Annotated in this window: 54 protein-coding genes and 2 pseudogenes (2 of these 56 cut by a window edge); 27 read left to right on the top strand and 29 right to left on the bottom strand. The window is 73.7% G+C overall.

The window, feature by feature from the left end; translation table 11 throughout:
* On the top strand, positions 1-312 hold the 3' portion of the coding sequence (locus tag N912_RS0109305; RefSeq protein ID WP_064745180.1) for a substrate-binding domain-containing protein. Its footprint begins 876 nt before the window's first position; the window shows 312 of its 1,188 coding nt (coding positions 877-1,188); its start codon lies beyond the left edge, outside the window; the stop codon is at positions 310-312.
* Here N912_RS0109305 and N912_RS0109300 read toward each other — a convergent pair.
* Positions 287-676 (bottom strand): hypothetical protein, encoded by a 390-nt coding sequence (locus N912_RS0109300; protein WP_028922219.1) that lies wholly within the window; start codon positions 674-676, stop codon positions 287-289. The two genes, N912_RS0109305 and N912_RS0109300, sit on opposite strands and share 26 nt — an antisense overlap.
* Complete coding sequence (locus tag N912_RS0109295) at positions 673-1,089, bottom strand: GreA/GreB family elongation factor (protein WP_028922218.1); 417 nt, start codon at positions 1,087-1,089, stop codon at positions 673-675. The genes N912_RS0109300 and N912_RS0109295 overlap by 4 nt, the downstream gene beginning before the upstream one ends.
* A gap of 275 nt (positions 1,090-1,364) precedes the next feature.
* Here N912_RS0109295 and N912_RS50610 point away from each other — a divergent pair, with 275 nt between their 5' ends.
* On the top strand, positions 1,365-2,660 hold the full coding sequence (locus N912_RS50610) for an NAD(P)/FAD-dependent oxidoreductase (RefSeq protein ID WP_051579971.1): 1,296 nt from the start codon (positions 1,365-1,367) through the stop codon (positions 2,658-2,660).
* The gene (locus N912_RS65660; RefSeq protein WP_051579882.1) at positions 2,641-2,991 is read left to right on the top strand and encodes a TraR/DksA family transcriptional regulator; all 351 of its coding nucleotides are present in this window, start codon (positions 2,641-2,643) and stop codon (positions 2,989-2,991) included. Before N912_RS50610 ends, N912_RS65660 begins: the two co-directional genes overlap by 20 nt.
* A gap of 2 nt (positions 2,992-2,993) precedes the next feature.
* On the opposite strand, the gene N912_RS0109280 is transcribed toward N912_RS65660, so the two are convergent.
* The gene (locus N912_RS0109280) at positions 2,994-4,214 is read right to left on the bottom strand and encodes a PucR family transcriptional regulator (protein WP_156993301.1); all 1,221 of its coding nucleotides are present in this window, start codon (positions 4,212-4,214) and stop codon (positions 2,994-2,996) included.
* Between the two features lie 388 nt (positions 4,215-4,602).
* On the opposite strand from N912_RS0109280, the gene N912_RS0109275 reads away from it, so the two are divergent.
* The gene (locus N912_RS0109275; protein ID WP_028922215.1) at positions 4,603-10,131 is read left to right on the top strand and encodes an ATP-binding protein; all 5,529 of its coding nucleotides are present in this window, start codon (positions 4,603-4,605) and stop codon (positions 10,129-10,131) included.
* Here N912_RS0109275 and N912_RS0109270 read toward each other — a convergent pair.
* Positions 10,104-10,913 (bottom strand): SAM-dependent methyltransferase, encoded by an 810-nt coding sequence (locus N912_RS0109270; RefSeq protein WP_028922214.1) that lies wholly within the window; start codon positions 10,911-10,913, stop codon positions 10,104-10,106. The genes N912_RS0109275 and N912_RS0109270 overlap by 28 nt on opposite strands.
* 224 nt (positions 10,914-11,137) lie before the next feature.
* Here N912_RS0109270 and N912_RS60100 point away from each other — a divergent pair, with 224 nt between their 5' ends.
* Positions 11,138-12,181, top strand: coding sequence for an anti-sigma-D factor RsdA (locus N912_RS60100; RefSeq protein ID WP_051579881.1), 1,044 nt, complete (start codon positions 11,138-11,140; stop codon positions 12,179-12,181).
* 95 nt (positions 12,182-12,276) lie between these two features.
* Positions 12,277-13,359, top strand: coding sequence for a phospho-N-acetylmuramoyl-pentapeptide-transferase (gene mraY / locus N912_RS0109260; protein WP_028922213.1), 1,083 nt, complete (start codon positions 12,277-12,279; stop codon positions 13,357-13,359).
* A gap of 139 nt (positions 13,360-13,498) precedes the next feature.
* Here the strand turns inward: mraY and N912_RS0109255 are convergent, their stop codons facing one another.
* From N912_RS0109255 to N912_RS0109240, 4 genes are read right to left on the bottom strand one after another with little or no spacing between them, the layout of a single operon-like run.
* Entirely contained in the window at positions 13,499-14,593 is a 1,095-nt protein-coding gene (locus N912_RS0109255; RefSeq protein ID WP_028922212.1) for a mandelate racemase/muconate lactonizing enzyme family protein, read from the bottom strand.
* Between the two features lie 5 nt (positions 14,594-14,598).
* Positions 14,599-16,845, bottom strand: a complete 2,247-nt coding sequence (locus N912_RS0109250) for a xanthine dehydrogenase family protein molybdopterin-binding subunit (protein WP_028922211.1) — start codon at positions 16,843-16,845, stop codon at positions 14,599-14,601.
* A gap of 2 nt (positions 16,846-16,847) precedes the next feature.
* Positions 16,848-17,687, bottom strand: a complete 840-nt coding sequence (locus N912_RS0109245; protein ID WP_028922210.1) for an FAD binding domain-containing protein — start codon at positions 17,685-17,687, stop codon at positions 16,848-16,850.
* The gene (locus tag N912_RS0109240) at positions 17,684-18,187 is read right to left on the bottom strand and encodes a (2Fe-2S)-binding protein (protein WP_051579880.1); all 504 of its coding nucleotides are present in this window, start codon (positions 18,185-18,187) and stop codon (positions 17,684-17,686) included. Before N912_RS0109240 ends, N912_RS0109245 begins: the two co-directional genes overlap by 4 nt.
* 93 nt (positions 18,188-18,280) lie before the next feature.
* Here N912_RS0109240 and N912_RS0109235 point away from each other — a divergent pair, with 93 nt between their 5' ends.
* Positions 18,281-19,261: an MBL fold metallo-hydrolase gene (locus N912_RS0109235; RefSeq protein WP_028922208.1), complete on the top strand. Its 981-nt coding sequence runs from the start codon at positions 18,281-18,283 to the stop codon at positions 19,259-19,261.
* Here the strand turns inward: N912_RS0109235 and N912_RS0109230 are convergent.
* Together N912_RS0109230 and N912_RS0109225 are read right to left on the bottom strand one after the other, a co-directional pair.
* Positions 19,238-20,704 carry an FAD-dependent monooxygenase gene (locus N912_RS0109230; RefSeq protein WP_028922207.1) on the bottom strand — a complete coding sequence of 489 codons (1,467 nt, stop codon included), beginning with the start codon at positions 20,702-20,704 and terminating at the stop codon, positions 19,238-19,240. The genes N912_RS0109235 and N912_RS0109230 overlap by 24 nt on opposite strands.
* Positions 20,701-21,324, bottom strand: a complete 624-nt coding sequence (locus tag N912_RS0109225; RefSeq protein WP_028922206.1) for a TetR/AcrR family transcriptional regulator — start codon at positions 21,322-21,324, stop codon at positions 20,701-20,703. Before N912_RS0109225 ends, N912_RS0109230 begins: the two co-directional genes overlap by 4 nt.
* Before the next feature lie 164 nt (positions 21,325-21,488).
* Between N912_RS0109225 and N912_RS50595 the strand changes: the two genes are divergently transcribed.
* The 3 genes from N912_RS50595 (at position 21,489) to N912_RS0109210 (ending at position 23,641) form a co-directional block, all read left to right on the top strand.
* On the top strand, positions 21,489-21,878 hold the full coding sequence (locus N912_RS50595; RefSeq protein WP_051579879.1) for an SPW repeat domain-containing protein: 390 nt from the start codon (positions 21,489-21,491) through the stop codon (positions 21,876-21,878).
* A gap of 110 nt (positions 21,879-21,988) precedes the next feature.
* On the top strand, positions 21,989-22,600 hold the full coding sequence (locus tag N912_RS50590; protein WP_037063057.1) for a TetR/AcrR family transcriptional regulator: 612 nt from the start codon (positions 21,989-21,991) through the stop codon (positions 22,598-22,600).
* 105 nt (positions 22,601-22,705) lie between these two features.
* Positions 22,706-23,641 (top strand): NADP-dependent oxidoreductase, encoded by a 936-nt coding sequence (locus tag N912_RS0109210; protein ID WP_342670836.1) that lies wholly within the window; start codon positions 22,706-22,708, stop codon positions 23,639-23,641.
* Here N912_RS0109210 and N912_RS0109205 read toward each other — a convergent pair.
* Complete coding sequence (locus N912_RS0109205) at positions 23,638-24,264, bottom strand: PadR family transcriptional regulator (protein ID WP_028922204.1); 627 nt, start codon at positions 24,262-24,264, stop codon at positions 23,638-23,640. The genes N912_RS0109210 and N912_RS0109205 overlap by 4 nt on opposite strands.
* Before the next feature lie 156 nt (positions 24,265-24,420).
* Between N912_RS0109205 and N912_RS50585 the strand changes: the two genes are divergently transcribed.
* Positions 24,421-25,854, top strand: a complete 1,434-nt coding sequence (locus N912_RS50585; RefSeq protein WP_064745179.1) for an FAD-dependent monooxygenase — start codon at positions 24,421-24,423, stop codon at positions 25,852-25,854.
* 14 nt (positions 25,855-25,868) lie between these two features.
* Here N912_RS50585 and N912_RS50580 read toward each other — a convergent pair whose 3' ends face one another.
* Positions 25,869-26,195: an STAS domain-containing protein gene (locus tag N912_RS50580; RefSeq protein WP_051579878.1), complete on the bottom strand. Its 327-nt coding sequence runs from the start codon at positions 26,193-26,195 to the stop codon at positions 25,869-25,871.
* A 118-nt stretch (positions 26,196-26,313) separates the two neighbouring features.
* Between N912_RS50580 and N912_RS0109190 the strand changes: the two genes are divergently transcribed.
* Positions 26,314-27,486, top strand: a complete 1,173-nt coding sequence (locus tag N912_RS0109190) for an AI-2E family transporter (protein WP_051579877.1) — start codon at positions 26,314-26,316, stop codon at positions 27,484-27,486.
* Between the two features lie 5 nt (positions 27,487-27,491).
* Here the strand turns inward: N912_RS0109190 and N912_RS0109185 are convergent, their stop codons facing one another.
* From N912_RS0109185 to gvpJ, 12 genes and pseudogenes are all read right to left on the bottom strand, one after another.
* Entirely contained in the window at positions 27,492-27,878 is a 387-nt protein-coding gene (locus N912_RS0109185) for a hypothetical protein (RefSeq protein WP_028922202.1), read from the bottom strand.
* A 116-nt stretch (positions 27,879-27,994) separates the two neighbouring features.
* Entirely contained in the window at positions 27,995-29,041 is a 1,047-nt protein-coding gene (locus tag N912_RS50575) for an RNA polymerase sigma factor (RefSeq protein ID WP_084210694.1), read from the bottom strand.
* A 169-nt stretch (positions 29,042-29,210) separates the two neighbouring features.
* Entirely contained in the window at positions 29,211-29,585 is a 375-nt protein-coding gene (locus N912_RS0109175) for a hypothetical protein (RefSeq protein ID WP_156993299.1), read from the bottom strand.
* Positions 29,582-29,917, bottom strand: a complete 336-nt coding sequence (locus N912_RS0109170; protein ID WP_028922200.1) for a hypothetical protein — start codon at positions 29,915-29,917, stop codon at positions 29,582-29,584. Before N912_RS0109170 ends, N912_RS0109175 begins: the two co-directional genes overlap by 4 nt.
* Before the next feature lie 90 nt (positions 29,918-30,007).
* Complete coding sequence (locus N912_RS0109165) at positions 30,008-31,234, bottom strand: helix-turn-helix domain-containing protein (protein WP_051579875.1); 1,227 nt, start codon at positions 31,232-31,234, stop codon at positions 30,008-30,010.
* 53 nt (positions 31,235-31,287) lie between these two features.
* The gene (locus tag N912_RS50570) at positions 31,288-32,343 is read right to left on the bottom strand and encodes a Ppx/GppA family phosphatase (protein WP_051579874.1); all 1,056 of its coding nucleotides are present in this window, start codon (positions 32,341-32,343) and stop codon (positions 31,288-31,290) included.
* 39 nt (positions 32,344-32,382) lie between these two features.
* Positions 32,383-32,544, bottom strand: a pseudogene (gvpK, locus tag N912_RS64480) (gas vesicle protein GvpK); the annotation flags it as partial.
* Positions 32,505-32,954, bottom strand: a complete 450-nt coding sequence (locus N912_RS50560; protein ID WP_051579873.1) for a GvpL/GvpF family gas vesicle protein — start codon at positions 32,952-32,954, stop codon at positions 32,505-32,507. The pseudogene gvpK and the gene N912_RS50560, both read right to left, overlap by 40 nt.
* Positions 32,951-33,226: a gas vesicle protein gene (locus N912_RS50555; protein ID WP_051579970.1), complete on the bottom strand. Its 276-nt coding sequence runs from the start codon at positions 33,224-33,226 to the stop codon at positions 32,951-32,953. The genes N912_RS50560 and N912_RS50555 overlap by 4 nt, the downstream gene beginning before the upstream one ends.
* Before the next feature lie 31 nt (positions 33,227-33,257).
* The gene (locus N912_RS0109140) at positions 33,258-33,500 is read right to left on the bottom strand and encodes a gas vesicle protein GvpG (RefSeq protein WP_028922198.1); all 243 of its coding nucleotides are present in this window, start codon (positions 33,498-33,500) and stop codon (positions 33,258-33,260) included.
* Positions 33,497-34,234 carry a GvpL/GvpF family gas vesicle protein gene (locus N912_RS0109135; protein ID WP_028922197.1) on the bottom strand — a complete coding sequence of 246 codons (738 nt, stop codon included), beginning with the start codon at positions 34,232-34,234 and terminating at the stop codon, positions 33,497-33,499. Before N912_RS0109135 ends, N912_RS0109140 begins: the two co-directional genes overlap by 4 nt.
* Positions 34,231-34,653, bottom strand: a complete 423-nt coding sequence (gvpJ, locus tag N912_RS0109130; protein ID WP_169747852.1) for a gas vesicle protein GvpJ — start codon at positions 34,651-34,653, stop codon at positions 34,231-34,233. The genes N912_RS0109135 and gvpJ overlap by 4 nt, the downstream gene beginning before the upstream one ends.
* A 193-nt stretch (positions 34,654-34,846) precedes the next feature.
* Here gvpJ and N912_RS50550 point away from each other — a divergent pair, with 193 nt between their 5' ends.
* Positions 34,847-35,818, top strand: a complete 972-nt coding sequence (locus N912_RS50550; RefSeq protein WP_051579872.1) for a patatin-like phospholipase family protein — start codon at positions 34,847-34,849, stop codon at positions 35,816-35,818.
* On the opposite strand, the gene N912_RS0109120 is transcribed toward N912_RS50550, so the two are convergent.
* Positions 35,811-37,268, bottom strand: a complete 1,458-nt coding sequence (locus N912_RS0109120) for an aminotransferase class I/II-fold pyridoxal phosphate-dependent enzyme (RefSeq protein WP_028922195.1) — start codon at positions 37,266-37,268, stop codon at positions 35,811-35,813. The two genes, N912_RS50550 and N912_RS0109120, sit on opposite strands and share 8 nt — an antisense overlap.
* A gap of 120 nt (positions 37,269-37,388) precedes the next feature.
* On the opposite strand from N912_RS0109120, the pseudogene N912_RS65655 reads away from it, so the two are divergent.
* Positions 37,389-37,601, top strand: a pseudogene (locus N912_RS65655) (SDR family NAD(P)-dependent oxidoreductase); the annotation flags it as partial.
* A 28-nt stretch (positions 37,602-37,629) separates the two neighbouring features.
* On the opposite strand, the gene N912_RS0109110 reads toward N912_RS65655, so the two are convergent.
* Together N912_RS0109110 and N912_RS50545 are read right to left on the bottom strand one after the other, a co-directional pair.
* Entirely contained in the window at positions 37,630-39,093 is a 1,464-nt protein-coding gene (locus N912_RS0109110; protein ID WP_028922193.1) for an MFS transporter, read from the bottom strand.
* A 27-nt stretch (positions 39,094-39,120) separates the two neighbouring features.
* Positions 39,121-39,573, bottom strand: coding sequence for a hypothetical protein (locus N912_RS50545; RefSeq protein ID WP_156993297.1), 453 nt, complete (start codon positions 39,571-39,573; stop codon positions 39,121-39,123).
* A gap of 81 nt (positions 39,574-39,654) precedes the next feature.
* On the opposite strand from N912_RS50545, the gene N912_RS0109100 reads away from it, so the two are divergent.
* The 11 genes from N912_RS0109100 to N912_RS63365 all read left to right on the top strand — a co-directional run bounded on the left by N912_RS0109100 (position 39,655) and on the right by N912_RS63365 (position 52,201).
* Positions 39,655-40,011: a hypothetical protein gene (locus tag N912_RS0109100; RefSeq protein ID WP_028922192.1), complete on the top strand. Its 357-nt coding sequence runs from the start codon at positions 39,655-39,657 to the stop codon at positions 40,009-40,011.
* Positions 40,012-40,056: 45 nt separating this feature from the next.
* A complete protein-coding gene (locus N912_RS50540; protein ID WP_037063049.1) occupies positions 40,057-40,959 on the top strand; it encodes a Rieske (2Fe-2S) protein in 903 nt (300 codons plus the stop codon).
* A 3-nt stretch (positions 40,960-40,962) separates the two neighbouring features.
* Complete coding sequence (locus N912_RS0109090; protein WP_245645210.1) at positions 40,963-41,955, top strand: acyl-CoA dehydrogenase middle domain-containing protein; 993 nt, start codon at positions 40,963-40,965, stop codon at positions 41,953-41,955.
* Entirely contained in the window at positions 41,952-43,271 is a 1,320-nt protein-coding gene (locus N912_RS50535; protein WP_245645209.1) for a bifunctional PIG-L family deacetylase/class I SAM-dependent methyltransferase, read from the top strand. The genes N912_RS0109090 and N912_RS50535 overlap by 4 nt, the downstream gene beginning before the upstream one ends.
* Positions 43,268-43,996, top strand: coding sequence for a glycosyltransferase family 2 protein (locus tag N912_RS0109080; RefSeq protein ID WP_028922190.1), 729 nt, complete (start codon positions 43,268-43,270; stop codon positions 43,994-43,996). The genes N912_RS50535 and N912_RS0109080 overlap by 4 nt, the downstream gene beginning before the upstream one ends.
* Before the next feature lie 42 nt (positions 43,997-44,038).
* Positions 44,039-45,352 (top strand): SWIM zinc finger family protein, encoded by a 1,314-nt coding sequence (locus N912_RS0109075; RefSeq protein ID WP_037063047.1) that lies wholly within the window; start codon positions 44,039-44,041, stop codon positions 45,350-45,352.
* The gene (locus N912_RS65650; protein WP_028922188.1) at positions 45,349-46,803 is read left to right on the top strand and encodes a DUF5691 domain-containing protein; all 1,455 of its coding nucleotides are present in this window, start codon (positions 45,349-45,351) and stop codon (positions 46,801-46,803) included. Before N912_RS0109075 ends, N912_RS65650 begins: the two co-directional genes overlap by 4 nt.
* Entirely contained in the window at positions 46,800-47,885 is a 1,086-nt protein-coding gene (locus N912_RS0109065) for an ATP-binding protein (RefSeq protein ID WP_028922187.1), read from the top strand. The genes N912_RS65650 and N912_RS0109065 overlap by 4 nt, the downstream gene beginning before the upstream one ends.
* Positions 47,882-50,119 (top strand): DUF5682 family protein, encoded by a 2,238-nt coding sequence (locus N912_RS0109060; RefSeq protein WP_028922186.1) that lies wholly within the window; start codon positions 47,882-47,884, stop codon positions 50,117-50,119. Before N912_RS0109065 ends, N912_RS0109060 begins: the two co-directional genes overlap by 4 nt.
* Positions 50,116-51,264: a VWA domain-containing protein gene (locus N912_RS0109055; RefSeq protein WP_028922185.1), complete on the top strand. Its 1,149-nt coding sequence runs from the start codon at positions 50,116-50,118 to the stop codon at positions 51,262-51,264. Before N912_RS0109060 ends, N912_RS0109055 begins: the two co-directional genes overlap by 4 nt.
* 199 nt (positions 51,265-51,463) lie before the next feature.
* Positions 51,464-52,201, top strand: a complete 738-nt coding sequence (locus N912_RS63365; protein WP_051579869.1) for a matrixin family metalloprotease — start codon at positions 51,464-51,466, stop codon at positions 52,199-52,201.
* A gap of 1 nt (position 52,202) precedes the next feature.
* Here the strand turns inward: N912_RS63365 and N912_RS0109045 are convergent, their stop codons facing one another.
* Together N912_RS0109045 and N912_RS50525 are read right to left on the bottom strand one after the other, a co-directional pair.
* Complete coding sequence (locus N912_RS0109045) at positions 52,203-52,919, bottom strand: dienelactone hydrolase family protein (protein ID WP_028922184.1); 717 nt, start codon at positions 52,917-52,919, stop codon at positions 52,203-52,205.
* Positions 52,920-52,944: 25 nt separating this feature from the next.
* Positions 52,945-54,129: a CynX/NimT family MFS transporter gene (locus N912_RS50525; RefSeq protein ID WP_064745224.1), complete on the bottom strand. Its 1,185-nt coding sequence runs from the start codon at positions 54,127-54,129 to the stop codon at positions 52,945-52,947.
* Between the two features lie 90 nt (positions 54,130-54,219).
* Between N912_RS50525 and N912_RS50520 the strand changes: the two genes are divergently transcribed.
* Positions 54,220-55,125: a LysR family transcriptional regulator gene (locus tag N912_RS50520; protein ID WP_051579867.1), complete on the top strand. Its 906-nt coding sequence runs from the start codon at positions 54,220-54,222 to the stop codon at positions 55,123-55,125.
* 89 nt (positions 55,126-55,214) lie between these two features.
* Positions 55,215-56,019, top strand: the 5' portion of a protein-coding gene (locus N912_RS60095) for a creatininase family protein (RefSeq protein ID WP_051579866.1). It continues 89 nt past the right edge of the window; only the first 805 of its 894 coding nucleotides appear in the window; its start codon is at positions 55,215-55,217; the stop codon falls past the right edge of the window.

Below are 56,019 nucleotides of genomic sequence, written 5' to 3'. Positions count from 1 at the left end.
GCACAGCTCGACTACCTGGCCAACCCCGCCCCGACCAACAAACTGATCGTCGACGCCGTCGCCGCCTTCCACACCGGCTGGACCTACTCACCCGAGGCGGCCGACTACGCGGCGGCAACCATGACACGCCTCGGCGTGATCGCCAACGACACCAGCGGCCCACTCGGCGGCATGGACCCCGCCCGCGTCCAGGCCACCATCGACACCTTCGCACCCATCCTCGCCCGCGACGGCGCCCGAGTCCGCCCGAACCTCAAGGCCGAGGACATCGCCACCAACCGGTTCCTCAACCCGACCATCCGAACCCGCTAGCGTCCGCCGGCACGAGCATCCCGGCAAGCCCGAGCGCCCCGATCTCGTCGGAGGACAGCGCTCGCCCCGGATCCCGCAGGCGTGCCTGGGCGACGATCAGTGCCGCGATCTGGCGTTCGTCTCGGCTGGCGAGGCGCGCGGGGACACTCTCGTCGGCATCCTCGGGTCCCAGGTAGAGCCGTCCGGTGTGGTCGGAGGAGAGCGTGGCGGTCCAGCGGTGAGCGGTTCCCGCGCGGACCAGCGCCCCCGCTCGCGCGCGGTAGGTCTCGCACGCCAGGCCGGCGGTCCGCACCAGCCAGGCGACGAGATCCAGGTCGATGCCCTGGCAGGAGGGGCGAGCATCCGACGGGGCGGGGTGGCTCATCGGGTCACAAAGCGTACGGCGCTGATCACCGTGACCGTCATCGTCTCTCCGTTCGGCAGGGCGTACTCGCAGTGCTCGCCCTCCCTGACGCCGGTGAGTGCGGCACCGAGCGGGGAACTGGGAGAACAGACCTCGATGTCGAGGTGTACCCCTTCCTCGCGATCGGCGAGCAGAAATGTTTCGGTGTCCGGGTCATCGGCATAGCGGATGGTGACCAGCATTCCCGGCTCGGCGACGCCGTCGTCCGGCGGTTCGGCGCCCACCGACGAGTCCCGCAGTATCGCCCGCGGTTTGCGGATTCGCTGCCCGTCCTCGTTCGAGGACCCCGTCTGTTGCCGGACGAGGTCGGCAAGTTCCGCCTTCAACCGCTCGTGCGCGCCGTGGCTCAGCCAGGTGGGTTGGGTGTGCGTCATCGGTGTGGTCCTCGTTCGATCGGTCCGCAAAACGGCAGCTCGGGCCGCGTTCACGGCCACACTACGAGCCGCCGGAGGGTGGACGGGCGGTTCCGGGCGAACGCTGCCGGAGCCCGGCAGGGTTCGGGTTACCGAGACTGCGCTGATCCGCCCCTGTCATTCGGCTGGGCGGAGGTACAGTCGAAATTGAGGACCTCACATTCTCCCCATTTTTGAGGAGTGAGCTAAGCGGTCGAATGACCCGCCGGCGAATAGATTTTGGGTAAGGAGTGCCGATGGCGCGGTCGACGGACGCCGCCCCACCGAAACGCGTGGCGGTGATCGGGGCCGGCATGGTGGGGCTGGCGACGGCGTGGTTCCTGCGCGAGCGCGGGGTCGAGGTGACGGTGTTCGAGCGGCGTCGGGTGGCGGCCGGCGCGTCGTGGGGGAACGCCGGATGGTTGGCCCCGGCGCTGACCACCCCGCTGCCGGAGCCCGCCGTGCTCCGCTACGGCGTCCGGGCGGTGCTCGACCCGGCGTCCCCGGTCTACCTGCCGCCGAGGGCCGACCCTCGGCTGTGGCGGTTCCTGGTCGGTTTCGCGCGGCACTGCACCCCCGCGCGGTGGCGGCGGGCCATGGCGGCCTACCGGGAGGCCAACGCGCGGGCGCTGGACGCCTTCGACGCGTTGCGCGACGACGGCATCGTCGCCCCGACGCATCCGGCACGACCGTTCCTCGCCTGTTTCCGTACCGCGCGGGACCGTCGCGGCCTGCTCGACGAGCTCACCGAGATGCGGCTGGGCGGGCAGGACGTCGAGTTCGAGGTGCTCGACGGGGCGCAGGCCCGCGAGCTGGAACCGGCGCTGACCGAGAACGTCGGGGCCGCCCTGCGGCTCGACGGCCAGCGGTTCATCAACCCTCCGGAGTACGTTCGGTCGCTGGCCGAGGCGGTGCGGGCGCGCGGAGCGGTCATCCATGAGCACACCGAGGTGCGCGAGCTGGGCGAGGCCGCCGGCGGGGTGCTGGTTCACGCGCACGGACAGCGGCACCGTTACGACGCCGTGGTCGTCGCCGCGGGCGCCTGGCTCAACCAGCTCACCGGCCGGTTCGGGGTGCGGATGCCGGTGCAGGCCGGCCGGGGCTACAGCTTCAGCGTGGCCACCGCGCACCCGCCGGCCGGGCCGATCTACCTGCCCACGCAGCGGGTGGCGTGCACACCGTTGGACGGGCGGCTGCGGGTCGCCGGGATGATGGAGTTCCGCCGCCCGGACGATCCGTTGGACCCGCGCCGCATCCGCGCGGTGTCGAACGCGGCGCGGCCGTTCCTGCGCGGTGTCGAGCCGGGCAGCCGGCGCGACGAATGGGTCGGTTCCCGCCCGTGCACCCCCGACGGGCTCCCGCTGGTCGGGCGGACCGCCGCGCCGGGCGTGTTCGTGGCGGGCGGGCACGGCATGTGGGGCATCGTGCTCGGGCCGCTCACCGGGCAGCTGCTGGCCGAGGCGATCACAACGGGGCGGACGCCGCCCGCGCTGGCGGCGTTCGATCCGCTGCGACCAGGTATCGGAGAGCGGAATGGCGACGTCGCGATCTGATTCTTCGACGACGCGGCCGCGCGGCGATCGGCTGGCGCCGCTGCTGCCCGCGCTGCGTGATGCCCTCGTACGCCAGCGCGCATTCCGGGTGGAGCAGCTGGCCGGCCACGGGGAGCGCGCGAGGTCGACGGCCGTTGCCGAGGTGAACCGGCAGGTGGCCGCCGGAGCGCAGCGCGCACTTGCCGATATCGACCGTGCGCTCGCCGCGCTGAACGCGGGGCGTTACGGCCGGTGCGAGAAGTGCGGCGTGGAGATTCCCCCGCAGATCCTGCTCGCCATTCCGCAGGCCCGGCTCTGCATGGAGTGCCACGCCAGGATCGGCCCGGCGTAGCCTCACCTCGAGGTGGCGAGATCCTGCTGCGGCCAGCCCAGCAGGCGCGCCCCGAGAACGGCCGCGTGCACGGTGAACCGGTGCGCCGGATCGGTGGGGTCGTAGCCGGTGAGGTTGGCGATCCGGCTGAGGCGGTAGCTCACCGCCCGAACGGACAGGTGCATCCGGCGCGCCGTCTCGGTGACCACGTTGCCGGCGGCGAAGTAGGCGTCCAGGGTCGCCAGCAGCGGCTCGGCGCCACCGCGGGCCCGGGCGAGCGGGCTGACCACCGTCTGGACGAGATCGGCGATGGCCGGCTGGTCGCGGAGCAGCACCCGATAGATCAGCAGCTCCTCGGGATGAATGACCGGCGTGTCCAGCCGCAGCCGAACCGCCATCATCAGGCCGTCGCGGGCCTCCTCGTAGGAACGGGCTATGCCGTAGGAGCCCGGGTAGGGCCGGCCCAGCGTGACCCGCCACGGGCCACCCTGGCGCAGGCGGCTCATCTCGGCGTGGATCAGGTCACCCAGGCTTCGGGAACCTGCCCTGCCGGCCTCCACCGGCGCCACCACCACGATGAAGCCGTCCTTGCTGGCGACCAGGATGTCCCTGTCCCCGAGCCACTGCACCGCCGCCCGCTCCAGCGAGCTGATCGCGCTCTGCAGGTCGGCCAGCCGCCCGGACGGCGCGGCCAGCGCCACCTGGTGCGGCTGCGCCATGTCCAGCCCGAACGGCTCCGCCCGCGCCATCAAGGCACCCACGTCGCCGTCGCCGCGCAGCAGGTCCTCGATCAGCTCGCGGCGCTGCGTCTCCTCGCGTCGCACCATGTCGCGCCGCGCCGCCGTGTAGCCCTCGGCGAGGCTCGCCACGGCGCGGTCCACCACCCGCAGTACCGCCTCCGCCGCGACGCCGACCGCCTCGCCGTCCGTCCCGTGCCGGACCCTCGGCAGCTCGCGCCACAGCCGCCACGCCGCCGAGAGGTACAGCTGCACGGCGTTGCCGGCCGACACCCCCAGCTCGGCGGCCCTGCGGCCGAGCAGGCCCACCGCCTCGAGATCCGCCCGGCCCGGCTCGCGGCCGGTCCGCGCCGCGTCCGCGAGCATCGGAAGGTAGTCGCCCAGCAGCTCCACCGGGACGCCACCGGCGCCGCGGCTGGCCTTGCGCGCCACCTCGGCGACCCAGGCGTCGTCGTCCCCCGACGGCCCGGCCGCGGCCGCACACGCCCGCCGTGTGTCGCTGATCATCTCGTCCACCACCTGTCGGCTACTTGCCGGCCTTCGGCAGCCCCGCCTGAACGGTGGGCTCGCTCCTGACCACGATTCTGCCAGCAATGGGCACGCCTGAACCGGCGGTAGTCCGGCAGTGACGGGGTGCGCTGGATCGGCACCGTCGGCGGATCGAAACTGCCGAACCTCGGCAACGAACGCCCCACGGACTTGTCTGGCACCACGCGTGTCGCCGTCTCCGCCGCCGCCGTTTGGTGGGATCCTACAAATCTGGGTCGTGATTGCGTGGTGCGTTCGTCCTAACGCAAGCGGTCGGTAGTCGGCAGGGTGGTGGGGCAAGTTCGGCGACGATCCGCACACGGGCCGTCGCCGTTGTCGTGTTCTCGCCACATGTGGGGTCTGGTTGGTGTTCGGTCGTATCGCCATCGTGAACAGGGGAGAGGCCGCCATGCGGCTGATCCATGCGGTCCGGGAGCTCAACGCGGAGGGGCCGCCGAAGATCGAGACCGTCGCCTTCCACACCGAGGCGGAGCGCACCGCGGCCTTCGTCAGGGAGGCGGACCTGGGCTTCTGCCTCGGCCCGGCGGCGGCACGTCCGTACCTGGACCTCGACGTGCTCGAACGCGCCCTGCGCGAGACGCGGGCCGACGCGGTGTGGGTCGGGTGGGGCTTCGTGGCCGAGGACCCGGCGTTCGCCGAGCTGTGCGAGAAGCTGGGGGTGACGTTCGTCGGCCCGAGCCCGGAGGCGATGCGCCGGCTGGGGGACAAGATCGGCGCGAAGCTGCTGGCCGAGGAGGTCGGGGTCCCGGTGGCGCCGTGGAGCCGGGGCGCGGTCGAGGACATCGACGGCGCGCTGGCCTCGGCCGGGGAGATCGGCTACCCGCTGATGCTCAAGGCCACGGCGGGCGGCGGCGGCCGGGGCATCCGGGTGGTCCGGTCCGACGCGGAGCTGCGGGACGCCTACGAGCGGACCAGCCTGGAGGCGCGGCGCGCGTTCGGCAGCGGCGTGGTGTTCCTGGAGCGGCAGGTGACCGGGGCCCGGCACGTCGAGGTCCAGGTCATCGCGGACGGGCAGGGCACCGCGTGGGCGCTGGGGGTGCGGGACTGCTCGGTGCAGCGCCGCAACCAGAAGCTCATCGAGGAGTCCGCGTCGCCGGTGCTGGACGCCGGGCGGGCGCGCGAGCTGAAGGACGCCGCCGAGCGGCTGGCGCTGGCGGTGGGCTACCGGGGCGCCGGCACCGTGGAGTTCCTGTACCGGCCGGAGGAGGACCTGTTCGCCTTCCTGGAGGTCAACACGCGGCTGCAGGTCGAGCACCCGGTCACCGAGGCGACGACCGGCATGGACCTGGTCAAGGCCCAGCTGCGGGTGGCGGCGGGCGGCACGCTGGACGGCGACGCCCCGCCCGAGGTCGGGCACGCGATCCAGGCCCGGCTCAACGCCGAGGACCCGGACCGCGACTTCGCGCCGGCACCCGGCCGGATCGCCCGGCTGGAGCTGCCGGCTGGCCCCGGCATCCGCGTCGACACCGGGGTGAGCGAGGGCGACACCATCCCGTCCGACTTCGACTCGATGATCGCCAAGATCATCGCTTACGGCCGGACCCGCGAGGAGGCGCTCGGCCGGCTGCGCCGCGCGCTCGCCCAGACCACGGTGATCATCGAGGGCGGGACGACGAACAAGAGCTTCCTGCTCACCCTGCTCGACCAGCCCGAGGTGATCGACGGCAGCGCGGACACCGGTTGGATCGACCGGGTGCGCGCCGAGGGCCGCCTGGTCCGCGAGGACGGCTCCGGGGTCGCGCTGGCCGCGGCGGCGATCGAGGCCTACGAGGACGAGGAGCGGGTCGAGCTGCGGCGGTTGCTGGCCACCGCGCACGGCGGCCGCCCGCAGGTCCAGCACGAGGGCGGCCGCGCGATCGAGCTGAAGCTGCGCGGCGCCGGCTACCGGGTGACGGTGGCCAGGATGGGCTCGCGGCGGTTCCGGGTGGGCTTCCTGGACGGAGCGGGCGACGTTCGGACCGTGGACGTCGAGCTGGAGCGGTTCGACGCGCACACCGGTCAGATCGTGGTCAACGGGCAGCGGTTCCGGCTGGTCACCGGCACGCACGGCCCGATCCACCTGGTCGAGGTGGACGGCGTGGCGCACCGGATCAGCCGCGACGAGGGCGGCGTGCTCCGGTCCGACGCGCCTGCGCTGGTGGTGGCCACCCCGCTGGAGGTGGGTGCCGAGGTGGAGGCCGGCGCGCCGGTGCTGGTCCTGGAGAGCATGAAGATGGAGACGGTGCTGCGCGCGCCGTTCCGGGCGAGGCTGCGGGAGCGGCTGGTCGCGGTCGGGAGCCAGGTGGAGACCGGCGCCCCGCTGCTGCGCCTGGAGCCGATCGGCGCGAACGGCGGCGCGCCCGCGAGCACGCAGCGGCGCCCCTCGGACCTGGCGCTGCCGCCCGAGCCGGACGCCCCGTCGGCGCTCGACCGGGTCAACCGGGGGCTGCGGGACCTGCGCGGGCGCCTGCTCGGGTTCGACCTCGACCCGCACGAGCGGGAGCGGACCCTTCCCGAGTACCTCGCCGCGCGCGCCGAGCTGGCGGCCTCCGGGCACGCGCCGCTCACCCCGGAGGTGGAGCTGCTGCGGGTCTTCGCCGACCTGTCCGAGCTGAGCCGCAACAGGCCCGCCGAGGAGGAGGACGCCTCGGCGGAGACCCGGGTGCACAGCCCGCGCGAGTTCTTCCACACCTACCTGCAGAGCCTCGACGTCGAGCGGGCCGGGCTGTCCGAGACGTTCCAGGCCCGGCTCACCCGGGTGGTCGAGCACTACGGCGTCGACGGCCTGGACCGGACCCCCGCGCTGGAGGAGGCGGTGTTCCGGATCTTCCTGGCCCAGCGGCGGGCCGCCTCGGACGTGGCGGTGGTGACCGCGCTGCTGCGGCGGTGGCTGGCGGAGCCGGCGCCGCCGGCCTCGGCGCAGGAGACGGTGGGCCAGGCGCTGGAGCACCTGATCGTGGCGACCCAGGTGCGCTTCCCGGTGGTCGGTGACCTGGCCAGGGGCGTGGTGTTCCGCTGGTTCGCCCAGCCGCTGTTGCGCCGCACCCGCGCCGGCGTCTACGCGGGCGTGCGCAAGCACCTGCGCCACCTCGACCGGCACCCCGACGCGCCGGACCGCGACGAGCGGATCGCCGCCATGGTGGCCAGCCCGGAGCCGCTGGTGCGGCTGCTCGGCCAGCGGATCGGCCGCAACGGCAACGACACCGACCCGGGGCCGCTGCTGGAGGTGATGAGCCGGCGCTACTACCGGGACCGGGCGCTGGAGGACGTGCGCTGCCGCCGGCACGGGCACCGCTCGCTGGTCACGGCCGAGTACGACCTGGACGGCGCGCGGCTGCGGCTGGTCGCCACGGCCGCCGACTTCTCCGAGCTGGCCGAGGCGGTCCAGGCGGTCCGCGCGGTGACCGGCGAGGACGACGCCGAGCTGGTCGCGGACATCTACCTGTCCTGGAGCGACCAGCCGGCCGATCCCGACGCGACGGCCGGCGCGGTGCGCGACGCGCTGGCGGAGCTGCCGCTGCCGCGCCGGTTGCGGCGGGTGACGACCACGGTGGCCGGCCGTCCCGGCACCGCGATGCACCACCACTTCACCTTCCGCCCCGCCGAGGGCGGGCTGCGCGAGGAGCGCCTCATCCGAGGCCTGCACCCGCTGGTCGCCCAACGGCTGCAGCTGCGGCGGCTGGAGAACTTCGAGCTCACCCGGCTGCCGTCGGCCGACGAGGAGGTGCACCTGTTCCGCTGCGTCGCGCCGGAGAACCCCGCCGACGAGCGGCTGGTCGCGATGGCGCAGGTCCGCGACCTGACGCCGCTGCGCGACGCGGACGGCCGGATCGCCGCGCTGCCGGCCACCGAAGCGGTGCTGGACGCCTGCCTGGACGCGATCCGCCAGGAACAGGCCCGCCGCCCGGCCAAGAAGCGGCTCGACACCAACCGGGTGGTGCTCTACGTGTGGCCGCCCAGCGACCTGTCCGAGCGGGACCTCAACACGGTGATCGCGCGGGTGACGCCGAGGACGGCGGCGGCCGGGCTGGAGGAGGTGCTCTGCCTGGGCCGGCGGCTCGACCGCTCCGGCGGCCGGCGCGAGTTCGCGCTGCGGCTGTCCTACCAGGGCGGATCGGGCCCTCGCGTGGAGATGACGGAACCGCCGACCGACCTGGTCGAGCCGTTGGACGCCTACGGGCAGACGGTGTTGCGGGCGCGGCGCCGAGGCACCGTCTACCCGTACGAGCTGGTCGACGCGGTGGCCGGCCCCGGCGGTCGGTTCGTCGAGCACGACCTGGACGCCGACACCGGCGCGCTGGTCCCGGTGGACCGGCCCAAGGGCCGCAACAGCGCGGCCATCGTGGCCGGTGTGGCCAGCACGCCGACCGAGCGGCACCCGGAGGGCGTCACCCGCGTGGTGCTGCTGGGCGACCCGACCAAGGCGCTCGGCGCGCTGGCCGAGCCGGAGTGCGCGCGGGTGATCGCCGCGCTGGACCTCGCGGAGCGCGAGGGCGTGCCGGTGGAGTGGTACGCGCTGTCGGCGGGCGCGCGCATCTCGATGGACTCCGGCACCGAGAACATGGACTGGGTGGCCGCCGCGCTGAAGCGGATAGTGCACTTCACCCAGGCCGGCGGCGAGATCAACGTCGTGGTGGCCGGCATCAACGTCGGCGCGCAGCCGTACTGGAACGCCGAGGCCACCATGCTCATGCACACCAAGGGGATCCTGGTGATGACGCCGGACTCGGCGATGGTGCTGACCGGCAAGCAGTCGCTGGACTTCTCCGGTGGTGTCTCGGCGGAGGACAACTTCGGCATCGGCGGCTACGACCGGGTGATGGGCCCCAACGGCCAGGCCCAGTACTGGGCGCCGAACCTCGCCGGGGCGCGGCGGGTGCTGATGACGCACTACGACCACACCTACGTCGTGCCGGGCGAGCCGTCCCCGCGCCGCGCGCGCACGTCCGACCCGGTCGACAGGGACATCTCCGGCTACCCGCACGCCGCGGTCGGCAGCGACTTCAGCACGGTCGGGCAGATCTTCGCCCCGGAGACGAACCCCGACCGCAAGAAGGCCTTCGACATCCGCACCGTGATGCGGGCCGTCGCCGACCAGGACCACCCGGTGCTGGAACGCTGGGCGGGGATGGCCGACGCGGAGACGGCGGTGGTCCAGGACGCGCACCTCGGCGGCACGCCGGTCTGCCTGGTCGGCATCGAGTCGCGGTCGGTGCCCCGCCGGGGCTTCCCGCCCACCGACGGGCCGGACACCTACACCTCGGGCACGCTGTTCCCCCGCTCGTCGAAGAAGGTGGCCCGCGCGATCAACGCGGCCAGCGGGAACCGTCCGCTGGTGGTGCTGGCCAACCTGTCGGGCTTCGACGGCTCACCCGAGTCGATGCGCAAGCTGCAGCTGGAGTACGGCGCCGAGATCGGGCGGGCGGTGGTGAACTTCGAGGGCCGGATCGTGTTCTGCGTGATCTCCCGCTACCACGGCGGGGCCTTCGTGGTCTTCTCCAAGGCGCTCAACCCGAACATGACGGTGCTGGCGGTCGAGGGGTCGTTCGCCTCGGTGATCGGCGGCGCCCCGGCCGCGGCGGTGGTGTTCGCCGCGGAGGTCAACGCCCGCACCGCGAAGGACCCGAGGGTGCGCGAGCTGGAGGCCCGCGTCGCGGAGGCCACCGACGTCCAGCGCGTCACACTCGCGGGCGAGTTGGCGGAGCTGCGGACCTCGGTGCGGGCGGAGAAGCTCGGCGAGGTGGCCGCGCAGTTCGACGGGGTGCACAGCATCCAGCGCGCGGTGGCCGTCGGGTCGGTGGACGCGATCATCCACCCCGGCCGGCTGCGCCCGGAGATCATCGCCGCGGTCGAGCGCCAGCCGGCGACTCAGGGCTTGCGGGCCACGCCGCCGTAGGCGTCGACCGCTTCCGGCGTGCCCGGGTCGATCGGGTCCGGGCGCCACCGGGAGATCGACACCAGCCCCGGCTCGACCAGGTCGAGGCCGTCGAAGAACCGGCTCATCTGCTCGGGGGTGCGCACGATGTAGGGGACCGCGCCGGTCTCGTTGTAGTCCGAGTGCGCCCGGATGGTGGCCTCGCTGGTGGCGGCGCCGTCGTACTGCACCAGGTAGCTGCCCGACGGCACGGCGGCCATCACGGTGGTCACGATCGAGCGGGCCCGCTCGTAGTCGGCGATGTGGCCGAGCGAGCCCATGAACATCACCGCGACCGGCCGGTTGAGGTTGAGCACGTTGCGGACGTCGGACACGATCAGGTCCGGATCGTGCAGGTCGGCGTCCAGGTAGGTGGTCACGCCCTCGGGCGTGGTGTTGCGCAGCAGCGCGCGGGCGTGCGCGAGCACCATCGGGTCGTGGTCGACGTAGACGATCCGCGACTCCGGGGCGGCGGCCTGGGCGACCTCGTGGGTGTTCTGCATGGTCGGCAGGCCGGTGCCCAGGTCGAGGAACTGCCGCATGCCGGCCTCCGAGGCCAGGAAGCGGACCGCGCGGATGAGGTACTGCCGGGACTGCTTGGCCATGTCGACGATGCCGGGTGAGGTCGCGGCGAACCGGTCGCCTTCCTCGCGGTCCACCGGGTAGTTGTCCTTGCCGCCCATCCAGTAGTTCCAGATCCGCGCCGAACACGGCACGTCGAACCGGATCTTGGCCGCAAGCTCGGGGTTGATCGCATCGGTCATGAGGCCTCCCACTCCCGAATGGCGACGGCCCACCGCCCGAGGGGCCGTACGACACAGGCTTCCACGGCCGCCGGGCGGTGCGAAGGGGTCGACCGCCGCCGCGCGTCGAGCGGCTCGGCCGAGGCCGCCGGGGCGGGTGGTAACGGATCGCGACGATTGGCGATATAGCACAGGTCATCCTCGGTTTCGTGGCGCCGCGCGGTGGTGCGGGAGGTGGTGTTGGCGTGGACGATCGGCTCGACCCGGCCGAAGTGGTGGCGATCCGGGTCGACGACGAGGCGCTCGACGCGCTCGGTTCGGATCACCCGGTGGGCCTGCATGTGATGCTCGGCGGGCCCGCGGACGACAGGCGCCTGCTGTCGTTGCTGTGGGCCTGGCGGGCCGACATCGACTCCGAGCCGTGGCCCGAACCGGTTCCGTTCGAGGTCGCGCGCCCCGCCGCGGGCAGGGTGCCCCGGTGGCGGCGTCGGAGGCTGGTGCCGCTGGCCACCGCGGCCACGATCACGGTGTTCGCCCTGTCCGGGATCGCCGCCGGTGCCAGCTCCGCGCGCCCCGGCGACCCGCTGTGGCCGGTGGCCAGGACGCTGGGTGGCGATCGGGCCAGGTCGGTCGAGGCCGCCTACCGCGCCGCGGCCGCGATCACGACGGCGCGGCGGGCACTGGCCGTCGGCCGTGCCGGCGAGGCCCGCTCCGCGCTCGCCGCCGCGGCGGTCGACCTGGAGCACGTACACGACCCCGACGCCCGCCGGGAGCTGGAACGGACCAGCTCCACGCTCCGGGAGACCGCCGAGACCAGCCCGGAGGGCGAACGGGTCGACACCGACGAACACGGCTCGCCCACGGACCCCTCCCGCCACCGGCCGTGTCGCCCCGGCGACCCCGGCCAGCTGGGCAGGCCCGCCCCTTCGGCGCCCGGATGCGGCGCGACCTCCCCGAGCGCGACGCCGAGCCCCACCGAGCACCCCGGCCGGCCCGATCCGCGAGCCAGCCGGCGCGGCGGGTCGAGCCTCGCCACCCCGTCCCCGATTCCCCGGCCGATTCCCCGGCCGATTCCCCGGCCGAGGCCCCAGGCCGACCCCACACCGACCCAGAAGCGCTCCACCCGACCCACCCCGGCGCCGGGGTCGGCCAGCCGAACCGCCACGCCCACACCGCCGCCTCGGTCCCGAAAGCCGCCCGCATCGACCACGACGACCGAGCCGAGCGGCCGTGCCTCGGCCACCGCCCCACGCGAACCGGGGCCGACGCGACACACGCCGCCGAGGTGAGGTGTGTCAAAGAGAGGTCGGTCGCGGGCGTGATCCGGTGGGGCTGAAGAATTCGCGGTGAGTCTTGTGGTCACCGGTAGGTAGGAGGTTCCTGGGTGCGGGGGGTTCTGGTCGCGGCGGGCGTCGCGTTGGCGGTGTCGGTCCTGCTCACCCCGTTTCTGATCCTGTTGTTCACCCGGCGGGGGTTCGGTCAGGAGATCCGTGCCGAGGGGCCGGCCAGCCACCGGGCCAAGCGTGGCACGCCCACCATGGGCGGGATCGCGATCCTGGCCGCGATGTGGGTGGGGTATCTGGTGGCGAGCCTGACGGCCGGCGAGCACGACGGCGGGCCGACCGCGTCCGCCTGGCTGGTGCTGCTGCTCACCAGCTGCCTGGGGACCGTCGGTTTCGTCGACGACCTGATCAAGCTGCGGCGGCGGCGCAACCTGGGGCTGAACAAGGCGTCGAAGCTGGCCGGCCAGTTGGTGACGGCGGTGGTGTTCGGGATCCTCGCGTTGCGTTTCGCCAACTCCTCGGGCGTGACCCCGGCCTCGCCCGGCCCGTCGTTCGTGCGTGACATCACGGTCATCTCGTTCGGCGCGGTGGGTTTCGTGGTGTTCGCCTACCTGCTGATCAGCGCCTGGTCGAACGCGGTGAACCTGACCGATGGGCTCGACGGGCTGGCTGCCGGCACCTCGGCGATGGTGCTGGGCACCTACGTGATCATCGGATATGGGCAGTTCCGGCATTGGTGCTCGTCCTCGCCGATGGAGCTGGGCTGCTACGTGGTGCGCGATCCGCTGGACGTGGCGCTCGTCGCGGCCGCGGCGGCCGGTGGCTGCATCGGGTTCCTGTGGTGGAATGCCGCGCCCGCCCGGATCTTCATGGGCGACACCGGTTCGCTGGCGCTGGGCGGGCTGATCGCCGGGCTGTCCATCGTCACCCGCACCGAGCTGTTGGTCGTGATCATCGGCGGGGTGTTCGTCGTGGAGGCGCTGTCGGTGCTGCTGCAGATCGTCGTGTTCCGCACCACCCGGCGCCGGCTGTTCCGAATGGCGCCGTTCCACCACCACTTCGAGCTGGGCGGCTGGGCGGAGACGACCGTGATCACCCGGTTCTGGCTGGTCGGCGCGATGTGCTGCGCGGCGGGCCTGGCCATCTTCTACGGCGAGTGGCTCGACACCGCGTCGGTGCGCTGAGAGCGCTCGGTTCCGGCCGGAAAATGCCGGGGCCGTCGCTCCCCAGCGACGGCCCCGGTGCGGTGCTCCCCAGCTCCGGCTCTCGGTCTACCCGGCCCGCGCGCCGGCGAAACATCGCGCCCACACACAGCCTGTTCGGTCAAGCTCGGTAGCGGTTGACGGCGGAGTCGTTCAGCTCGATGCCGAAACCGGGCCGGTCGGTGAGCGGGAGCGCGCCGTCCCGCACGGTCAGCGGGGTGGCCATGATCGGTTGCCACCAGGGCTGGTACTCCTGCCACACCGCGTTGGGGCAGGCGGCGGCGAGATGCGCCGAGTGCTCCATGAACAGGTGCGGCGTCACCGGGATCCCGAAGCCCTCGCAGGTGTGCGCGACCTTCATCCATTCGGTGACGCCGCCCATGCGCATCAGGTCGGGCATCAGGTAGTCGGCCGCCCGGTGCCGGGCCAGTTCGAGCATCTCGTCCTTGAGGAACTGCGACTCGCCCGTGCACAGTGGCATGGCCAGCGCTCGCGTGGCGCGGGCGTAATCCTCCAGGTGGGTGTGGGGGAGCGGTTCCTCCAGCCAGAACAGGTCGTACTCGGCCAGGCGCCGGCCCATGTCCAGCGTCCGCTTGAGGTCCCATGCCTGGTTGGCGTCGACCATGAGCTTGACGTCCGGGCCGATGGCCTCCCGGACGATCCGGACCCTGGCCACGTCCTCGTCGGCGTCGGCGAGCCCGGCCCTCATCTTGACCGCCCGGAAGCCCTGGTCGACCAGCGCGCGGGCCTCGGCGGCCAGCTCGTCGCGGTCGCGGTCGAGCCACAGGCCCTGGCTGGCGTACACCTCGATCCGGTCGCGACAGCCGCCGAGCAGCCGGTGGACGGGCTGGCCGGCGGCCTTGCCGGCGATGTCCCAGCAGGCCGTGTCCAGTGCCGAGACCGCCAGCGCCGCCATCCCGCGCCGGCCGATGAACCCGACGGCCTTCGCCAGCCGCGCCCACAGCGCCTCGGTGCGCAGCGCGTCCGAACCGGTGAGGGTCTCGCCGAGGTCCTCGATGAGCCGGACCAGGCTGGCCACCCGTCCCCGCCCGAACGCGAAGCTCCAGGCCACGCCCTCGTGGCCGCCCCGGGTGCGGACCCGGACCAGCGCGGTGTCGATGGCCGGGATCGGGAACGCGGCGGTGACCAACGGGCGCTGCAGCGGGATGGACAGCTGGGTGGTGGCGATGTCGGTGATCACGGTGTCAGCGGGCATGAGAGTCACTCCTCCGGGGTCGTGTTCAGCAGCGCGCGCACGCGCCGGGGGGTGAGCGGCAACTCCCGCACCCGGTCGCCGCGTTCGCCGAGGGCGTCGGCGACCGCGTTGGCCACGGCGGCCGGGGTGCCGACCATCCCGGACTCGCCGCCGCCCTTGAGCCCGAGCGGGTTGCCCGGGGTCGGGTGCTCCACCACGATCACCTCGATGTCCGGCAGCTCGCCGACGGTGGGCAGCAGGTAGTCGCTGAACGAGGTCGCGGTGGGCTGTCCGTTCTCGTCGTAGGTCAGCTCTTCGAGCAGCGCGCCGCCGATGCCCTGCGCGGCCGCGCCCACCAGCTGGCCGCGCAGCAGCGCCGGGTTCACCGCGCGCCCCACGTCGTGCAGCACCACGTGGCGCAGCACGCTCACCTTTCCGGTCGCCCGGTCCACCCGCACCAGGGACAGTGCCGCCCCGAACGAGAAGCTCGGGTGCGGCTTCTCGAACCGGCCGTGCGCGGGGCCGAGCTTGCCGAGGGGAATCGAGTCGCCGGCGCCGGTCCGGGCGTGGCCGTCGACCAGCTCGACCTCCGAGGGCGCCGCGCCCAGCTCGGTGGCCGCCCGCTCGCGCAGGTCCCGGGCGGCGAGCACTATCGCGTTGCCGGCGAGCACGGTGGAGCGGCTGGCGAACGCGCCGAAGCCCATGGGCAGCTCCGCCGTGTCGCCGAACTCGACGGTGACGTCGTCCATGCCGACGCCCAGCGACTCGGCGGCGATCTGGGCCAGCACCGTCTCCACGCCCTGGCCCAGCGAGCCCACCGCGACGTGCACGGTGACCCGGCCGGTCGGCTCGATGACGATCTTCGCGTCCTCGTACGGGCCGATCGCGCCGACCTCGACGTACGTGGCGAGCCCGATCCCGACGCACTCACCCTCGCCGCGCCGGCGTTCCCGCTCGGCGCGCAGGCCGTCGTAGCCCGACCGCTCCAGCAGCGTGGCCAGCGAACCGGGGAAGTCACCGCTCTCGTAGGTGATCGGCGTGGGGTCCAGCTCGATGCGGTACGGCATGGCCGCCGCCGGGACGAGGTTGCGCCGCCGCAGCTCGGCCGGGTCCAGCCCGAGCCGCGCCGCCAGCCGGTCCAGCACGCGTTCCCGCACGAACGTGGCCTCGGTCATGCCGGGGCCTCGGAAGGTGCCGACGGGCGTGCGGTGGGTGAGCACGCCGGTGGACTCGACCTCGAACGCCGGCCATGCGTACGGACCCGCGATGTGCAGCGCGGGCAGCAGCTCGGGCAGGATGCCCTGGGAGCGCACGTAGCCGCCGTGGTCGCACCACGCCCGGTCGCGCAGCGCGAGCAGCCGCCCGTCCGAGGTGGCCGCGATCTCGATGTCGTGGACCTGCTCCCTGGCGTGGTTGGTGGCCACGAGGTGCTCGGCCCGGTCCTCGACCCAGCTCACCGGTCGGCCCAGCCGCAGCGCGAGGAAACACACCAGGAAGTCCTCGGGGTACGGCTCGCCGCGCACGCCGAAGCCGCCGCCGACGGTGGTCTCCGCGACCCGGATGCGGCCGGGCTCGATGCCCAGCATGGTGGCGAGCGCGTGGCGGGTGAAGTGCTTGACCTTCGCCCCGCCCCACAGCGTCAGCTCGCCGGTGTCCGGGTCGGGCTCGGCGAGCAGGCCTCGGGTCTCCAGCGGGACGGCGGTGGAGCGCCGCATCCGGATCCGGTCGGAGACCACCACGTCCGCCCGGCCGAACGCATCGGCCACGTCGCCGTGGGCCAGCCGGACGGTGTTGACGGTGTTGCTCCCGTGCTCGGCGTGGACCAGGGGTGCGCCCGGCGCCCTTGCGGCGTCGAGCTCGATGACCGGGTCCAGCTCGTCGAGGTCGACCCAGACCAGCTCGGCGGCGTCCTCCGCGAGGTACGGGTCGGTGGCCACCACGACCGCGACCGGTTCACCCACGTAACGGACCTGGTCGCGGGCCAGGGGCGGCTGCAGCAGGCGGTTCGCCTCCGGCGTCTCGAACATCGGCAGCCGGATCGGGATGCGGACGTCCGGGATGTCCTTGGCGGTGATCACGGCCAGCACCCCCGGCGCCGAGGCGGCCTCCTCGGTGTCGATGTGCGCGATGCGCGCGTGCGCCGACGAGCCGCGCACCACCCGCGCGTACACCTGGCCCTCGCGTCGGATGTCCGCGACGTAGCGCGCCGCGCCGGTCAGCAGCGGGATGTTCGCCCGCCTCGGCACCGATCGGCCGATGAGCCGCTCTGCCATGGTCACCGCTCCTCCCGAATGCGCCGAAGCGCCCGCTCGACCAGCACCGGGATGAGCGCGCCGTCCTCGCCCGCCCGGCAGTCCGCCGCCGCGGCCCTGGCCGCCGCCGCGATCGCCGCCTCGTCCAGCGGCGCGCCCTCCAGCGCCGCCTCCGCCTCGGCCGCCCGCGCCGGGACCGGGCCGACGCCGCCCAGCGCGATCCGGACCTGGTGCACCCGCCCGGTCTCGTCGGGCGTCAGCGCGACGGCGGTGGCGGCGCTGGCGAAGTCGCCCGCGCGGGTGCTGAACTCCTCGAACGCGCTGAGCCTGCCGGCGCCGGCGGCGGGGAAGCGGGCCTGCACCAGCATCTCGGTGGGTTCGAGCACGGTCATGAACGGGCCGGCGAAGAAGTCCTCGGCGCGGACCAGCCGCTCCCCGCCGGGCGAGCGGAGTACGAACTCGGCCTCCAGCGCCAGCGCCACCACCGGCAGCTCGGCGGACGGGTCGCCGTGGCTGATGCTCCCGCCGAAGGTGCCCCTGGTCCGGACCGGATAGTGCCCGATCAGCCCGGCGCACTCCCGGACCGCCCGCCACGGGCCGGTGAGATCGGCCCGCGACTGCAGCGCGGCATGGGTGACCAACGCCTGCACCCGCAGGCCGTCCGGGCCGGTCGCCACGTCGGACAACCCCGGAATGCGGCCGATGTCGACCAGGTGCGACGGCCGGGCCAGCCGGTAGGCCAGCAGCGGTATCAGGCTCTGCCCGCCGGCGAGCAGCTTGGCGTCCTCCCCGGCGTCCGCGAGCAGCTCCAGCGCCTCGGCCACCGAGCCGGCCCGCGCGTAGGCGAACGGCGGCGGCTTCATGACGCGGCCTGCTGGGCGTCGAGCACGGCCGCCATGATCGGGACGCCGCCGGTGCAGCGGCAGACGTTGGCGGTGAGCCGGTCCCTGACCTGCTCGGGGCCGGCGTCCGGGTCGCTGCGCAACAGCGCGGTGGCCAGCATGAGGAAACCCGGGGTGCAGAAACCGCACTGCAGGGCGCCGCCTCGGTGGAAGGCGCGCTGCAGCGCGTTCGGCCCGTCCTCGCCGGCGAGCCCCTCGACGGTGTCCACCCGCCGGTGCTCCGCCTGCACCGCCAGCGTCAGGCAGGACCTGACCGGGTCGTCGTCGAGCAGCACGGTGCACGAGCCGCAGACCCCGTGCTCGCAGCCCAGGTGCGTGCCCGTCAGCCCGTGCTCGCGCAGCGCGTCGGCGAGCGTGCGCCGGGGATGGACGTTCATCGTGGTCGGTGTCCCGTTCACGACCACCGTGCAGGGCGCCGGCTCGTCGGCCGCGCGCCACGGCGGGGGTGCCGTCTCTGACATCGGAAACCTCCTCAGCGAACCGTCGGTTGACGCCGACGCGACGATAAGACTATCAATATAGCTACATCCATAGTCAAATGACGGGAGACGAACATGCACTGCTGGCCGGCACCGGTGGTTCCCGAGGCGACCGAGCGGCAGCCGGGGTTCATGGCGCCCAACCTGAGCCCCAAGGGCCTGCGGCTGCTGCCGCACGAGCTCGCGGACGGCGTCTACGCGCTGATGGCGAACCAACTGCCGAAGGACAACAACGGCCTGGTCGTCGGCACCAGGGCGGCGCTGGTGATCGACGCGGGCATCACGCCAGGGGTGGGCCGTTACCTGCTCGGTGTGGCGCGCGAGCTGACCGACCGCCCGATCCGCTACCTGGCGAACACCACGTACCACGGTGACCACACGTTCGGGAACGTCGCGTTCGGCGACGACGTGGCGGTCGTGTCCTCCCGGCTGAACAAGGCGGCCATGACCGACCTGGAGGCCGAGAAGCGGATGCGCTCGGAGAGCATGTACGGCGACCCCGGCATGGAGGAGGTCGTCACCTGGCGCGAGCCCGACGTGGTGTTCGACAGGTTCTGCGAGATCGACCTGGGCGGGCGGGTGGTGCACCTGTGGCACTTCGGCAGCGGCAACGGCTCGGGGGACACGCTGGTCCACGTGCCGGACGCCCGGGTGGCCTGGGTCGGCAACTTCCTGCGGCGCGCCGGCATGCCGCCCATGCTGTTGGCCGGCGACCCGATCGGCTACACGCGCTCGATCCGGGCCATGAAGGCCACCTTGGAGCTGGACAGGTTCGTCCCCGGCCACGGCCCGCTCAGCGACGCCGAACCGTCGGTGAGCTGGATGCTCGCCTACCTGGAAGACCTGGCCGCCGGGGTCGACCAGCGGCTGCGCCAGGGCGTGCCGCTGGAGGACCTCTACGGCGCGATCCCGCTGCGCGACCCACTGCGGCTGCCGCCGGAGACCCCGGGCGCCGACCGTTTCCCCGCCCTGATGCAGTCGCTGCACGAGCTGAACATCCTTCTGGCCTACCGCTACCTCACCAAGATCGGCTCATCGGGCGAACGTCTTGGTTAGGTAGGCGGCCAGGTCATCGAGACCGCCGCCGAGCAGGGCGAGGTACCCGTCGGGGCGGACCAGGACCAGCCCGTCCCCGGCGATGCCGATCCGGGCGCCGGCGCGCGGGACCGTCACGGGCCGGATGTCGAACAGGTCGGTGCGGTCACCGAGTACGGCGCGCAGCCCGGGCGGCTCGGCGCCGAACACCAGCAGCGTGAACCTGTCCGGGTGCTGCGGCCCGATCTCGGGGAACCGGTCGCCGACCGCGAGCCGGCGGCCGTCGCTGCCGCCCGTGCCGTCGCGGTAGGACACGTCGAGCTGGGTGAGCGCCCGGGACAGGGTGCGCCGCACGAACGGTCGCGCGGTGATCCGAGGCGCGAGGTGGCGGCGGGCCGCCGTGGCGACCGGGGCGCGCAGCAGCGTCAGCCGGGTGGCCCGGCGGGTGCCGCGCACCAGCCGGTGCGCGACGGGGGAGCGCTCGCTGGCGTAGCTGTCCAGCAGCCCGGCGCCCGCCCGGCCGTTGGCGACCGCGGCGAGCTTCCAGCCGAGGTTGAACGCGTCCTGGATGCCGGTGTTCATGCCCTGCCCGCCGACCACCGAGTGCACATGCGCGGCGTCGCCGGCGAGGAACACCCGGCCGACCGAGTGCCGCGCCACCTTGCGCTGGTGGATGCGGAACCGCCCGGCCTCCCTGATGTCCCCGACGCGGGCGCCCGCCGGCGCGCACCTGTCGACGGCGGCCTGAAGCTCGTCGAGCGTCACCTCGCCGGTGGGGGCCGAGCCGGGACGGTAGGCGATGGTGATCCGGTGCAGCCCGCCCGGCATCGGGAAGTAGGCGACGAACCTGCCCCGGTTGAGGAACGAGTGGAAGACGTCGTGCGGCAGCGACCAGTCCATCCGCGCGTCGGCGACGGCGAAGTTCTCCTCGAACGGCCTGCCCAGGAACGGCACGCCCAGCCGGCGTCGCACCGCGCTGTGCGCGCCGTCGCAGCCGACCAGCCACGACACCCGCGCCCGCTCCACCGCGCCGTCGCCGTGCCGAAGCTCGACCTCGACCTCGTCCGGCCGCTGGGTGAAGCCCGTCAGCTCCACCGGCCGCTGCACCCGCACGCCGAGCTCCGCCAACCGCGCGGCCAGCAGCCGCTCCACCCTCGGCTGGGGCAGCATCAGCAGATAGGGGTGCGGCGTGTCCAGCCCGCGCAGGCTCATGTCCAGGAACTGGACGCCCTCGCTGAACAGCCTGAACTCGGTGACCGGCACCCCGTCGGCCACGGCGGCGCCGGCGAGCCCGAGGCGTTCGAACAGCTCCAGCGTCCTGGGCTGCACGCCGAGCGCCCTGGTCTCGCTGGTCGGGGCCTCGGCGGCGTCGACGACCCGCACCGCGACGCCCCGGCGGGCCAGCTCGACGGCCATCGCCAGGCCGGTCGGCCCGGCACCGACGACCAGCACCGGGGCGCTCATGAGCGTTCCCGGGAGATCGCGGTCAGGAAGAGGTCCACGTGCGCGTCGACGTCCATCCTCGGCGCCGGCGGCGCGCCCTCGCGCGGGGCGACAAGCAGCACGTTCAGCAGTGCGTGCACCACCAGGGGGCCGACGAACATGCGGGCGGCCGCGGTCGGGTCGACATCCGCGACCAGCCCCGCCCGCTGCCCGGCCAGCAGCAGCTCGGTGGTGGCCCGGAACGCCCGCCCCGGCACCGACGCCCGGAAGGTCTCGCCCACGTGCGGAAGCCGTGGGGTCTCGGCGATGACGATGCGCGCCAGCTCGATGTACTCGCGCTGCATCAGCTCGTCGCTCAGCTCGCGGGCCAGCCGGCGCAGCGCGCCGTCGAGGTCGGCCCGGTCGCGCAGGGACTCGACGGCGCCGGCGTCGGCCCGCCCGGCGGAGACGAGGTGTTCCAGTACGTCCGCCAGCACGGCTTCCTTGCTCGGGTAGCGGGAGTACAGCGTCTCCTTGGAGACGCCGGCCTCCTTGGCGAGGCTGGCCGTGCTGACGCGTTCGAAGCCGTGCCTCAGGAACAGCGTCTTGGCCGCCTGCCGGATCTGCAGGACCTTGACGTCCTGCCGGTCGCGCTCCGTCATCGGGCCTCCTGATCGTCTGAGTGCCGAACCGAACCGTACGGTACGACGCTACCAGGGCAGTTGCGACGGCCAACGTGACTCACCGCACAATTGACTGAGTACTCAGTCAACTCATACGGTGAGGGCGTCCCGAGACCCGGGGCATCGTGAGAAGGAGGTCAGTGATGCGCGCGACCCGTTGGCTTGACTGGACCAACCTGCTGCTCGGGCTGTACGTGTTGTTCGTCCCGCTGTTCACCCTCGACAGCGAGAACGGCTCGACGATCTGGACGGCCGAGGTGCTCGGCGCCGTGGTGGCGCTGACCGCCATCTGGGCGCTGGCCCAGCCGGCCAGCGCGGCGGCCGAGTGGACGCTCGCCTCGGCGGGCGTGCTGCTGCTGATTGCGCCGTTCGTGCTGTCGTACACCCACCTCACCGGCGCCGCGTGGAACGCCTACGTGGTCGGTGCGGTGGTGGCGGTGCTCGCGCTGTCGGCGCTGCCCTCGGTGAAGCGGCTGGGCGGCGGTTCGTCCAGCGGCGCGGGCCGGACCTACCCGACGCGCGAGCACATCTGAGCGCGTGGCGGAATTATCCGGTCCACCACGGGGCCGGCGTCGACCAGGCGCCGGCCCTTCGGCCATGCCCCGGGGGTGCCCGGGTGGACGCTGACCGGGAGGATCGTCGGGTGCCACGGAACGAGTCGAGCGAGCCGGCCGCCACCGAGGCGTCGGCTCGTGACAGGATCCTGCGCGCCGCCGAGGAGCTGTTCGCCGAGCGCGGTTTCGACCGCACCCCGACCGCCCGGATCGCCGAGGCGGCCGGCGTGCCGCACGGGCTGATCTTCTACCACTTCAAGACCAAGATGGGCCTGCTGCTGACCCTGGTCAGGGACTACGCGGCGGTCTTCGCCGTCGACCTCGACGCGTCCCGGCGCGGCGGCCCGGCCGGCGCGGACGCGCTCATCGGCGAGGTCGAGGACCTGTGGCGGGACATCCAGGACCGGCTGGGGCGTTACGGCCGCATGCGGAAGATCGTGTTTCAGGAGCTGGCCGCGCACCCCGAGATCCGGCAGCAGGCCCAGGAGCTGCGGGAGCTGGGCACCTCCTCGGTGGCGCGACGGCTCGCCCGCGCCACCGGGCACCCCGAGCCGCAGGCCCCGCACGTCATGGCGGGGCGCCTGATCGTCAGCGCCGCGGTCATGGGGGCGGTGATCCACGGCGAGCCCGACCCGGGGATCGACGCGGCGGGGCTGGCCAGGCTGCTCGCGCTCGGCCTGCGGCCGGACGGCGGTTCCTGACCGTCGTCACCGCCCGTTGAACTGTGCGTCAGTTCACCATCATATGTTGGCCAACGGGTGTAAGACTTGGTTCTCACGTCGTGAACGGGAGGTCACATGCTCGCCATGAGCCAGCACGAGTGGGGTGACTCGGAAGCCGTGATACGGCCGACCGAGGTGCCCGTGCCGGAGCCGGTGTTCGGTGAGGTGCGGGTGGAGGTCGCGGCGGCGGGGGTGAACCCGGTGGACGTCTACACCCGCCGGGGCCTTGCCTACAACAGCGTGCTGAGCCTGCCGTTCGTGAACGGCTGGGACGTGTCGGGGACGGTGACCGAGGTCGGGTACGGGGTGGCCAGGTTCCGCCCGGGGGACCGGGTGTTCGGCATGCCCCGGTTCCCGCACGCGGCCGGCTGCTACGCCGAGTACGTCACCGCCCCGGCCCGGCACCTGGCGCGGCTGCCCGACGAGCTGAGCTGGGTCGAGGGGGCCGCGCTGCCGCTGGCCGGGCTCACCGCCTGGCAGATGCTGGTCGAGGTGGCCCAGGTGAGCGCGGGGCAGCGGGTGCTGGTGACGGCGGCCGCTGGCGGTGTCGGTCACCTGGCCGTGCAGATCGCCAAGGCCAGGGGCGCGCACGTGATCGGCGCCGCGCGGTCGGCCAAGCACGGGCTGCTGCGTGAGCTGGGCGCGGACGAGACGGTGGACTACACCGTGACGGACCTGGCCGGTCACGTCCGCGAGGTGGACGTGGTGATCCAGATGTTCGGCGGCGAGCAGGGCGTGGCCAACCTGGGCTGCCTGCGACCGGGCGGCATCCTGGTCAGCGCGCAGGGCGCCTGGACCCCCGGGTTGCATGAGCGGGCCGACGAGCGTGGCGTGCGCGCCGTCAGCTACCTGGTCGACCCGGACGGCGCCGGCCTGGAGGCATTGGCCGACCTGGTCCGCAAGGGGCTGCTCCGGGTGCACGTCGAGCGGGTGTTCCCGCTGGCCGAGGCGGCCGCCGCGCATCGGCTCAGCGCCGAGGGCCGCACCACTGGAAAGATCGTTCTACTGGTGGGAGCCTAGCCGGCCTGGCCGGCCTCGCCCGCGCCCCAGAGTGGGACGTTCCGCCGCTCCAGGTCGTCGATCATCGTGAGCCCCCGCTCGGCCCAGGCGATCTCGAACTTCGCCTTGTCCACCTCGCCCTGGAAGGCGAACAGCCGGAACGCCACGATCGCCTCGTGCTCGGCCTCCGGGCGCTCCTCCAGCCGCCGGCGCAGCAGCGGGACCCGGCGGTTGCGCACGTCGGACAGCAGCTGCTCCCAGTTGTTCAGCGCGTTGGTGAAGTGGCGGACGTGGGCGGTGAGCTGCTGCCTGGCGTCCTCATAGGTGGAGAACTCGAAGTGCGCGGCGCGCAGCCGGTACGGGTCGCGTTCGGCTGCGTAGGTCGTCGGGTCCCGCAGCCAGCGGTGCAGCTCGGCGAGCCCGGCGTCGTTGATCGCGTACATCCGCTTCTCCGCGCGGTCGCCGCGCGGCAGCACCCGGACGTCCAGCAGCCCGTCCCGCTCCATCCGGCGCAGCTCGGGGTAGATCTGGCTGTTGGGCGCGCTCCACACGTAGGCGACCGACCCGTCGAACTGCTTGACCAGGTCGTAGCCGGTCATCGGCTCGGCGGTGAGCACGGCCAGCAGGGCGTGCCGCAGCGACATGCGATCCCTCCGGCTCGCGTTTAGCTCTCTATGAACTGAACACCATACCTATCGGACCAGGGCGTCCAGGTCGCCGGTGCGGTATTGACGCGGGTCGTCGCCCTGTCTAGGTTCTAAGCCAACACTCGTAGGCCAACAGTTGTTTCGGAGGGCGCCGTGAGCAACCTGCCTGACACGGTCGAGGTCGCGGTGGTCGGCGCCGGTCCGGTGGGGCTGACGGCGGCCGTCGCGCTGGCCCAGTTCGGGATCGACGCGGTCGTGCTGGACGCCGCCGAGAGCCGAAGCGTCCAGTCCAAGGCGGCGGTGGTGCACTCCCGCACGCTGGAGGCGCTGCGCGAGCTGGGGGTGGCCGACCGGCTGGTCGAGCGCGGCGTGCGGGTGCCGTACTTCGGCGTGCGCGACCGGGATCGCGGGCTGGTCACCGTCGACTTCCGCCCGCTGCCCACCGACTTCCCGTACACGCTGATGTGCCCGCAGGACGTCACCGAGACGGTGCTGGACGAGCGGCTGCGCGAGCTGGGCGGCCGGGTGCGCCGTCCGCTGACGCTGGTCGGCCTGCGGCAGGGCCAGGACGCGGTGGAGCTGGAGGTCGCGGACGCCGAGGGGCAGGCCCGGCGGCTGTCCGCCCGGTACGTGGTGGGCGCGGACGGGGCGCACAGCGCGGTGCGCGGCCTGCTCGGGGTGGAGTTCACCGGCGGCACCTACGACCAGGGGTTCTACCTCGCGGACGTGCGGATGGACTGGGCGCTGTCGCGCGAGGAGGTGCAGCTGTTCTTCTCCCCGGCCGGCCTGGCCGTGGTCGCGCCGCTGCCGCACGGCCGGCACCGCATCGTGGCCACCGTGGACGGCCCGCTGCACGGCACCGGCGTGAGCGACCCGCAGGCGCTGCTGGACCAGCGCGGGCCTCGGGCCAGGCCGGCGACCGTCCGCGAGCTGGTCTGGTCGTCCAACTTCAGGGTCAGCCACCGGATCGCCACGCACTACCGGCGCGGCCGCGTGTTCCTGGCCGGCGACGCGGCGCACGTGCACAGCCCGGCCGGCGGCCAGGGCATGAACACCGGTATCCAGGACGCGGCCAACCTGGCCTGGAAGCTCGCGCTCGGCTGCCGGGGCCGGGCCGACGACGCGCTGCTGGACACCTACGAGAGCGAGCGCCGGCCGGTCGCCGAGGGCGTGGTCGCCCAGACCCACCGGCTCACCACGCTCGCCACGATGCGCGGCCCGCTGCGCACCACCCTGCGCAATGCGGCGCTGCGCACGCTCGGCCGGCTGCCCCCGGTGCGCCGAGGGCTCGCGTTCGGGCTCTCCGGGCTGGCCGTCAACTACGGCTCCGGTGACGGCAAGCCCGGCGCGTGGGCCGGCATCACGCTGCCGCCGGTCGCCGGCACGCCCCGGTATCGGCTGGTCCTCCCGGGCGCGGTGCCCGAGGCGGAGGTGGCGCGCCTGCGGCGGGCGGCCGGGGACCGCAACGTGCTGGTGCACCGGCACGAGCGGGTCTCCTCCGCCCAGCTGGTCCGCCCGGACGGCTACCTCGCCGCCAGCACGCCGACGGTGCGCGCGACCGAGCTGCTCGACGCCGTGCCGCACTGAGCCGGCGCGGCGCGTCAGCGGTCGGCCAGCGCGTCCTCGACGGTCTCGTACAGCGCGACCACCGTGTCGAGCGAGGACAGGTTGAACGCGCGCACGACGTGACCGTCGCCGGTGACGACGGTCAGCCAGTCCGGCCGTGCGGGGACCCGGTTGGCGTGTTCGGCCACCACCGCCAGCCCCGACGAGCCGATGAACGTCACCCCGGACAGGTCCAGCACGACCGGGCGGTCACCGTTCTCGCCGGAGAGGGCCTCGTCCAGCTTGGGTGTGGTCAGCATGTCCAGCTCGCCGGACACGCTGAACACCGCTGCCCGGCCGGCGTCACGACGGTTGATGATCATCGGATGTCGGGCGTCACGAGGTTGTTGCGCATCGAGCACAGGGTAACGCTTTCGCCACGCAGCGTCCGGCTGGAGCCCGTCCTCGCGGGTGTAGTGGGGAGGCGGGCGGGCATTCTGCGTGGTGGACACGAGAAGCGCGGTGCCGTCGCCGCCCGCCGAGAGGTCGACGCCGCGAGTCCTGGAGGTCGCCGCGGCGCTGGCCTGGCGGTTGCTGGTGGTCGCCGCGGCCCTGTACGTGATCGGCGTGGTCGTGGGCTACCTCGCGGCGCTGGTCGTGCCGGTCGCCATCGCGTTGCTGCTGGCCGCGCTGCTGGCTCCCGCCGTCGACCGGCTGATCAGGTACCGGGTGCCCCGGGGCCTGGCGATCGTGGTGGTCGTGGTCGGCGGGCTGGCCGGGCTCGGTGGGCTGCTCACGTTCGTCGTGCTGACCTTCCTCAACGGGCTGCCCGCCCTGCAGACCCAGCTCGCGGACAGCATCAACACCATCACCGGTTGGCTGACCGACGGCCCGCTGCACCTGAGCGGGGACCAGCTGCGCGGCCTGCGCGACAACCTGCTCGCGGCGATGAGCGCGAACCAGACCAGCCTGACCGCCGGCGCGCTGACCACCGCCGCCACCATCGGCCAGACCCTGGCGCAGATGGTGTTGGTGCTGTTCACCCTGATCCTGCTGCTGCACGACGGCGCGGGCATCTGGCGGTTCCTGCTCGGCGCCGCGCCGGCCGCCCGCCGCGCCCGCGTCGACGTCGCGGGCCGGCGTGGCCTTGCCGCGCTGGTCAGCTACGTGCGGGCCACCGCCGCCGTCGCCGTGGCGGACGCGGTCGGGATCGGTGTCGGCCTGGCGATCCTCGGCGTGCCGCTGGCGGTGCCACTGACCGCGCTGGTCTTTCTCGGGGCGTTCATACCGATCATCGGCGCGGTGATAGCCGGGGGAGTCGCCGTGCTGGTGGCGCTGGTCGCCAAGGGCTTCATCCCGGCGCTGATCGTGCTGGGCATCATCGTCGCGGTGATGCAGCTGGAAAGCCACGTGCTGCAACCGCTGCTGCTGGGCCGCGCCGTCAAGCTCCATCCGCTGGCCGTGGTCCTGGTCATCGCCGCCGGGCTGCTCTCCGCCGGCATCGCCGGAGCCCTGCTCGCGGTCCCGCTGCTGGCGGTGGTCAACTCCGCGGTCCGTTCCCTGCTCAGCGAGGCCGACGCGCACGTCAACCCGACCGACGTGCACACCAGCCAACCCGAGGCGTCCGCGCCCGACGAACCCGGGATCGACGTCCACTCCGAGATCGACGAGTGACCGGGTCACCGCAGCGGGTCGATGCCGGCGTCGATGAGGTTCTTCGCGGTGAACCTGTCGCAGCCGTCGACGACGAGGCCGTGCTCGCAGCCGTTGCGGTACTGGCGTTCGCCGCTGGTCATCGGCCGGGGCCGGGCGTCGGGCTCGTCGTCGGTGTCCTGTCCGGTGCCGCGCCGGTGGTGACGTGAGTGGCGGTCGCCCTTGACGCACACCTGCTCGCCCGGTTCGGCGTCTTCCAGCGCCGATTCGAGCTCGTGGGAGCTCATGTGTTCGCATTCGTCATCGTCGGGCGCCGACTCCGCGGCCGGTGCGGTCGCGGCGGTGGGGGACAGCACGGACGCGCCGCACGCCGCGACGGCGAGGGCCAGGGTCGTGAGCGTGCGGGACGACATGGGCGCCGAATGGACGGATGATCGTGCGCGGCGGTGCTTCATGGGGAGCTTCTTCCGTTGGTTCACACGGTGAGCGACGGGTACCCGCCGGCCGTCCGGCAAAACACCCGCCGTGCTCAGGCGAGGTAGTCGCGGAGCGGGTCGGAGCGAGCCGGGTGGCGCAGCTTGGCCAGGGTCTTGTGCTCGATCTGGCGGATCCGTTCCCTGGTCACCCCGTAGACCTGGCTGATCTGGTCGAGGGTGTGGGGCTCGCCGTCGACGAGCCCGAACCGCAGCCGCAGCACCCCCGCTTCGCGCTCGGTCAACGTGCCCAACACCTGGTTGAGCTGGTCGTGCATCAGGGTCACCGACACCGCCTCGGCCGGCGCCACGGCGCCGGTGTCCTCGATGAACTCGCCGAGGCTCTGCTCGGCGTCGGTGCTACCGACCGGCTGGTCCAGGGACACCGGTTCCAGGGAGATCCGCCGCAGCTCGCGCACCCTGGCCGAGGTGAGCTCCAGCTGGGCGGCCAGCTCCTCGACTGACGGTTCACGTCCCAGCTCGCGCAGCATCTCGCGCTGCACCCGGCCCATCCGGTTGATGACCTCGACCAGGTGGATCGGGATACGAATGGTGCGGGACTGGTCGGCCATCGCGCGGGCGATGGCCTGGCGGATCCACCAGGTCGCGTACGTGGAGAACTTGTAGCCCTTGACGTGGTCGAACTTCTCCACCGCCCGCATCAGCCCCAGGTTGCCTTCCTGGATCAGATCGAGAAACGCCATGCCCCGGCCGGTGTAGCGCTTGGCCACCGACACCACCAGCCGCAGGTTCGCCTCCAGCAGGTGCTCCTTCGCCCGCTGCCCGTCGCGCACCAGCCAGCGCAGTTCGCGGCGCAACCGCCGCTGGTCGGAGCCGGTCACGGACTCGAGCCGTTCGGCGGCGAACAGGCCGGCCTCGATCCGCTTGGCCAGCTCCACCTCCTGCGACGCGGTCAGCAGCGGCACCTTCCCGAGCTGGCGCAGGTACGCCCGCACCGAATCGGCCGTGACGGCCAGCGCCATGTCGTCGCGCGCGTCCGGCTCGGGATCATCGAGGTCGGCAACGACCCGATCGGCCGCATGCTCGCGTGGCCCATCCGGAACGTCCGCCGAAGCCTCTCCGGTTCCTGCGATCATGGGCATGCGTGTTCCCCAACACCAGTTCCGCAAACCGCGCCACCAGGGCCTCGGGCCGGTTGCGGCGTGCGTCGCCTATTCGGTACGACCCGGATTACCAGCGCTTTTTCACGCTCACCGCACGCGGTTGCCTCCTCACCGCTCCGCCTGTGTCGGTGGCGCGCACGGCGTAGGCCTAAGGTGCCCCGCGCTTGGCCGCGACTGCCCGACGGCGCCGCTCCGCCGCCAGGGAGCGGGAGATGATCCGCTCGTACCGCCAGGTCAGCCAGCGCCGCCAGAACGTGACCAGGAGGCCGTGGTCGTCCGACTCGTTGGCGAGGCGCCACTCGCGGACGGCCGGCCGCAGGCGGGTGGCGTCCGTGATCGTGTCCATGCAGGGGCGGTGGAGCGTGGCCCCGCCGGGTTGGTCCAGGTAGATGTCGGGGCAGATGGTCAGGCCGCATTCGGCCTTCGGGTACGGGTCGGCGGGGTTGCGCACGGCGTGCACGTGCCGGTCGGTGAGGTCGAGCAACATGCCGATCGTGACCGGCTCGGGCCGTGGCGGGGTCACCACGAGCCGTCCCCGACCGCGACGCGGGCCGACCGGCTGAGCAGCGGATTGCTCCCCGCCCGGGGCTCCACCCGCCCAGGAAGCTCCTTCAGCGCCGCCGCGCAGTCCTCGTGCAGCACGGCGTTCTTGGCCGGCGGGTGCCCAGTGGGAACGACTTCTACGCCGCACACCGTCGGCAGCCGGCCCGTGCTGAGCGTGCCGTTGATGAACGCCGCGCGTACGACCCCGTCCAGGACCGCGTGCACGACACCGTTCGCGCCTAGGACGGCGCTGTAGGTCTGGGCTGGTGTCACGTGGTCGGGCTGCCCCGCTCCGCTCCCGTAGTCGATCACGAGGTGACGCTATTGGCGAAGAACCCAACGACGGTAGGACAGGGCGTCCTACCGGGAAACGGTGTCCTACCAGCGAGGTAACAAGTGTCGCTAGCTTGCGAGGCCGAACTTTCGCGCCAAGTCGCCCAACCGGGACGCCTTACGCGCCCGTCGCTCCCGCGTCCGCAACTCGTTGACCAACATCTTCGACGGCGCGTTGTTCCGAAGCCACACGTCAGGAGCGAGGGTGCTCATCGCCCACAGGGCATCCTCGGCCTGCTGATCGTGCCCAAGCCGGACGTGTGCCAGCGCCCGATCTTGCAGGTGCCGGGCGCGGGCGTTCAACGGCAGCGGGGTATCACGCGGCATCGCCTTCGCGGTTTCCAGAGCCGACGTGTACGCCTCGGTCACAACATGCACGTCCACCGTCTGCATGGTCACCTGGTCCGGACCAAACGCGCACTCGTAGTCAGTGCGATACCCCGTGTGACGTGCGATGTCGCGGGCTTCACTCAGCAGATGACCCGCTTTGCCCGCGTCGCCGTCGCGCCCGGCGGCGTTGGCGGAGGAAAGCAGCAGGGAGCCGCACAGCGCCATGCGAGGTATGTCGGCCCGGTGCTCCGGGCCGATAGCACCGGCGGCGCTGGACGCCAACCGGTAGGACTCCTCAAAACGTCCTTGGGTGAGCAGCAGCCACGCCATGGTTCCTTGTAGCGCGCTCACCCGGAGCGGGTCGGTGCCGGCGTGCGCGATCCTCAGCGCTTCCCGCACCGCGATGTGCGCGGCGTCCGGCTGGCCCAGCTGCACGAGCGTGCACCCGGCCGCCTGGTAGAGCTGCGCGACAAGGTCGGCCGCTTCTCCGGTGAGGTCGAGCGCGCGGCCAAGCCGCAGCGTCTCGGGAAGGGTCTCGCCGAGCTTGTCGTAGCGGCCCGACCAGTAGCTACCCCAGGTGTAGGTCACGGTGCGGCGCAGCTCATCCAACGAAGGCTCGCGGGTCAGGTCGCTCACGCCGAGAAGATCGTCGATGACGGTGACCGCGCGCCGCAGCGCGACCACCCCAGAGTTCTCCGAAGGCTGAGGCAGTGCAACCTCCTTGCCTAGGAGCCGGACGATGTCGACGTCGAGCGCCCGCGCGAGCTTGTGCAGGCTTGGGAGCGACGCCGTGTGCCTGACACCCTGCTCCAGCTTCCGGACCAGATCGAGCGACACACCGGCCGCCGCCGCGAGGTCGGCTTGGGTCATCCTTCTGCCGGTCGGCCCGATTGCCCGTTCCCGCAGGCCCCGCACGCGGTCGCCGAGGCCGTCGGGTTCGTCGCCGATCACGGTACGATTCGTCATGTCCGAGCTCCAGCCTCGGCGTTCGACCCTCGCTCACGGAACCGGAGCGGGCCTTACCGGCCAGACTCTACGCCACGCGACGAGGCCCGCAGGTAGTGATGATCACTTGCTTGGCGGGGGAGGCGGCGAACCTTTGCCGACGGCGGTTGCGTCAGGTCGAGCTCGACAGGTTGCAGCGAGAGGTCGCTGTCGCCGTCCAGGTGGCGCAGGACGATCCCCTCGCGCAGCGCCCACGGGCAGACGTCGAGGCGTCCGACGCCGAGGGCCTTCATCGTGGACCTGGCGACGATCGCGCCGGCGAGGATCTGCCGGGAGCGCGGTGTGGACACCCCGTTCAGTTTGGCGCGCTGTTCGGCGCTGAGCCCGGCCAGGCGCACGGCCCACGCGGACGCGTCCTTCCTGGTGAGGCCGCGGGGTACGAACGGGCCCTGGCGCTGCGGGGACGCGCCGGCCAGCCTGGCGAGCTGCTTGAAGGTCTTCGACGTGCCCACGACCCGGGCTGGCGGGCGCTCCCACCGCATCCGGTCGGAGACCTCGCGCAGCGTGTCGCGCACGTGGCGGCACAGGGCCTTGACCTCGGTGCGGCTCGGGGGGTGGTTCGACAGGAACGCGCGGGTCAGCCGGCCGGCGCCCAGCGGAAGCGACACCGAGACGTCGGGTGTCTCGGCACGCCCGAGCGCGATCTCCAGCGAGCCTCCCCCGATGTCCAGCACGAGCAACCCGCCGGCCGACCAGCCGTACCAGCGGCGCGCGGCCAGATACGTCAACCGGGCCTCGTCCTCGCCGGCCAGGAAATGCGGCCTGATTCCCGAGGCCTCCTCGATGCGGTTCAGGACCTCGTCCCGGTTTCCGGCGTCGCGCACCGCCGAGGTCACGAATGCAAAGAGTTGTTCGACGGATCCCTGACGGGCCGCGCCAACCGCCCTTTCCACCGCGTTCACCACGCGATCCAGGCCCGCCTCGTTGATCGAGCCGTCCTCGCTGAAGGCCTCGCTCAACCTGGTGGGTTCTTTTATCGCATACGCCGGCAGGGGCGGCTCGCCCGGAAAGGCCTCGACAACCTGTAGCTGGGCGGAGTTCGACCCGATATCCAGCACGCCAATTCTCATCTGTCCGCACTACCCGGCGGAGAAAGTTCCACACGGAAATCAGCGGGTGTGGTTGTCCGGGGGCGGCAGCAGCGGGCCGAGCGGGCCGAGGTCGATGTTGAGGTCGTCGGGGTGGAGGCCGAAGTGTTCGCGTAGCTCGGTCATCGCCTCTTCCAGGCGCATCAGGCCGAGGCCGAGCTTCTCGACAGTCTCCTCGGGCAGGCCGGCGGTGCCGCGAACGCCTTGACGCCCCACTCGGAGTGTCCGCGCAGGCGGTCCAGCACGGCGGCGAGGCCCGGGGCCTTCTCCGCCAGCACCGCGCGGAGGCGGCCGTCGTCGTGGTAGATGGTGACCAGCCGCGCCGGCGCCACGGTGTGCGCCTCGGCCACGGCGTCGACGACCCGGTGGTGGGCGCGGGCGGTGCCTTCCAACCAGCCCAGGTCCTCCATGGCGTGGCGCAGCGAGCGCTCGCTGAACCGGTCGCTCGGCACGCCGCTCACCACCGCCGCCAGGCCGGCCTCGACCACGGTCCGGACCGGCGCGCCGTCCACTCCGGTCAGGGCGTCGGCGGCGACCGACTCGGCGAGCGTGGCGTCGCCGACGGCGTACAGGTAGGTCGCGAAGGCGCTCATCGGTCGGGCTTGCTGGCGATCGGGGCCGGCTCCTCGGCGAGGTCGCGGCGGCCGGAGCTGAGCGTCGGGTCGCGCTCCCACCAGTCGATGCCCAGCTCGCGGGCCTTGTCCACGGAGGTGACGAGCAGCCGGATCTTCACCGTGAGCAGCTCGATGTCGAGCAGGTTCACCCGGATGTCGCCGGCGATCACGATGCCCTTGTCCAGCACCCGCTCCAGGATGTCGGCCAGGTTGGTCGACTCCTGACGCTGGGCCGGGCGCGGGATCGTCATCGCCGGCAGGCCGGCCGCCTCCCGCCGCCAGTCAGCCATGGTGGCCCCCCGGCTCGGGCATCAGCCGCCGCACCAGCTCGTTCTCCAGCTCCGCGCACTCGGCTTCGGACAGCTCGCCGGATCGGCGGGCCGCGTCCACGCGCTCCAGCTCGGCGCGGACCAGGGCCGGGTCGCGCAGGCGCGCCTCGGCCTCGTCGCGGATCCGCTCGGACAGCCACAGCATCCCGCGCACGGGGGCCAGCGGCAGGCCGAGCAGGCCGGTCAGCAGGCTCACCGCCATCTCCCCGGGACGAAGTCGTAGGGCGCCACCGGGCCCAGCAGGCGCAGCCGCACCCGGCCGCCGAACTCCCGGCCGACCTCGTCCACCGCGTCGGAGAACTCCCGCTCGGCGGCCCTGTCGACCAGGAACGCGGCGTCGATGACGTCCTCCGGGCTCGCCGGCGGGTGCTCGACCGTCTCGGCGCTGGTGGGCGTGAGCCGCTCCAGCATGCGGGCCGCGTCGAGCTCGCGCAGGGCCGTCATCTCGTTCACCACCCGTTCGCCCAGCCGCACCCGCTCGGGGTACGAGGCGTCCTCGGGCAGCCCGTCGATCCGCTCCCGCAGCGAGCTGATCTCCGCGTCGCGCTCCAGCAGCTCGCGCAGCACGATCTCCTGCCGGTAGCTGCCCCGCAGGGTGTACTGCACGCGCCCCTGCAGCGCGGCGAGGATCTGGCTGAGCCGGTCCTGCTCGGTGGCGAGCAGGTCGGCGACCTCAGCGGGGTCGTCGACCACCGAACCGAAGCGCATGGGCAGGATCGCCGTCGTCGCCGCCACCGCGTCGACCACCCGCTGGTGGCCCAGGATGTCGTCGGCGGTGCCCACCGCCCGGTCCGTCGGCGCATCGCTGACCAGCGCGGCCAGCCGGCCCCGGGTGATCGTGGAGACGCGGCCCGACGGCCCGAGCCCGACCAGGTCCTCCGGCGGCTCGGCGTCGGCGGCCACCAACCCGTACACGTAGGCCGGCGTCATTCCGCGCGCTCCTTCGTGCCGGCGCGGGTCCTGCGTTTCGGCGCCTCGTCGCGGTCCTGCTGGCCGCCCTTGCCGAGCATGTCGCCGACCTTGTCGGCGGCCGCGTCCAGCATCCCGCCGGTCTTGCCCCGGGAGCCGCCCTCCGTGAGGCCTTCCATCAGCTCGGGCAGGTCCTTGCCGCCCTTGCCCTGGGCGTACAGGTCGAGCCGGTTCGTCGCCTCGGCGAACCGCAGGTAGGTGTCCACGCTGGCCACCACCACGCGGGCGTCCACGGTGAGGATCTCGATGCCGACCAGCGACACCCTGGCGAAGACGTCGACCACCAGGCCCTTGTCCAGGATCAGCTCGACGACGTCGGCCAGCCCGGACGGGCCGCCCGACATGCGCTCGACCTGTCCGTTTCCGGGCCGCTGAGTCATTACCGACACGGGCGCTCCTTTCGTGTGCACTAGATCTGTTTCGAAGGCCAGGGCGGCCGGTTACCCTCCGCGAAGATCACGACACTTCCCGGCGCGCCACCGTGCGCCAATTTGCGCCGTTCAGACCAGGCGAAGCACATTTGGAGCATTCGACGGCCGCGTTTCGTTCGTGCTTCCGAGGGTATTGGTGAGAATGACGAGGCGCGGGCTGGTCCTGGGTGCCGGAGGGTTTCTCGGCGCGGCGTGGATGTTGGGTGCGCTGCTGGCCGTCGAGGACGCCACCGGTTGGGACCCGAGGGACGCCGACGTGATGGTGGGGACCTCGGCGGGGGCGGTGCTGGCGGCGCTGTTGCGCGCCGGCCGCTCGCCCGCCGAGCTGTACCGGGAGCACCGGGGCGACACGGCGAGCGCGCGGGGCATGGACCTGCCCGAGCCCCCGCCGCCGACGGTGGCCTTCGACCTGGACGGCGAGCCCGTGTTGCCGGGCCTGCGCCGGCTGGGGCTCGGCTCGCCCCGGTTGGCCGCCAGGGCGCTGCGCGCGCCGTGGCGGTTGCCGCCGGGCGCCGTCTGCGCGGCCCTGCTGCCGAGGGGACGCCGGTCGTTGCGGGGGCTGCGCGGGTTGGTCGACGGCGCGCACCCGGGCGGGCGGTGGCCGGACGGCACCTGGATCGCCGCGATGAACTACCACACCGGGGCGCGGGTGGGTTTCGGCCGGCCGGAGGCGCCGAGGGTGTCGCTGGCCCGCGCGGTCACCGCCTCCTGCGCGGTGCCGGCCTGGTACGCCCCGGTGCCGATCCGGGGGGTGCCGTACGTGGACGGGGGCGTGTGCTCGCCGTTCAACGCCGACCTGCTCGACGACGCCGGGCTGGACGAGGTGCTGGTGCTGGCGCCGCTCGGCGCGTTCGAGCTGGACCGGCCCCGGGCGCCGCTGGCCTGGCTGGAGCGCCGCTGGCGCCGGGCGGTGACCAACCGGCTGCGGCGGGAGGTCGCGGCGCTGCGCGCGGCCGGGGCCGGGGTGAGGGTGCTGACCCCGAACGCGGCCGACCTGGGCGTCATGGGCGCGAACATGATGGACGGCGCGCGCCGCCGCGACGTGCTGCGTTCGGCGAGGACCAGCGTCCTGGCCCGGTTCGCGGCGGCTCGGCCCGCCTCGATGGCTACCTGACCACCCGCACGGTGCGCAGCTGGGGGTCGGCGGGGTCGGGCAGCATCATGCCGGCCGCCACCCCGGTGACCAGATAGTCCAGCGCCGCCTGGCCGATCCGCTCGCCCGGCAGCAGCACCGGGATGCCGGGCGGGTACGGGGTGACCTGCTCGGCGCAGACGCGGCCGGCCGCCCGCGCGACCGGCACGTCCTCGCACGGCGCGAAGAACGCGTCGCGGGGCAGCATGACCGTCTCCAGCTCGAGCTCGCGCGGGGAGGGCAGGTCGACCCGCCGGGGGGTCGGGAGCCCGTCGGCGGCGGTGGCGAGCGCGGCGATCGAGTCGATGAGCACCTCGGCGGTGGTGTCGTCGTCGCCGACGGTCAGCTGCGCCTCGATGCGGCGGTGGTCGGAGAGGCCCATGTCGACGGCCCGGTGCTCGCGCAGCCAGTCGGCGGCCTGGTAGCCGGAGATCCCCAGCTCGGACACGTCGATGAGCACCTTCAGCCGGTCGAGCTGGCGCGACGCCTCGGCCCGCACCAGCTCCCGCTCCAGCACGCGCAGCCCGGGCAGCCCGTCGAGCCGGTGGCGCACCGTGCCGGCCAGCTTCAACGCGGCGGAGAGCAGCTCGTGGCCGTGCTGGACCATCTGGCGGCGCCACCCGTCCATGCCGGCGTAGACGATCACGTTGGGGCTGGTCGTGGACAGCATGTCCGCGCACGCGCCCAGGTGCGAGACGTCGATGCGCCCGCCCCGGACGTGGAACATCGAGCCCTGTTCGAACCCGCAGCCCATCTTGTGGACGCTGGCCACGCACAGGTCCGCGCCGGCGTTCATCGCCCAGGTGGGCAGCTCCTCGTGGAACGGCAGGTGCGCGCCCCACGCCTCGTCGACCAGCAGCGGCTTGCCCCGCTGGTGGCACACCGAGGCGATGCCGTCCAGGTCGGCGCAGGTGCCGTACGGCGTCGGGCTGGTGATCAGGACGCCGGCGACGTCGGGGCTCTCGTCGAGGGCGCGGCCGACGTCCTCCGGCGAGGGCGGGTGGGCCAGGTGCAGGTCGGGGTCCCAGCGGGGGTGGATCCAGAACGGCCGCAGCCCGGACAGGACCAGCCCGGAGATCACCGACTTGTGCGCGTCGCGGCCGGCGAGAATCGTGCCGTGACGCCCCGCCACGGCCAGCATCGCGCTCTTCACCGACAGCGAGCTGCCGCAGGTGGAGAACAGCGTGTGGTCCGCGCCGACCGCGTCGGCCATCAGCTCCTGGGCGCGCGCGACGACCCTGCCGGAGGACGCGCGGTCGTCCAGCCCGCTGATGGCCAGCACGTCGTTGCGGAAGACGTCCTCGCCGAGCACCGCGCGCACCCTCGGGTCGGCGCCCCGGCCCTGCTTGTGGCCGGGCGGGGTGAACGCGGTGTGCCCGCGCTCGTGGTAACGCGACAGCGCCTCCAGCACGGGCGCCTCACCGTGGTCCATCCGCCGCGCTCCTCTCGGGTGTCGACGCGTCGGACATACCCGTTGCCGCATCGGCTATGTACGGGCGGCGGCGGGTGTGGGCCCGCCCAGCGGCAGTCGCCGCCCGGCCGGACCGGGGAGATGACGCCCCAGCCCCACGACGAGATGGCCGGCTACCGGGGCACCGGCCTGTTGGACGGCAAGAAGGCGCTCGTGACCGGGGGAGACTCCGGCATCGGGCGGGCCGTCGCGATCGCGTTCGCCAAGGAGGGCGCGGACGTGGCGATCAGCTACCTGTCCGAGCACGAGGACGCCGACGCCGAGCACACCGGCGAGGTCCTCGCCCCGGTCGGCGGCGAGATCGTCCAGGGATAACGGCGACCTACTCGTCGGGGTCGTCGCGCAGCAGGCCGCCGAGCCGGGGCGAGTGGAAGCCGGCGCTCTGCCCGTGCACCCAGGCGTGCACGTCCGGGCTGTGCGGGCGGGCGCCGCCGGCGAGCAGCAGCGCGGTGAGGGCGACGGCGCCGAGCAGCGCGACCGCCGCCACGGCGATCGCGGCGGTGCCGATCGCGGCCATCGGGTCGGGGGCGGCGAGCAGGGCCGGCACGATCGGGCCGACCAGGAACGCGCCCTGGATGCGCAGCAGCTGGACCAGGCCGAAGGCCCCGGCGAGCTCGTCGCCGGGCACGCTGAGGGCGGCGAGCAGCAGCCCGGGCGCCACTCCGGCCCCGGCGCCGAAGCCGAGCAGCAGCCCGGCCGCGGCGACCAGCGGTGGTCCGGGCACCGAGCCGAGGCCGGCCAGCGTGGCGCCGGCCGCCGCGACCGCGAGCAGCCCACCGATCACCGTGGCGGGCAGCCACCGGCTGCGCAGCGTCGAGCGGAACAGCCACGCGGCGCCCGCCATGCCCAGCACCAGCGTGCTCATCGTGGCGCTCACCGTCCACGGGCTCCGGTGCTCGACCTGCACGAGTAGCGCCATGCCGACCTCGGTGAGCAGGGTGAACCCGGCGCCGGCGAGCATCGCGTTGCAGATGCCGATCACCGGCAGGGTGTGCGCGACCGCGCGCACCGCCAGCACCGGGTCGGCGCGCCGGTACTCGCTGACCACGAGGACGACCAGCGCGGCAAGGCCGACGCCGGTGGGCACCAGGAACTCGGCGGAGGTCGGCGGCTGGCGGCCCAGGAGGCTCACGCCGAGGAAGGACGGGATCGTGGCGGCCGCCGCGAGGACGACCGCCGGCGCCGTGCGGGTTCGGGGACGCTCGGGCCTGGCGCGGTCCAGCGTCCGCGCCGCCGGCACCGCACCCGCCACGGCGAGCGCGGCGGCGAGGCCGAACAACGCCCGCCAGGCGTGCCAGCCCGAGGCCAGGCCGCCCAGGCTCGGGCCGAGGGTGGCCGCACCGAACAGGCCGACGTTGAGGAACACCACGGTGGCCGGCATGCGGTTCGGCGGCTGGCCGGTGACCAGCGGCGGCAGCGCGACCACCAACATCGTGCCGGTCGCGGCGGCGTGCAGCACCCGGCCCGAGGTGAACGTCCCCAGGCCGGGCGAGCAGGCGCACAACAGGGCGCCGACGGCGGCCGCCGACTGGCCGGCCACACCGAGCGTCCGCGCCGGGAGCCGACGGGCCAGCGCGGCGGCGACCACCACGAACAGCGCGTAGCCGGCGTTGGCCAGCGCCTGGCTGAGCTGCACCCCGGACCGGCCCGTGTGCAGATCCGCCGCCATCTGGTCGGTGACCAGATAGGTCGAGGTGGACAGCACGCTGAAGGGCGTCAGCGCGAGCAGGGTGAGCCCGACCGCCGCCGGGTACCCGCTGGCCCTGCTGGCTCGTGATCCTTGCACCCGCGCACCCCTCACCCGCCACCGTGATCATGTTCCCGGCGCGTCGGCGGGCGTGTCGCCGGCCTCGGCCCTCGGCGCGGGCCTCGCGGGTCGGGGCGGGCGTGGGCGGCGAGTCCGGCCGGGGGCCATGCCGGCATCCGCCAGCTCCGCCGCCCCGCGCCCGTTGCGGAGCCGGCCCAGCGCGTACAGGGCCATCGCATGCGCGGCCGCGGTCAGCAGCAACAGCACCCCGACCCGGGCGACGACCGACGTCACCGGCGGGTTCTCGGCGAACCCGATCGAGGCAACCAGCGCGACGACCCCGAACATGACCAGGTGGAACAGGATCGCCACCAGGGTCGCCTGCCGTCGGGCGCGGCGTGGGTCCCGGGTGGCCGACTCGAGGTACGCGGGGCCGTAGCGCCGCAGCAGCTGACCGTCGACCACGACGATCACCACACCGGCCGCCAGCATCACCACATAGGCCGCGCTACCTGCCATCGGGCCGTTTACCCCGTCACGCGGTGCCTACACCTCGCCGGCTTGTCGGTGTAACCGGCGGCTGGCCGGGTAGGCGATCCCATGGCCGACATCGACAGCGTGAGAGTTTTCAGAGGGGTCTACAACGGTTTTGCTCTCGCCATGAGCGAGGCCGACAGGGGTGTCGATTTCAACGAGCTTCCGTCTTCCGACGCCATGGTGCGGAAAGCGTTCGACCTGTCCCGCGAGCTGATCGCGGATTCCGGGCAGGCCGGCGGGTCGGGCGCGCTGCAGGAGCTTACCGCGACGGTTGTGGCTCTGGCCCTGGTAGAGCACCGCGGCGCCGAGGAAGAGCTCCGTTCGGAATCGGCTCATGACGCACTGAGCCGACTGTCGCTCTTGATCGATGCGCACCCCTCGCGGCCGAGGGACATGGCGACCGCTCAGGCGACGCCGTGACGCCCGCGCGGGTTTGAACGGCTTGTCACCGGCCATCCCACGGGCATGAGCCTCACCGACAGACCCCTGCATCGCGTCGAGAGCGCGGTCGCGCTTGACCGCCCGGCCGGCTGGCTGCGGGACCTGGGCCAACGGTTGCTCCGGGACCGGCGGATCAAGGATGCGCTGCACGGCGTGTGGCTGGGCCATCCCCTGCATCCGGCGTTGGCGCAGCTGGCGTTGGGTTCGTTCCTGTCGGCGAGCCTGGTGGACGCGGTGGGCGGTGGTCGGCGCGAGTCGAGTGGGCTGATCGCCGTCGGGTTGGTGGCGACGGTGCCGACGGCGAGTGCGGGCTGGGCGGACTACACCGACGGGCACGAGGAGCAGCAGCGGGTCGGGCTGGTGCACGCCGGCGTGAACGCGGCGGCGGTCGGTTGTTACGTCGGCGCGTTGCTGCGACGCCGGGGCGGCCGAGGCGGCGGTCGGTTGTTCTCGGTGGCCGGCGGGGCGCTCGGTGCCGTGGCCGCCGCGCTGGGCGGGCACCTGAGCTACCGGCAGGCCAGCGGCGCCAACCACGGCGAGGAGGTGCAGCACGTCGGCCCGGGCGACTGGCGGCGGGTGGAGCGGCTCGCCGAGCTTCCGGAAGGGGAACCGGTCCGCAGGGTCATCGGCGACGTGCCGGTGTTCGTGCTGCGCCACGCCCGGGACGGTTCGCGGACGGACGAGCGGGTCAGCGTGATGTCGGACCGTTGCCCGCACCTGTCGGCGCCGCTGCACGAGGGCCAGCTCGACGCGGTCGGTGCCGAGCTGCACGTGACCTGTCCCTGGCACGCGAGCGTGTTCAGGGTCGACGACGGTGCGGTGGTGCACGGGCCGGCGACCGCGGCGGTGCCGGGCTTCGAGACGCGGGTGCGGGCGGGGTTCGTGGAGGCACGGGTCCGCACGCTGCCGGGCGTGTCCGCGAGCTAGCCGGTGCCGGCGGAGGGCGGCGGGGTGTCGAGCCAGGGCTGTGACGCGGTCGGGAAGGCCGTGCGGGTGATGTTCGAGTCCGGGCAGCTGGTGCTGCCCGAGCCGCGCGGGGGCAACACGGCGCGGCGGTGGGCCGCGCTGGCCGGTTGGGGCCGGTCCGACCTCGCCGTGGCCCGGCTGGCGGAGGGGCACGTGGACGCGGTGGCGATCCTTGCCGAGGCCGGCCTGCCGCCGAGGGCCGGCGCGCTCTACGGGGTGTGGGCCGCCCGACCCGGTGGGGCCGGCGCGCGGCTGGAACGCGACCGGAACGGCCGGCCGGCGGTGCGCGGGCGGGTGCGGTTCTGCTCGGGCGCGCGGATGCTCGACCGCGCCCTGGTCGTCGCCCAGCCTCGCCCCGACGGCTCGTCGCCGGTGCTGGTCGAGGTCGCGCTGGACCGGGACGGGATCTCCGTGGACCCGGGGGTGTGGCGGGCGGACGGCATGGCGGCCACCGACACCTCGGACGTGTCGTTCAAGTCGGTGGCGGTGGACCGGATGGTGGGCGGCCCCGGCTGGTACACCGGTCGGCCGGGCTTCGCGGCCGGCGGGGGCGGGGTGGCCGCCGTGTGGTGGGGCGGGGCGGCCGGGCTGTGGGACAGGACGTCCGAGCACCTCCGGCGGGGAGGCGGCGGTGACCCGCACGCGCTGGCCCACCTCGGCGAGCTGCACGCGATGCTCGCCGCCGCGCACGCCCTGCTGCGGGACACCGCCTACGAGCTCGACGCGCTGCCGAGGGGTGACCACAAGGTCTCCGTCGCCACCATCCGGGGCGCCGTCGAGCACGCCTGCCGAGAGGTGATCGACCGGGTGCCGCGCATCCTGGGGCCGGCGGCGTGGAGCGGCGACGGCCACCTCGCCGGCCAGCTCGCCGACCTGCAGATGTACGTGCGCCAGCACCACGGCGAGCGCGACAACGCGGAGCTGGGCGCGGCGCTGCTCGCCGGGTGCGGGCGGTGAGCGTGACCTCGGACCGGGGTGGCGGCCGGCGGCCGGTCACCGCGCCGCGGCGCTGGAGCCGGGCGCTGGCCGACGGCGCGCCCCTGCCGTTCGACCCCGGCGGCTACCGGCGGCTCGTGGTGGTCGCGGCGCACCCGGACGACGAGACGCTCGGCGCCGGCGGTGCCCTGGCGGTCGCGCACCGGGCGGGCGTGCGGCTCGCGCTGGTGGTGGCCAGCGACGGCGAGGCCGCCTATCCGGGTCTCGGACCCGAGCGGCGCCGCGAGCTCGGCCGGGTCCGCCGCGCCGAGCTGCACGCCGTGCTGCGCGGCCGAGGGCTGGGGGACGTTCCGGTCCAGTGGCTCGGGCTGCCCGACGCCGGCCTGGCCGAGCACGTCGGCGAGCTGACCGACCGTCTCGCCCCGCTGCTCGCCGACGCCGACGCCTATCTCGCGCCGTGGACCGAGGACCCCCATTCCGATCACCGGGCCGCCGGTCGCGCCGCCTCGGCCGCCGCCCCCAGCACCGCATACGGCTGGGGATACCCGATCTGGATGTGGCCGTGGATGGAGCCCGACGACCCCCGGATCCACTGGGACCGGGCGCGGCTGCTGCCGCTGGACCCCTCGGACCTGGCGTCGAAGCTGGCGGCGTGCTCCCGCTTCACCTCGCAGGTCGACAAGGCACCGGGGGGCGCGGCGCCGGTGGTCGGCCCGGAGCTGCTCGCGCACCTCGAACGCCCGGCCGAGCTGGTGTTCCGGGAACCCCGGCCGGCCAGCGCACCGCTTCGCCGGTTCGCCGCGCTCTACGCCGAGCAGGCCGACCCGTGGCACGCCCACTCCTGGTACGAGCGCCGCAAGCGCGAGGTCCTGCTCGCGAGCCTGCCCCGCGAGCGCTACCGCGCCGGATTCGAACCGGGCTGCGGCACCGGGATCCTGACCGTCGAGCTGGCCGAGCGGTGCGAGCGGCTGCACGCCACCGAGCCGGTCACCGAGGCGGCCCGCACGGCCAGGCGGAACACGGCCGGCCACCCCGGGGTCCGCGTCGTCGAGCGCGCCCTGCCGGCCGGCGTCCCGGACGAGGGGCTCGACCTGGCCGTGTTCAGCGAGGTGCTCTACTACCTGGACGACCGGACGGTGCGGGCGACGCTCGACGCGACCCTGCGCGCCCTGCGACCGGGCGGGGACCTGGTGCTGGCGCACTGGCGGGAGTGGCCGGCGGAGGCGCCGAGGGACGGTGAGGCCACGGCGGCGCTGGTGCGCGCCCGGCCCGAGCTGGAGGAGCTGGTCGAGCACGTCGACGAACGGTTCGTGGTGCGGGTGCTGAGGCGCCGATGATCAACGCGGCCGGGGTCATGGTCCCCGCCCACAACGAGGAGGCCCGGATCGAACGGTGCCTGCGCAGCGTGAGAGCGGCCCTGGACCGGCTGCCCCGGGGCGTGCGGGTCGCGGTCACCGTGGTGCTGGACAGGTGCGCCGACCGCACGCGCTGCCGCGCCCTCGAACAACTGCGCGGGTGGCCGGCCGCGCGCATCCTGCCCGTCCACCGACGCCCCGTCGGCACCGGCGTGGGCCTGGTCCGCGACATCGGCGTGCGCGACCTGCTGCGACGGCTGCGCCCCGCCCCGCCGGAGCAGGTCTGGCTGCTCAGCACCGACGCGGACACCACGGTGCCGACCAGCTGGGCGGCCGACCAGCTCCGCCACGGTCGCGACGGGGCGCACGGTGTGGCCGGGCTCGCGGACCTCGACGACGAGAGCGCGCTGGAGGCCGCCGCGCGAGCCTCCTACCACCGCGTCGTGGACGGGCGGATCCATCGGGACAGCCACCGCCACGTCTACGCGGCCAACCTGGGCGTGCGCGCCGACGCCTACCGCCACCGCGGTGGCTTCCCCGCGCGCGGTCACGGCGAGGAACACGGCCTGTGGCGCGCGATGGCCGAGGCCGGATACCGGCTTCGGCAGCCCGCCGACCTGCGAGTACTCACCAGTGCGCGAACCCGGGGCCGGGCCAGGGGCGGCCTCGCCGACCTGCTCCGCTCGCTGCGCGCGGGCGCCGCGTAATCAGGTGAGAGATTGTCCGACCCTGCCGATAGTTTCGCCCGCGTGAGCGATCGGTGGGATCGGGAGCAGGTGCTCGGCCTCGCGCCCGACGCGGCGTCGGCGAAGGCGGCGGGCGGGGTCGCCAAGCCCACCACGTGGAGCGGGACGGGCGGCGACGACGGGGCCGTCTGGGGCGAGTGCCGAGGCAGCGGCAAGAGCGCCTACCAGGTGAGCGTCGACCTGGCCGAGCCCGCGTTCCGCTGCTCGTGCCCCAGCCGCAAGTTCCCCTGCAAGCACGCGCTCGGGCTGCTGCTGCTGTGGAGCGACGGCGAGGTCGGGGGCGGTGCGCGCCCGCCCTGGGTGGCCGAGTGGCTCCAGGAGCGCGACGGGCGCGCCCAGCGGGCGCTGGAGCGCAGGGTCACGGCGGCCACCAAGACCAAGGACACCAAGACCAGGGTCCCCAAGACCGCCGAACGGCGCGAGCGGCGGGTTGGCGAAGGCCTGGCGGAGCTCGACCAGTGGCTGCGCGACCAGGTCGAGCACGGGCTGGCGCAGGCGGAGAAGGCCCCGTACCGGCTGTGGGACGACGCCGCCCGGCGCCTGGTGGACGCGCAGGCCGGCGCGCTGGCGGGACAGGTCAAGGCCCTCGCGGCGGTCCCGAGGCAGCCGGGGTGGCCGGGCCGGCTGCTGGCCGAGTACGCCCTGCTGCGCCTGCTCGTGCGGGCCTACCAACGCCGCGACGAGCTGCCCGCCGCGCTGCGGGACACCGTGCGCACCCGGGTGGGGTTCACGGTGGCGCAGGAGGATGTCCTCAGCGACGGCGAGCGGCTCCGGGACCGCTGGTGTGTGACGGCCAGCCGAGACGTGGCCACCGACCAGCTCACGACCAGGCGGGTCTGGCTGCGCGGGCGCGCGAGCGGGCGGCCGGCGCTGGTGCTGTCGTTCGCGGCCCCGGGGCGGCCGTTGGACGCGTCCCTGGTCGTGGGCACGGCGGTCGACGCCGAGCTGGCCTTCTACCCGGGAGCGCAGCCGCTGCGCGCGCTGGTGGCCCGGCGACACGGTGCGCCCGAGCCGGCCGTGCCGACCGGGACGAGCGTGCGGGCGGTGCTCGACGAGCATGCGGCGGCCCTTGCCCGCGACCCCTGGCTGGACCGCTGGCCCGCCGTGCTGGCCGCCGGCCGGCTGGGGTGGACCGCCCAGGGCCGGCTCCACGTCATCGACGACGCCGGCGAGGTGCTCCCGTTGCGGGCGGCCGAGCCGTGGCGGCTGCTGGCGGTCTCCGGCGGCAACCCGGTGACGCTCGCGGGGGAGTGGACGCCGAGTGGGCTGCGTGCCCTGGCGGTCTGGCACCGGACAGAGGGGGTCGTGATCCTGTGAGCCAGGAGCCCGCGAACGTGTGGGACCGGCACGTGAGCGCCGCGCTGCTCGGTACCCGGCGGCGGGCCGTGCCGGTGCTGCCCGAGGCGCCGGAGCAGGGCGACGCGGCGGGGCGGCTGCTCGACCAGGCGGCGGTGTTGACGCTGCGCCGCCGGGCGGGCCGGACGCCGGGGAACGGCATCGGGGCCGAGGCGATCGCCCCGGCGCCGGCGGAGGACCTTCCGGCGGTGCCGCCCGAGGCGGCGCGGCGGCTGGAACGGATCCTGGGCGGCGAGCGGATCCGGGTGCTGCCCGAGTGGCTGGACGCGGCCTCGGCGCACGGCCGGAGAGTGCCCGCGCGACTGCTGCCCGAGCTGCTGGAGAGGGGGCGCGGCGACCGGATGCTGCGCGCGTCCATCGCCAGGGCCTCGGGGCGCCGCGGCGTGTGGCTGGCGCTGCTGAACACCGACTGGGCCTATCTGGCCGGCACCGACCCCGGTGAGGGGCCGGACGGGTGGGAGACCGGCACCCGCAACCAGCGCGTCGCCCACCTCACCCGGCTGCGCGGCACCGACCCGGCCACCGCGCGGGAGACGCTGCGCGAGACGTGGCCGAAGGAGCCGGCGCCCGACCGCGCGGCGTTCCTCGCCACCTTCGAGCACGGCCTGTCGCTCGCGGACGAGGACTTCCTAGAGTCCGCGCTCGACGACCGGGGCAAGGAGGTGCGCCAGCTCGCCTCCGACCTGCTCGCCCGGCTGCCGGGCTCGGCCTACGGGGAGCGGATGGCGGCCAGGGCCCGTGCCTGCCTGCGGCCCACGCCGCGGGCCCGGATCCTGGTCGAACCGCCGCGTACCCACGACGAAGGCCTGGCCAGGGACGGCGTTGCGCCGCCGGCGGCCTGGCCGCACGAGATCCTGGCCCGCACGCCGCTGTCCACCTGGACCGAGCTGTTCGGGCTGCCGCCGACGGAGATCGTCCGCCTTCCGGTGATCGATGCCGGGGACCGCGCCGCCCGCGACGTGCATCTCGGCTGGGCCGGCGCGGCGCTGCGCCAGCGCGACACCGAATGGACCCGCGCCCTGGTCACGGGCGGCGTGCTGGCCGACGAACCGGCGGCGCTCGCCGACCTGATCTCCGTGCTGCCCGAGCCCGAGCGAACCCCCGCCGCGGCCGAGCTGATCCGAGGGGTGGACGGGCGGTCCGTGCCGACGGTCCTCGAACGAGTGCCCGGCCCCTGGACCGGCCGGCTCGCCGACGCCGTGGTCGCCACCGTGGCGGCTGCGGCCGAACGCGCCACCCACCGGTACGAGCCCACGCTCACCCGGCTGTGCCGGCTCGCCGACCTGCGCCTGGACCCCGAGGTCGCGCCCCGCCTGGACGACCTCGCGCGGCGGCACGGCGCGGACACCATCACCGAGCTCACCGAGACGCTGCGCTTCCGCGACGAGATGCTGAAGGAGCTTGCCCCGTGACCGACAACGCCGTTCTGCGACCGCACGCGGAACAGGAGTACGCCGACGAGCTGGCGCGGCTGGCCGAGCACGACGACCGGCCACGCCCGGTCGGCTGGCGGCTGTCGCCCTGGGCCGTCACCACCTACCTGCTGGGCGGCGACCTCCCCGACGGCTCCCGGGTCACCCCGAAGTACGTGGGCCCGCGCCGGCTGATGGAGGTCGCGGTGGCGACGCTGGCCACCGACCGGGCGCTGCTGCTGCTCGGCGTGCCCGGCACCGCCAAGACCTGGGTCTCCGAGCACCTGGCGGCCGCCGTCGGCGGCGACTCCACGCTGCTGGTGCAGGGCACCGCGGGCACGGCCGAGGAGGCGATCCGGTACGGGTGGAACTACGCGCGCCTGCTGGCCGAAGGCCCCTCGGAGAAGGCGCTGGTGGAGAGTCCGCTGATGCACGCGATGCGGATCGGGGCCGTCGCCAGGATCGAGGAGCTGACCCGGATGCCCAGCGACGTCCAGGACAGCCTCATCACGATCCTGTCCGAGAAGACGCTGCCGGTCCCGGAGCTCAACACCGAGGTCCAGGCCCGCAAGGGCTTCACGGTCATCGCGACCGCCAACGACCGCGACCGGGGTGTGAACGAGCTGTCCAGCGCGTTGCGACGGCGGTTCAACACGGTCGTGCTGCCGCTGCCGGAGAGCGTGGACGACGAGGTGGACATCGTCTCCCGCCGCGTCGACCAGATCGGCACGGCGCTGGAGCTGCCGGAGACCCCGGCCGGCCTGGAGGAGATCCGGCGGGTGGTCACGATCTTCCGCGAGCTGCGCGGCGGGCTCACCGGCGACGGCCGCACCAAGCTCAAGTCGCCCAGCGGCACCCTCAGCACGGCCGAGGCCATCTCGGTCATCACCAACGGGCTGGCGCTGGCCGCGCACTTCGGCGACGGCGTGCTGCGGGCCGCCGACGTGGCGGGCGGCATCGTCGGCGCCGTCGTCCAGGACCCGGTGTCGGACCAGGTGGTCTGGCAGGAGTACCTCGAAACCGTCGTCCGCGAGCGCCCCGAATGGCGGGACTTCTACCGCGCCTGCCGAGACGTCTCTTGACCACCGTCGAGGTCTACGGCGTTCGGCATCACGGGCCGGGGTCGGCGCGGGCGGTGCGGCGGGCGTTGGCGCGGCTCGACCCGGAGGTGGTCCTGATCGAGGGGCCGCCCGAGGCCGAGCAGATCGTCGAGCTGGCGGCCGACCCCGAGATGGTCCCACCCGTCGCGATACTCGCCTACACCCCCGGCGACGACCGCGAGGCCGCGTTCTGGCCGTTCGCCGAGTTCAGCCCCGAATGGCAGGCGATCCGGCACGCCCTCGGCGCCGGCGTGCCGGTGCGGTTCTGCGACCTGCCGGCCGCGCACCTGCTCGTCCCCGCCTCGGGCGACGGTCCCGATGATCCCGCCGAGGAGGAGATCAGGCTCGACCCGCTGGGCTGGCTCGCCGAGGCCGCCGGGTACGACGACGCCGAACGATGGTGGGACGACGTCGTGGAGCACCGCGACGACGGCCCGTCGCCGTTCCCGGCGATCGGTGAGGCGATGGCGGAGCTGCGCGAGCAACTGCCAAAGGCACCTCGGCGTGAGGAACAGCGCGAGGCGCACATGCGCCGGACCCTGCGCCGCACGCTCGGCGAAGGGTACGAACGGGTAGCGGTCGTCTGCGGCGCCTGGCACGTTCCCGCCCTGGTCGAGAAGGTCCCCGAGAGCCAGGACGACCGGACCCTGCGCGGCCTGCCCACCGCGAAGGTCGCCGTGACCTGGGTGCCGTGGACGCACGGCCGGCTGGCGACCCGCTCGGGCTACGGCGCGGGCGTCGGCTCCCCCGGCTGGTACCACCACCTGTTCACCGCACCCGACCGGCCGCTCGAACGCTGGCTGACCGCCGCGGCGCGCGTCCTGCGCGAGGAGGACCTGCACGTCTCCTCGGCGCACGTCATCGAGGCGGTACGGCTGGCGGAGGCGCTCGCCGCCCTGCGCGGGCGCCCGCTGGCCGGGCTCGACGAGGTCACCGAGGCGACCCGGGCGGTGCTGTGCGAGGGCGCCGACCTCCCGGTGGAGCTGATCGGGCGGCGGATGGTGGTCGCCGAACGGCTCGGCGCCGTGCCCGAGCGGACGCCGATGGTGCCGCTGCAGCGCGACCTGCTGGCCGAGCAGCGGCGGTTGCGCCTCAAGCCGTCCGCGCTCGCCAAGGAGCAGGACCTCGACCTGCGCAAGCCCACGGACCTGGAGCGCAGCCGACTGCTGCACCGGCTGCGGCTGCTGGACGTCGACTGGGGCGAACCGAAGGACGCGGGCCGGTCCAAGGGCACGTTCCGGGAGACCTGGACGCTGATGTGGCGCCCGGAGCTCGACGTCGAGCTGATCGAGGCGAGCGCGTGGGGCACCACCGTCCACCGCGCCGCCACCGCCCGCGCCGAGGCGATCGCCGCCGAGGCCACCGCGCTCTCGGAGCTCACCTCGGTCGCCGAGCGCTGCCTGCTGGCCGACCTCGCGGACGCGCTGCCGAGGGTGGTGCGGTCCCTGGCCGACCGCGCCGCCGTCGACACCGACGTCGTGCACCTGATGTCCGCGCTGCCCGCCCTGGTGCGCGCGCTGCGCTACGGGGACGTGCGCGGCACCGCGACCGGCCCGCTCCAGGCGGTGGTGGACGGCCTGGTCGTGCGGATCTGCGTCGGCCTGCCGCCGGCCGTGTCCGGCCTGGACGACGACGCCGCACGGGAGCTGCTCGAACACGTCGACGCCGTCCACGACGCCCTCGCCCTGCTGGCGCACGACGACCACCTGACGCGCTGGCGCCGCACCCTGGCCGGCATCGTCGACCGCACGGACCTGCACGGGCTGCTCGAAGGCCGCCTGACCCGCCTGCTGCTGGACGCGGGCCTGCTCCCCGACGTCCCCGACCGGATGGCCCGCGCGGTGTCGGTCGGCGCGGCGCCGGGCCGGGCGGCCGCCTGGGTGGAGGGCTTCCTGTCCGGCGGCGGCCTGATCCTGGTGCACGACGAGGAGCTGCTGCGCCTGGTGGACGGCTGGATCGCCGGGCTGCCCGGCGACTCGTTCACCGACGTGCTGCCGCTGCTGCGCCGCACGTTCGGCGGGTACGCCGCCGCGCAGCGCCGCGCGATCGGCGAACGGGTCCGCCACCTCGGCACCGACACGGCCCCCGGCGCCGCTCACCGCGCCGCTCACGGCGCCGCTCACGGCGCCGCTCATGGTGACGAGGTGGACGAGGGGCGCGCGGCTCCGGCCGTCGCGGCGGCCCTGCGGATCCTCGGCTGGGAGGCCGGCGCATGAGCACGCCTCAGGACAGGCTCAGACGGTGGCGCCTCGTGCTGGGCGGAGAGTCGGCCGACGGCACCGGCGTGTCGCTGTCGGGCGACGAGGCGCGGATGGACGCGGCGCTGGAGAAGCTCTACGGCACCCGCGAGGAGCCCGGGCGCCGCGCCGGCGGGCTGGGCGACTCGGCTCCGGCGGTCGCGCGCTGGCTGGGCGACATCCGAGGCTACTTCCCCTCCACCGTCGTCCAGGTCATGCAGAAGGACGCGATCGAGCGGCTCGACCTGACCCGGCTGCTGATGGAGCCGGAGATGCTCGACGCGGTCGAGCCCGACGTGCACCTGGTCGGCACGCTGCTGTCGCTGAACCGCGTGCTGCCCGACCGCGCCCGCGAGTCCGCCCGGGCGGTCGTCCGCACGGTCGTGCGGGAGCTGGAGAGGCGCCTGGCCCAGCGGACCCGCTCGGCGGTCGGCGGGGCGCTGGACCGGTCGGCCCGGCTCTCGCGGCCTCGGCGGCTCGCCGACGTCGACTGGGAACGCACCATCCGCGCGAACCTCCGCCACTACCTGCCCGAGCACCGCACCCTCGTGCCGGAGCGGCTGATCGGGTACGGGCGGCGGCAGCAGGCGGTCAAGCGTGACGTGGTGCTGTGCATCGACCAGAGCGGCTCGATGGCGGCCTCGGTCGTCTACGCCGGCGTGTTCGGCGCGGTGCTGGGCTCGATGCGCTCGCTGCGCACGTCCCTGGTCGTGTTCGACACCGCCGTGGTCGACCTGACCGACCAGCTGCACGACCCGGTCGAGCTGCTGTTCGGCACCCAGCTCGGCGGCGGCACCGACATCAACCGCGCCCTCGGCTACGCCCAGAGCCTGGTCACCCGGCCCAACGACACGATCCTCGTGCTGGTCAGCGACCTGTACGAGGGCGGCGTGCGAGAGGAGATGCTCCGGCGGGTCGCGTCGCTGACCGCGGCGGGCGTCCAGGTCGTCGTCCTGCTGGCGCTGTCCGACGAGGGCGCGCCCGCCTACGACCACGAGAACGCGGCCGCCCTGGCCGCGCTCGGGGTGCCCGCGTTCGCCTGCACCCCGGACGCCTTCCCCGACCTGATGGCCGCGGCCGTCGAGCGGCGTGACCTCGGGGAGTGGTCCGAACGCAACACCTGAGCCACCACGGCTCCGCTGTGGGGACAGGTCCCGGTGTGTGCGGGGTAGGAAGACTGTCGTGCGCCGAACGCGTAGGTGGATGCGGTCTCGGCGGGCCGCCTTTCTGTCGCGGGCGCGAGCGTGGGATCGGGCTCGGGAGCTACAGGAGCTCCTTGACCCGAACCCTCTCGCCAAGGGGACCGCCGAGGGGCCGGGGCCGTTGGTCGACCTGTTCCGGGTCGCCGTGGGGTTGGTGGTCTCGTTGGCGGCGGCCGGGCTCGTGCTCGCCTTCCTCGCGCCGGGGGACACGGCCGAGCCGCCGCTCCGCCCGGCCCCGGAGCCGGCGAACGGGCCGTACCTGTTCCTGGACAGGACACCTCAGGGCCGTCCGGTCGGCTACGACGTGTGCCGTCCGATCCACTATGTGGTCAATCCGGCCGGCCAGCCCCCGGACGGCCTGGCGTTGATCCACGACGCGGTGCGCATGACCGAGGCCGCGTCCGGGTTCACCTTCGTCGACGACGGCATCACCGACGAGCGGCCGGCCCAGGGGTGGCGGCGAGCCCGGCAGCCAGGGCGTTACGGGCAGGGCTGGGCGCCGGTCCTGATCGCCTGGGCCGACCACGCCGAGTACCCCTACATCGGCGGGGAGGACCATGCCGTCGGGGCGGGACGCAGCGACCCGGTCACGCCGGAGGGACCGGAGTCGAAACGCTATGTCACCGGTCAGATCGTGCTCGGTCGGGACGGCTTCGCCAGGATCCTCGACACCGAGGGCGGCCGGCTTCGGGCGCGTTCGATCGTGATGCACGAGCTCGGTCACGTTCTCGGCCTCGGCCACGTGGACGATCGGGGCGAGTTGATGGCGCAGAGCAACGCCAGGCTCAACGGGTTCGGCCCCGGCGACCGCAAGGGCTTCGCCACGCTCCGGGCCAACCCGTGCTGGCCCGGTGGCTGACCTACCGGGTGGTGGTGTGGATGACGCTCATCACCTGGGGCCACGACAGGGCGAACGCCTCGGCGTTGACCGGGTTGGCGTGCCGCGTGCTGGAGCTGAACCCGTGCTCGGCGCCCGGGTAGACGTGCACCATGCTGGGTCCGGTGGCCCGCGACTGCAGCGCGGCCTGCAGCCGGTGCAGGCTTTCCGGCGGCACCAGGTGGTCGGCGCCCGGGTAGAGCACCAGCACCGGCGCCTGGATCAACGCGCAGTGCTCGGCGGTGTCCACCGTGTGGTTGGGCGCCGGCTCACCGGGCACCGTCGGGTGGTACGCGACCACGTTCGCCAGCCGGGCGTCGCGCCCGCCCAACAGCAGCGCGAACCGCCCGCCCAGGCACCAGCCGATGGTCCCCACCCGGGAGCAGCCCAGCTCGCCGAACAGGTGGTCGAGCAGGCGGCGCTGGTCGGCGAGACACTTCTCGTCGTCCAGCTCGGCCATCCAGCCGAACAGCACGTCGATCGGGGTCTCGTCGCTGCTCGGCCGTCCCTCCCAGGGATCCCAGGACAGCGCCGTGACCCCGGAGCGGGCCAGCTCGTCGGCCCATTCGCGTATCTGCGCGCCGATCCCGGTGATCATCGGAAGCAGCAGCATGCCGGCGCTCGAACCGCCGGCCGGCCGGGCCAGGTACGCGGTGAGCCCGGCAACGTCGATCATGGACTTGTCGATCTCGTCAGGCACGGCCACCACTGTAGGACGGCGGCCGTCACCTCACCTGCCCGCGCCCGGCCGACCAGGGCGACGACGCGGCCATCACCGCCGTGGCGAGGCCGAGCGCGAGCAGCGGCACGCCCCAGCCCGGGGTGGCGTCACGCAGCGTGCCCATGGCGAGCGGTCCGGTGGCGGCGAGCAGGTAGCCGATGCCCTGCACCGTCCCCGACAGGCCGCGCGCGGTGTCGGCGTCGGGTGCGCGCAGCACGATGAGCGTCAGCGTGAGGCTGAGCGCCGCGCCCTGGGCGAGCCCGGACAGCACCGACCACACCAGGTAGTAGCCGGGCGCGAAGTTCAGCCCGGCGAGCGCGACCGCCCACGCCAGGCACACCGCGAACGCGACAGGCAGCTGGCTGGCCCGCCGCGCGGCGACCGCGGGGACCACCAGCGAGCCGACCACGCCGAGCAGGTTGAACAGCGCCAGCGCCACCCCCGCCCGGTACGCGGACACCCCGGCGTCGCGCAGCAACGACGGCAGCCACGCGGTCATGGCGAAGAACAGCAGCGACTGCATGCCCATGAACACGGCCAGCGCCCACGTCACCCTGCTCCTCAGCACCGAGATGCGCACCCGTTTCGGCGGGAGGTGCGTCCCGCGCAGCCGAGGCAGCCACACGACCGCCGCGACCAGCGCCGGCGCGCCCGCGACGAGCAGCGCGCCACGCCAGCCGAGCCCGTCCAGCCGCGCGAGCGGTGCGCTCAGGCCCGATGCGGTGGCCGCGCCGGCGATGAGGGCCGCCGTGTAGACGCCGGTGACGGCGGACGCCCGGCGCCCGAAGTGCTGCTTGACGACCGTGGGCAGCAGCACGTTCACCACCGCGACCGCCGCGCCGATCAGCGCCGTGCCGAGCAGCAGCCACGCCGTCGCCGGGGTGACCCGCAACAGGGAGCCGGCGGCCACGCCCAGCATCGCCAGCAGCAGGGCGCGTTCGCTGCCGATCCTGCGCCCGAGCGCGGCGGCGCCGGTCGCGAGCAGGCCGAAGCACAGCAGCGGCAACGTGGTGAGCAGGCTGACCGCCGCGCGGCTCAGCCCGAGATCGGCCCGGATGTCCGGCACCAGAGGCCCCGTCGCGGCGATCGCGGCGCGCATGTTCACCGCGATCAACACGATCCCCAGCAGGGTCGCCCACCGGTGAGTCGGGTACTCCGGCCGGTCGGTGCTCGGTACCCCGCGTGCCACGGCGCTCACCTTACGTCCGCCAGCACGGCGAAGAAGTAGCTGTATGCGACGCAGGTTACGGTCCAAGTCAGGAGCGATAAGCTTATCTTCATGCTCGATCCTCGGCGCCTGGCCGTCCTTCGCGAGGTTGCCGCGCGCGGGTCGCTGGCGAAGGCGGCCCGTGCGCTGTCGTTCACGCCGTCGGCGGTCTCCCAGCAGATCGCGGCGCTCGAACGAGAGGCGAAGGTCCGGCTGCTCACCCGCACGCCGCGCGGCGTACGGCTGACCGACGCCGGGCGGGTGCTGGTGCGGCGCGCGGAGGCGATCGCCTCCGAGCTCGCGCGGGCTCAGGCCGCCCTCGACGCCCTCGCCACCCACGGCGGTGGGACGCTGCGCCTCGGGGTGTTCCCGAGCGTCGCGCGCCGGCTGCTGCCGGGCGCGGTCGAACGCTTCATGACCGACCATGCGCTGGTCGACATCGGCGTCGTCGAGCAGCCGGTCGAGCGCAGCATGCACGAGCTGCGCCTCGGCGAGCTGGACCTGGCGCTCGGCTACGAGTACTCGCTGGTGCCAGGCCCGGAGCTGGCGGCCGAGCTGCAGACGCGCACGCTCTTCTCGGAGGCTATGTGCCTGGTCATGCCGGTCGGCCGGGCGACGGTCGACGGCCATCGGGTCGAGCTGGCCGACCTCGCCGACGAGCGCTGGCTGGCCGCCGGCGCCGGCACCAGCTGCCGCGAGGCGGTCGCGCGGGCCTGCCACAACGCCGGTTTCCAGCCGAGGGTGCTGTCCGCCTGCAACGACCTGGAGCTGCTCGTCTCGCTGGTCGCGGTCGGCATGGGCGTGGCGCTGGTGCCGGCGATCGCGGCGCGCCACCTCGGCTCGCGGGTGGACGTGCGCCCGCTGCCCGAGGGCGGCGAGCGGCGGGTGTTCGTGGCGTGGGGTCCGGGCGGCGGCGACAACCCCAACGTCCACGCCTTCGTCGAGCTGCTCGCCGAGCTCGGGGCGCCGCCGGCGTAAGGTTAGCTAACTGCTCATATCAGAAACGTTCGCTTGTGCTGGCTTCTTCTGTCCGTCGATGATCCTGATCGACTGGAGCGGGAGGAACCATGTCCGTCTGGATTCACGACCTGACCTTCGAAGAGGTCGCGGCCCACCTCGAACGCCACCGGGAGGTGCTGGTGCCGATCGGCAGCACGGAGGTGCACGGACCGCACCTCCCGCTCGGCACCGACGGCTACCAGGCGATCGACTACGCGGAGGCGATCGCGGAGCGCGCCGGGCTGCTGGTGGCGCCGCCGATCTGGTACGGGGACGCGGCGCACCACATGCACAAGCCGGGCACGATCAGCCTGCGGCCGGAGACCGTCATCGCGCTGCTGAAGGACGTGTACCGCTCGCTGGCCGAACACGGCTTCCGCGCGATCGTCACGTTCAACGGCCACCGGCTCGCGAACCTGCCCGTGATCGGCATCGCCTCGCGCGAGGTCAAGAGGGAGTTCCCGCACGTCGCGTTCGCGTCGATCGACCCGCTGAGCATGAGCGCGACGCACCGCGAGCTGCGCGAGCACGGCGGCCGGGGCCTGCACGGCGACGAGTTCGAGACCTCGCACATGCTGCTGCGGCACCCGGAGCTGGTCCACATGGACCGCGCGGTCTTCTCGCACGGGTACGTGTTCGAGACGCGGTTCCTGACCCAGGACCTGATCGCGGGCGGGGACGCGATGCAGTACTACCTCGACGCCGAGGAGCAGGGCGCGCTGGCGCCACTGGGCCACATCGGCGACCCGGAGCGCGCCACCGCCGGTCGCGGCGAGGCGCTGTTCGACGCGGTCGTCGCCAACGGCGTCGAGTTCGTCACCGACCTGCGCCGGTGGGTCGAGGACGGCCGGCGCGTGGCCGGCGCGATCGGGG

The sequence above is a fragment of the Actinospineispora acaciae DSM 45401 genome (assembly GCF_000620785.1).
GTDB classification, from domain to species: Bacteria; Actinomycetota; Actinomycetes; order Mycobacteriales; family Pseudonocardiaceae; genus Pseudonocardia; species Pseudonocardia acaciae.
The sequence above is the reverse complement of the archived record's forward strand: the minus strand, read 5'-3'. Positions and strand labels throughout refer to the sequence as shown.

What these genes read in the sequence shown, in the direction of transcription:
- N912_RS0109300 (WP_028922219.1), bottom strand. Translation starts at nt 676, where the DNA reads ATGAGCCACCCCGCCCCGTCGGATGCTCGCCCCTCCTGCCAGGGCATC.
- N912_RS0109295 (WP_028922218.1), bottom strand. Translation starts at nt 1,089, where the DNA reads ATGACGCACACCCAACCCACCTGGCTGAGCCACGGCGCGCACGAGCGG.
- N912_RS50610 (WP_051579971.1), top strand. Translation starts at nt 1,365, where the DNA reads ATGGCGCGGTCGACGGACGCCGCCCCACCGAAACGCGTGGCGGTGATC.
- N912_RS65660 (WP_051579882.1), top strand. Translation starts at nt 2,641, where the DNA reads ATGGCGACGTCGCGATCTGATTCTTCGACGACGCGGCCGCGCGGCGAT.
- N912_RS0109280 (WP_156993301.1), bottom strand. Translation starts at nt 4,214, where the DNA reads ATGATCAGCGACACACGGCGGGCGTGTGCGGCCGCGGCCGGGCCGTCG.
- N912_RS0109270 (WP_028922214.1), bottom strand. Translation starts at nt 10,913, where the DNA reads ATGACCGATGCGATCAACCCCGAGCTTGCGGCCAAGATCCGGTTCGAC.
- N912_RS0109255 (WP_028922212.1), bottom strand. Translation starts at nt 14,593, where the DNA reads ATGCCCGCTGACACCGTGATCACCGACATCGCCACCACCCAGCTGTCC.
- N912_RS0109250 (WP_028922211.1), bottom strand. Translation starts at nt 16,845, where the DNA reads ATGGCAGAGCGGCTCATCGGCCGATCGGTGCCGAGGCGGGCGAACATC.
- N912_RS0109245 (WP_028922210.1), bottom strand. Translation starts at nt 17,687, where the DNA reads ATGAAGCCGCCGCCGTTCGCCTACGCGCGGGCCGGCTCGGTGGCCGAG.
- N912_RS0109240 (WP_051579880.1), bottom strand. Translation starts at nt 18,187, where the DNA reads ATGTCAGAGACGGCACCCCCGCCGTGGCGCGCGGCCGACGAGCCGGCG.
- N912_RS0109235 (WP_028922208.1), top strand. Translation starts at nt 18,281, where the DNA reads ATGCACTGCTGGCCGGCACCGGTGGTTCCCGAGGCGACCGAGCGGCAG.
- N912_RS0109230 (WP_028922207.1), bottom strand. Translation starts at nt 20,704, where the DNA reads ATGAGCGCCCCGGTGCTGGTCGTCGGTGCCGGGCCGACCGGCCTGGCG.
- N912_RS0109225 (WP_028922206.1), bottom strand. Translation starts at nt 21,324, where the DNA reads ATGACGGAGCGCGACCGGCAGGACGTCAAGGTCCTGCAGATCCGGCAG.
- N912_RS50595 (WP_051579879.1), top strand. Translation starts at nt 21,489, where the DNA reads ATGCGCGCGACCCGTTGGCTTGACTGGACCAACCTGCTGCTCGGGCTG.
- N912_RS0109210 (WP_342670836.1), top strand. Translation starts at nt 22,706, where the DNA reads ATGAGCCAGCACGAGTGGGGTGACTCGGAAGCCGTGATACGGCCGACC.
- N912_RS0109205 (WP_028922204.1), bottom strand. Translation starts at nt 24,264, where the DNA reads ATGTCGCTGCGGCACGCCCTGCTGGCCGTGCTCACCGCCGAGCCGATG.
- N912_RS50580 (WP_051579878.1), bottom strand. Translation starts at nt 26,195, where the DNA reads ATGATCATCAACCGTCGTGACGCCGGCCGGGCAGCGGTGTTCAGCGTG.
- N912_RS0109185 (WP_028922202.1), bottom strand. Translation starts at nt 27,878, where the DNA reads ATGTCGTCCCGCACGCTCACGACCCTGGCCCTCGCCGTCGCGGCGTGC.
- N912_RS50575 (WP_084210694.1), bottom strand. Translation starts at nt 29,041, where the DNA reads ATGCCCATGATCGCAGGAACCGGAGAGGCTTCGGCGGACGTTCCGGAT.
- N912_RS0109165 (WP_051579875.1), bottom strand. Translation starts at nt 31,234, where the DNA reads ATGACGAATCGTACCGTGATCGGCGACGAACCCGACGGCCTCGGCGAC.
- N912_RS50570 (WP_051579874.1), bottom strand. Translation starts at nt 32,343, where the DNA reads ATGAGAATTGGCGTGCTGGATATCGGGTCGAACTCCGCCCAGCTACAG.
- N912_RS50560 (WP_051579873.1), bottom strand. Translation starts at nt 32,954, where the DNA reads ATGAGCGCCTTCGCGACCTACCTGTACGCCGTCGGCGACGCCACGCTC.
- N912_RS50555 (WP_051579970.1), bottom strand. Translation starts at nt 33,226, where the DNA reads ATGACGATCCCGCGCCCGGCCCAGCGTCAGGAGTCGACCAACCTGGCC.
- N912_RS0109135 (WP_028922197.1), bottom strand. Translation starts at nt 34,234, where the DNA reads ATGACGCCGGCCTACGTGTACGGGTTGGTGGCCGCCGACGCCGAGCCG.
- gvpJ (WP_169747852.1), bottom strand. Translation starts at nt 34,653, where the DNA reads ATGACTCAGCGGCCCGGAAACGGACAGGTCGAGCGCATGTCGGGCGGC.
- N912_RS50550 (WP_051579872.1), top strand. Translation starts at nt 34,847, where the DNA reads ATGACGAGGCGCGGGCTGGTCCTGGGTGCCGGAGGGTTTCTCGGCGCG.
- N912_RS0109120 (WP_028922195.1), bottom strand. Translation starts at nt 37,268, where the DNA reads ATGGACCACGGTGAGGCGCCCGTGCTGGAGGCGCTGTCGCGTTACCAC.
- N912_RS50545 (WP_156993297.1), bottom strand. Translation starts at nt 39,573, where the DNA reads ATGGCAGGTAGCGCGGCCTATGTGGTGATGCTGGCGGCCGGTGTGGTG.
- N912_RS0109100 (WP_028922192.1), top strand. Translation starts at nt 39,655, where the DNA reads ATGGCCGACATCGACAGCGTGAGAGTTTTCAGAGGGGTCTACAACGGT.
- N912_RS50540 (WP_037063049.1), top strand. Translation starts at nt 40,057, where the DNA reads ATGAGCCTCACCGACAGACCCCTGCATCGCGTCGAGAGCGCGGTCGCG.
- N912_RS0109080 (WP_028922190.1), top strand. Translation starts at nt 43,268, where the DNA reads ATGATCAACGCGGCCGGGGTCATGGTCCCCGCCCACAACGAGGAGGCC.
- N912_RS0109055 (WP_028922185.1), top strand. Translation starts at nt 50,116, where the DNA reads ATGAGCACGCCTCAGGACAGGCTCAGACGGTGGCGCCTCGTGCTGGGC.
- N912_RS50520 (WP_051579867.1), top strand. Translation starts at nt 54,220, where the DNA reads ATGCTCGATCCTCGGCGCCTGGCCGTCCTTCGCGAGGTTGCCGCGCGC.